The organism is Streptomyces fulvoviolaceus, assembly GCF_000718165.1.
Taxonomy (GTDB): domain Bacteria; phylum Actinomycetota; class Actinomycetes; order Streptomycetales; family Streptomycetaceae; genus Streptomyces; species Streptomyces fulvoviolaceus.
On sequence record NZ_JOEY01000043.1, the window covers coordinates 113198 to 169137 of the forward strand.

General features: G+C 71.0%; 51 protein-coding genes (1 of these 51 cut by a window edge). 23 read left to right on the top strand and 28 right to left on the bottom strand.

The features are described 5' to 3' along the window. Positions 1–1528, top strand: partial view of a PucR family transcriptional regulator gene (locus IG08_RS0137855; RefSeq protein WP_030613763.1) — the 3' portion only. 41 nt of this gene lie to the left of the window's left edge; 1528 of the gene's 1569 nt are visible here — the last part of the coding sequence; its start codon lies off the left edge, out of view; it ends in the stop codon at positions 1526–1528. Here IG08_RS0137855 and mgrA read toward each other — a convergent pair. Further along, on the bottom strand, positions 1518–2513 hold the full coding sequence (mgrA, locus tag IG08_RS0137860; protein WP_030613765.1) for an L-glyceraldehyde 3-phosphate reductase: 996 nt from the start codon (positions 2511–2513) through the stop codon (positions 1518–1520). The genes IG08_RS0137855 and mgrA overlap by 11 nt on opposite strands. A gap of 146 nt (positions 2514–2659) precedes the next feature. Between mgrA and IG08_RS0137865 the strand changes: the two genes are divergently transcribed. Then, complete coding sequence (locus IG08_RS0137865) at positions 2660–3556, top strand: LysR family transcriptional regulator (protein ID WP_030613766.1); 897 nt, start codon at positions 2660–2662, stop codon at positions 3554–3556. A gap of 28 nt (positions 3557–3584) precedes the next feature. Next, the gene (locus IG08_RS0137870; RefSeq protein ID WP_030613767.1) at positions 3585–4100 is read left to right on the top strand and encodes a mycothiol transferase; all 516 of its coding nucleotides are present in this window, start codon (positions 3585–3587) and stop codon (positions 4098–4100) included. Here IG08_RS0137870 and IG08_RS0137875 read toward each other — a convergent pair. Both IG08_RS0137875 and IG08_RS0137880 read right to left on the bottom strand, forming a co-directional pair. Next, a complete protein-coding gene (locus IG08_RS0137875) occupies positions 4082–5152 on the bottom strand; it encodes an adenosine deaminase (RefSeq protein ID WP_030613769.1) in 1071 nt (356 codons plus the stop codon). The genes IG08_RS0137870 and IG08_RS0137875 overlap by 19 nt on opposite strands. 43 nt (positions 5153–5195) lie before the next feature. After that, positions 5196–5588, bottom strand: a complete 393-nt coding sequence (locus tag IG08_RS0137880; RefSeq protein WP_030613771.1) for a VOC family protein — start codon at positions 5586–5588, stop codon at positions 5196–5198. Positions 5589–5791: 203 nt separating this feature from the next. Between IG08_RS0137880 and IG08_RS0137885 the strand changes: the two genes are divergently transcribed. Next, the gene (locus IG08_RS0137885; RefSeq protein WP_030613773.1) at positions 5792–6499 is read left to right on the top strand and encodes a dienelactone hydrolase family protein; all 708 of its coding nucleotides are present in this window, start codon (positions 5792–5794) and stop codon (positions 6497–6499) included. A gap of 568 nt (positions 6500–7067) precedes the next feature. Here the strand turns inward: IG08_RS0137885 and IG08_RS0137895 are convergent. The 3 genes from IG08_RS0137895 to IG08_RS0137905 form a co-directional block, all read right to left on the bottom strand. Next, positions 7068–7973, bottom strand: coding sequence for an aldo/keto reductase (locus IG08_RS0137895; protein ID WP_030613778.1), 906 nt, complete (start codon positions 7971–7973; stop codon positions 7068–7070). Positions 7974–8036: 63 nt separating this feature from the next. Further along, the gene (locus IG08_RS0137900; RefSeq protein WP_030613781.1) at positions 8037–8747 is read right to left on the bottom strand and encodes a chitinase; all 711 of its coding nucleotides are present in this window, start codon (positions 8745–8747) and stop codon (positions 8037–8039) included. Positions 8748–9059: 312 nt separating this feature from the next. Further along, complete coding sequence (locus tag IG08_RS0137905) at positions 9060–10382, bottom strand: aldehyde dehydrogenase family protein (RefSeq protein WP_030613784.1); 1323 nt, start codon at positions 10380–10382, stop codon at positions 9060–9062. A 254-nt stretch (positions 10383–10636) separates the two neighbouring features. Between IG08_RS0137905 and IG08_RS0137910 the strand changes: the two genes are divergently transcribed. Continuing rightward, complete coding sequence (locus IG08_RS0137910) at positions 10637–11749, top strand: substrate-binding domain-containing protein (RefSeq protein WP_030613787.1); 1113 nt, start codon at positions 10637–10639, stop codon at positions 11747–11749. Here the strand turns inward: IG08_RS0137910 and IG08_RS0137915 are convergent. Both IG08_RS0137915 and IG08_RS0137920 read right to left on the bottom strand, forming a co-directional pair. Continuing rightward, positions 11715–12926, bottom strand: coding sequence for an RNA polymerase sigma factor (locus tag IG08_RS0137915; RefSeq protein ID WP_030613790.1), 1212 nt, complete (start codon positions 12924–12926; stop codon positions 11715–11717). The genes IG08_RS0137910 and IG08_RS0137915 overlap by 35 nt on opposite strands. After that, positions 12926–13282, bottom strand: coding sequence for a YciI family protein (locus IG08_RS0137920; protein WP_030613793.1), 357 nt, complete (start codon positions 13280–13282; stop codon positions 12926–12928). The genes IG08_RS0137915 and IG08_RS0137920 overlap by 1 nt, the downstream gene beginning before the upstream one ends. Before the next feature lie 98 nt (positions 13283–13380). Here IG08_RS0137920 and IG08_RS0137925 point away from each other — a divergent pair, with 98 nt between their 5' ends. Further along, positions 13381–14400, top strand: coding sequence for an acyl-CoA dehydrogenase family protein (locus tag IG08_RS0137925; protein ID WP_030613797.1), 1020 nt, complete (start codon positions 13381–13383; stop codon positions 14398–14400). 102 nt (positions 14401–14502) lie between these two features. On the opposite strand, the gene IG08_RS0137930 is transcribed toward IG08_RS0137925, so the two are convergent. From IG08_RS0137930 to IG08_RS63145, 6 genes are all read right to left on the bottom strand, one after another. Then, complete coding sequence (locus IG08_RS0137930; protein WP_030613799.1) at positions 14503–15648, bottom strand: LLM class flavin-dependent oxidoreductase; 1146 nt, start codon at positions 15646–15648, stop codon at positions 14503–14505. A 52-nt stretch (positions 15649–15700) separates the two neighbouring features. After that, on the bottom strand, positions 15701–16885 hold the full coding sequence (locus IG08_RS0137935; RefSeq protein WP_030613802.1) for an SfnB family sulfur acquisition oxidoreductase: 1185 nt from the start codon (positions 16883–16885) through the stop codon (positions 15701–15703). A gap of 23 nt (positions 16886–16908) precedes the next feature. Then, on the bottom strand, positions 16909–17463 hold the full coding sequence (ssuE, locus tag IG08_RS0137940; RefSeq protein WP_030613805.1) for an NADPH-dependent FMN reductase: 555 nt from the start codon (positions 17461–17463) through the stop codon (positions 16909–16911). A 60-nt stretch (positions 17464–17523) separates the two neighbouring features. Continuing rightward, positions 17524–18741, bottom strand: a complete 1218-nt coding sequence (locus tag IG08_RS0137945; RefSeq protein WP_030613807.1) for an acyl-CoA dehydrogenase family protein — start codon at positions 18739–18741, stop codon at positions 17524–17526. Between the two features lie 46 nt (positions 18742–18787). Further along, complete coding sequence (sfnG, locus tag IG08_RS0137950) at positions 18788–19909, bottom strand: dimethylsulfone monooxygenase SfnG (protein ID WP_030613809.1); 1122 nt, start codon at positions 19907–19909, stop codon at positions 18788–18790. A gap of 109 nt (positions 19910–20018) precedes the next feature. Next, entirely contained in the window at positions 20019–20102 is an 84-nt protein-coding gene (locus tag IG08_RS63145; protein ID WP_356352894.1) for a putative leader peptide, read from the bottom strand. Between the two features lie 137 nt (positions 20103–20239). Here IG08_RS63145 and IG08_RS0137955 point away from each other — a divergent pair, with 137 nt between their 5' ends. Further along, on the top strand, positions 20240–21157 hold the full coding sequence (locus tag IG08_RS0137955) for a LysR family transcriptional regulator (protein ID WP_030613811.1): 918 nt from the start codon (positions 20240–20242) through the stop codon (positions 21155–21157). Positions 21158–21181: 24 nt separating this feature from the next. Here the strand turns inward: IG08_RS0137955 and IG08_RS0137960 are convergent, their stop codons facing one another. Next, positions 21182–21370 carry a hypothetical protein gene (locus IG08_RS0137960; RefSeq protein ID WP_030613813.1) on the bottom strand — a complete coding sequence of 63 codons (189 nt, stop codon included), beginning with the start codon at positions 21368–21370 and terminating at the stop codon, positions 21182–21184. Positions 21371–21596: 226 nt separating this feature from the next. On the opposite strand from IG08_RS0137960, the gene IG08_RS0137965 reads away from it, so the two are divergent. Further along, complete coding sequence (locus IG08_RS0137965; RefSeq protein WP_030613815.1) at positions 21597–22037, top strand: SPW repeat protein; 441 nt, start codon at positions 21597–21599, stop codon at positions 22035–22037. A 66-nt stretch (positions 22038–22103) separates the two neighbouring features. On the opposite strand, the gene IG08_RS0137970 is transcribed toward IG08_RS0137965, so the two are convergent. Together IG08_RS0137970 and IG08_RS0137975 are read right to left on the bottom strand one after the other, a co-directional pair. After that, positions 22104–22871: an ArsR/SmtB family transcription factor gene (locus IG08_RS0137970; RefSeq protein WP_030613817.1), complete on the bottom strand. Its 768-nt coding sequence runs from the start codon at positions 22869–22871 to the stop codon at positions 22104–22106. A gap of 165 nt (positions 22872–23036) precedes the next feature. Continuing rightward, on the bottom strand, positions 23037–23774 hold the full coding sequence (locus tag IG08_RS0137975; RefSeq protein WP_030613819.1) for a phosphotransferase: 738 nt from the start codon (positions 23772–23774) through the stop codon (positions 23037–23039). 31 nt (positions 23775–23805) lie between these two features. Between IG08_RS0137975 and IG08_RS0137980 the strand changes: the two genes are divergently transcribed. Together IG08_RS0137980 and IG08_RS0137985 are read left to right on the top strand one after the other, a co-directional pair. Beyond that, positions 23806–24357 carry a GNAT family N-acetyltransferase gene (locus IG08_RS0137980; protein ID WP_052425020.1) on the top strand — a complete coding sequence of 184 codons (552 nt, stop codon included), beginning with the start codon at positions 23806–23808 and terminating at the stop codon, positions 24355–24357. A gap of 43 nt (positions 24358–24400) precedes the next feature. Next, on the top strand, positions 24401–24952 hold the full coding sequence (locus tag IG08_RS0137985; RefSeq protein ID WP_030613825.1) for an ATP-binding protein: 552 nt from the start codon (positions 24401–24403) through the stop codon (positions 24950–24952). Here the strand turns inward: IG08_RS0137985 and IG08_RS0137990 are convergent. After that, positions 24939–26405 (bottom strand): M6 family metallopeptidase, encoded by a 1467-nt coding sequence (locus tag IG08_RS0137990; RefSeq protein ID WP_030613828.1) that lies wholly within the window; start codon positions 26403–26405, stop codon positions 24939–24941. The genes IG08_RS0137985 and IG08_RS0137990 overlap by 14 nt on opposite strands. Positions 26406–26631: 226 nt before the next feature. Between IG08_RS0137990 and IG08_RS0137995 the strand changes: the two genes are divergently transcribed. Together IG08_RS0137995 and IG08_RS0138000 are read left to right on the top strand one after the other, a co-directional pair. Next, positions 26632–26895: a GlsB/YeaQ/YmgE family stress response membrane protein gene (locus tag IG08_RS0137995; protein ID WP_030613830.1), complete on the top strand. Its 264-nt coding sequence runs from the start codon at positions 26632–26634 to the stop codon at positions 26893–26895. Between the two features lie 279 nt (positions 26896–27174). Next, positions 27175–28056, top strand: coding sequence for a GNAT family N-acetyltransferase (locus IG08_RS0138000; protein ID WP_030613833.1), 882 nt, complete (start codon positions 27175–27177; stop codon positions 28054–28056). Here IG08_RS0138000 and IG08_RS0138005 read toward each other — a convergent pair whose 3' ends face one another. The 3 genes from IG08_RS0138005 to IG08_RS0138015 form a co-directional block, all read right to left on the bottom strand. Beyond that, on the bottom strand, positions 28057–28980 hold the full coding sequence (locus IG08_RS0138005) for an NAD-dependent epimerase/dehydratase family protein (protein ID WP_030613836.1): 924 nt from the start codon (positions 28978–28980) through the stop codon (positions 28057–28059). Positions 28981–29043: 63 nt separating this feature from the next. Beyond that, on the bottom strand, positions 29044–29820 hold the full coding sequence (locus IG08_RS0138010; RefSeq protein WP_030613839.1) for a GNAT family N-acetyltransferase: 777 nt from the start codon (positions 29818–29820) through the stop codon (positions 29044–29046). 42 nt (positions 29821–29862) lie between these two features. Then, complete coding sequence (locus IG08_RS0138015) at positions 29863–30240, bottom strand: MerR family transcriptional regulator (protein ID WP_030613842.1); 378 nt, start codon at positions 30238–30240, stop codon at positions 29863–29865. A 58-nt stretch (positions 30241–30298) separates the two neighbouring features. Between IG08_RS0138015 and IG08_RS0138020 the strand changes: the two genes are divergently transcribed. The 4 genes from IG08_RS0138020 (at position 30299) to IG08_RS0138035 (ending at position 37252) form a co-directional block, all read left to right on the top strand. Next, entirely contained in the window at positions 30299–31504 is a 1206-nt protein-coding gene (locus tag IG08_RS0138020) for an MFS transporter (protein ID WP_030613845.1), read from the top strand. Positions 31505–31546: 42 nt separating this feature from the next. After that, positions 31547–32026: a nucleoside deaminase gene (locus IG08_RS0138025; protein WP_030613848.1), complete on the top strand. Its 480-nt coding sequence runs from the start codon at positions 31547–31549 to the stop codon at positions 32024–32026. 128 nt (positions 32027–32154) lie between these two features. Further along, positions 32155–36444, top strand: a complete 4290-nt coding sequence (locus IG08_RS0138030; protein WP_030613851.1) for an aminotransferase class I/II-fold pyridoxal phosphate-dependent enzyme — start codon at positions 32155–32157, stop codon at positions 36442–36444. 7 nt (positions 36445–36451) lie between these two features. Beyond that, entirely contained in the window at positions 36452–37252 is an 801-nt protein-coding gene (locus tag IG08_RS0138035; protein ID WP_234343052.1) for a class I SAM-dependent methyltransferase, read from the top strand. Here IG08_RS0138035 and IG08_RS0138040 read toward each other — a convergent pair. Beyond that, positions 37228–37893 carry a chaplin gene (locus IG08_RS0138040; protein ID WP_030613858.1) on the bottom strand — a complete coding sequence of 222 codons (666 nt, stop codon included), beginning with the start codon at positions 37891–37893 and terminating at the stop codon, positions 37228–37230. The two genes, IG08_RS0138035 and IG08_RS0138040, sit on opposite strands and share 25 nt — an antisense overlap. Positions 37894–38165: 272 nt before the next feature. On the opposite strand from IG08_RS0138040, the gene IG08_RS0138045 reads away from it, so the two are divergent. Continuing rightward, positions 38166–39749, top strand: coding sequence for an alpha/beta hydrolase (locus tag IG08_RS0138045; protein WP_030613860.1), 1584 nt, complete (start codon positions 38166–38168; stop codon positions 39747–39749). Between the two features lie 12 nt (positions 39750–39761). On the opposite strand, the gene IG08_RS0138050 is transcribed toward IG08_RS0138045, so the two are convergent. After that, the gene (locus IG08_RS0138050; RefSeq protein ID WP_030613862.1) at positions 39762–40190 is read right to left on the bottom strand and encodes a MarR family winged helix-turn-helix transcriptional regulator; all 429 of its coding nucleotides are present in this window, start codon (positions 40188–40190) and stop codon (positions 39762–39764) included. Positions 40191–40256: 66 nt separating this feature from the next. Here IG08_RS0138050 and IG08_RS0138055 point away from each other — a divergent pair, with 66 nt between their 5' ends. Further along, positions 40257–40685, top strand: coding sequence for a PaaI family thioesterase (locus IG08_RS0138055; protein WP_030613865.1), 429 nt, complete (start codon positions 40257–40259; stop codon positions 40683–40685). Between the two features lie 10 nt (positions 40686–40695). Here the strand turns inward: IG08_RS0138055 and IG08_RS0138060 are convergent, their stop codons facing one another. Together IG08_RS0138060 and IG08_RS0138065 are read right to left on the bottom strand one after the other, a co-directional pair. Next, positions 40696–41958, bottom strand: a complete 1263-nt coding sequence (locus IG08_RS0138060) for an arginine deiminase (protein ID WP_030613868.1) — start codon at positions 41956–41958, stop codon at positions 40696–40698. A 39-nt stretch (positions 41959–41997) separates the two neighbouring features. Then, positions 41998–43422, bottom strand: coding sequence for a basic amino acid/polyamine antiporter (locus tag IG08_RS0138065; protein ID WP_030613871.1), 1425 nt, complete (start codon positions 43420–43422; stop codon positions 41998–42000). 153 nt (positions 43423–43575) lie between these two features. Here IG08_RS0138065 and IG08_RS0138070 point away from each other — a divergent pair, with 153 nt between their 5' ends. Beyond that, positions 43576–44673 (top strand): baeRF3 domain-containing protein, encoded by a 1098-nt coding sequence (locus tag IG08_RS0138070; RefSeq protein WP_030613874.1) that lies wholly within the window; start codon positions 43576–43578, stop codon positions 44671–44673. Between the two features lie 13 nt (positions 44674–44686). Here the strand turns inward: IG08_RS0138070 and IG08_RS0138075 are convergent, their stop codons facing one another. Next, complete coding sequence (locus IG08_RS0138075; protein ID WP_030613877.1) at positions 44687–45100, bottom strand: SsgA family sporulation/cell division regulator; 414 nt, start codon at positions 45098–45100, stop codon at positions 44687–44689. A gap of 143 nt (positions 45101–45243) precedes the next feature. Here IG08_RS0138075 and IG08_RS57740 point away from each other — a divergent pair, with 143 nt between their 5' ends. Next, positions 45244–46101 carry a sigma factor gene (locus tag IG08_RS57740; protein WP_338060175.1) on the top strand — a complete coding sequence of 286 codons (858 nt, stop codon included), beginning with the start codon at positions 45244–45246 and terminating at the stop codon, positions 46099–46101. A gap of 755 nt (positions 46102–46856) precedes the next feature. Further along, entirely contained in the window at positions 46857–48323 is a 1467-nt protein-coding gene (locus tag IG08_RS0138090; protein ID WP_030613880.1) for a PP2C family protein-serine/threonine phosphatase, read from the top strand. Positions 48324–48399: 76 nt separating this feature from the next. Here IG08_RS0138090 and IG08_RS0138095 read toward each other — a convergent pair whose 3' ends face one another. Continuing rightward, the gene (locus tag IG08_RS0138095; protein ID WP_030613883.1) at positions 48400–49893 is read right to left on the bottom strand and encodes a DNA-binding protein NsdB; all 1494 of its coding nucleotides are present in this window, start codon (positions 49891–49893) and stop codon (positions 48400–48402) included. A 254-nt stretch (positions 49894–50147) separates the two neighbouring features. Between IG08_RS0138095 and IG08_RS0138100 the strand changes: the two genes are divergently transcribed. Both IG08_RS0138100 and IG08_RS0138105 read left to right on the top strand, forming a co-directional pair. Further along, positions 50148–51287: an aminoglycoside phosphotransferase family protein gene (locus IG08_RS0138100; protein WP_030613887.1), complete on the top strand. Its 1140-nt coding sequence runs from the start codon at positions 50148–50150 to the stop codon at positions 51285–51287. Positions 51288–51560: 273 nt separating this feature from the next. Continuing rightward, positions 51561–53537 (top strand): N-acetylmuramoyl-L-alanine amidase, encoded by a 1977-nt coding sequence (locus IG08_RS0138105; RefSeq protein WP_030613889.1) that lies wholly within the window; start codon positions 51561–51563, stop codon positions 53535–53537. A gap of 56 nt (positions 53538–53593) precedes the next feature. Here the strand turns inward: IG08_RS0138105 and IG08_RS0138110 are convergent, their stop codons facing one another. Then, positions 53594–55822, bottom strand: a complete 2229-nt coding sequence (locus IG08_RS0138110) for a glycoside hydrolase family 95 protein (protein ID WP_030613891.1) — start codon at positions 55820–55822, stop codon at positions 53594–53596. Between the last annotated feature and the right edge of the window lie 118 nt (positions 55823–55940).

Sequence of the window (55940 nt, forward strand, 5' to 3'; positions counted from 1 at the left end):
CCTCGCCGCTGGGCTGCCCCGGGTGGCGGCCGGTGAAGGGCAGCTGGGGCGGACCGTTCGGTGGGTTCATGTGACCGAGCTCCTCGACCCGGCCTCCTTTCTGGAGGGCGGGGAGCTCGTCCTCACCACCGGGATGCCGCACCCCTCGGATCCGACCCAACTGCGCGCCTACGTCGACCAGTTGGCGGACGTCGGAGTGGCGGGGCTGGTCGTCGAGCTCGGGCGCCGGTATCAGCAGGCGCCGCCCGAGCTGGTCAGCGCGTGCCGGGAGCGTGATCTGCCGCTGGTCGTGCTGGCGCGCGGGGTGCGGTTCATCGAGGTCACGCAGACCGTGCACGCGTTGATCCTGGACGCGCAGGGCGAGTTGCTGCGCCGCGCCCAGCATGTGCAGGAGTTGTTCACCCAGCTCACGCTCCGGCGGGCCGAGCCGGAGGAGTTCGTCCAGGCCGCCGCCGATCTCAGCGGCTGTCCGGTGGTGCTGGAGAACCTGATCCACCACGCGGTGGTCTGGGCGGCGGCCGGCCCGGTGGACGGGCAGGTGCTGGAGGCCTGGCCGCGCCGCTCACGCACCGCCGAGACACCGGAGCGGGCCGCGGTCAGCGGGCCCGAAGGGTGGCTCGTGGCGCCGGTCGAGGAGCGGGGCAGCCGCTGGGGGCGGCTGGTGATGCTGCCGCTTGCCGTCGGGCCGCCGTTCGGTCCCGAGCACACGATGATCCTGGAGCAGGCCGCCACCGCCCTCACCCTGGCCAGGCTCACCGGTCATCCCGGATGGGACCGGCGCGCGCACAGCTCCGTCCTGCTCGACCTGCTGCACTGGCGCTACCGCAGCCGCACCGAGGCACGGCTGCGGGCGGAGGCGCTCGGACTGCCCACGACCGGTCACCGCCTGGTGCCGGTCGTCATCGACCACGCCGACGATGTCTCCGTGGCTGATCATCTCGCCAAGGAACTACCCGCCTCCGGCCTGAAGGCCCTGATCGGGGACCTCTCCGAACGGCGCTGCGGGCTGCTGCTGGCGCTCGCCCGGGCCTCCGCCTGGCAGCCCGTCGCGGAGCGTCTCGCCCGTGATCTGCGGGCCACGTTCGGGGAGGACGTCGTCGTCGCGGTCGGGCCGGGCGTCACCGAACTCGACCAGGTCACCCGGTCGTTCCGGGAGGCCGAGGAGGTCGCCGACGCCATCGGTCCCACCTCACGGCACCGGCTGTTCCACGTCTCCTCCGACCTGGGCCTGCCGGAGCTGCTCTACTCGCTGCGCGACGACGTGCGCGTGCAGAAGTACGTGGAGCAGCGGCTCGGGCGCCTCGTCCAGCACGACGCACGGCACGGCAGCGACCTGCTCGACACGCTGCGCGCGTATCTCGACGCCGCCGGCAACAAGTCGATCGCCGCCAAGCACGTGAACCTGTCCCGGCAGGCCTTCTACCAGCGGCTGCGGACCATCGAACGGCTGCTGGGCACCGACCTGGAGTCCGGTGCCCAGCGCACTCAACTGCACGTGGCCGTGACCGCCCTGCAGGTCATGCCTTGATGACGGCCTCGATGCGGGCCAGTTCGTCCGCGTCGAAGTCGAGGTTGCGGATGGTGCCGACGCTGTCCTCGATCTGCTGCGGGCTGCTCGCACCGACGAGGGCGGAGGTGACCCGGCCGCCGCGCAGCACCCAGGCCAGCGCCAGCTGGGCCAGCGTCTGGCCGCGGGACTTGGCGATGTCGTTCAGCTCGCGCAGCTGCTGCACCAGGTCCTCGGTGACCGCGTCCGAGTTGAGGAACGGGCTGTCGCTCGCGGCCCGCGAGTCCTCCGGGATGCCGTCGAGGTAGCGGCCGGTCAGCAGGCCCTGCTCCAGCGGGGAGAAGACGATGGAGCCGACCTGGAGCTCGTCGAGTGCGTCCAGCAGACCCTCGTCCTCGGGGCGGCGGTCGAGCATCGAGTAGCGCGGCTGGTGGATGAGCAGCGGGGTGCCCAGCTCGCCGAGGATGCGGGCGGCCTCGCGGGTCTGCTCGGCCGAGTAGTTGGAGATGCCGACGTACAGCGCCTTGCCCTGCTGGACCGCGGAGTGCAGGGCGCCCATCGTCTCCTCCAGGGGAGTCTCCGGGTCGGGGCGGTGCGAGTAGAAGATGTCGACGTAGTCCAGGCCCATGCGGGTCAGGCTCTGGTCCAGCGAGGACAGCAGGTACTTGCGGGAGCCCCACTCGCCGTACGGGCCGGGCCACATGAGGTAGCCGGCCTTGGTGGAGATGATCAACTCGTCGCGGTAGGAAGCGAAGTCGGCCTTCAGCGCCTCGCCGAAGGCGGACTCGGCGGCGCCGGGCGGCGGACCGTAGTTGTTGGCCAGGTCGAAGTGGGTGACACCGAGGTCGAAGGCGCGGCGCAGGATGGCACGCTGCGTCTCGACCGTGCGGTCCGCCGGGCCGAAGTTGTGCCACAGGCCGAGCGACAGCGCGGGAAGCTTCAGGCCGCTGCGTCCGGTGCGCCGGTAGGGCATGTCCGCGTAGCGGTCGGTGTGTGCGGTGTACAACGCGACTCCAGAGGGGTTGGCACGGTTTCTGAGAACCACGGTTTCCTGAGAACCGGTGTCCACTACCGGTGTCCACTCTTTCGCGACCTGGGTGCATTGGTCCAACAGAAGAATCCGATGGAATTCAGCGGATAGGCTTCTCAATCATGGAACTCCGCCATCTCCAGCACTTCGTCGCGGTCGCCGAGGACCAGCACTTCACCCGGGCCGCCGAACGCCTGCTGGTGTCCCAGTCCGGCCTGTCCGCCTCCATCCGGGCGCTGGAGCGGGAGCTGCAGACCCCGCTGTTCGTGCGGACCACCCGACGGGTGACGCTCACGCCGGCCGGGCGGGCGCTGCTCGGCGAGGCGGAGCGGATCCTGGCACAGGTGCGGGCGGCCCACGAGGCGGTGGCCGCGGTGCAGGGGGTGCTGCGGGGCATGCTCGCGCTCGGGTCCGAGCAGTGCATCGCCGGGGTGCATGTGGCGGGGCTGCTCGCCGCGTTCCGGCGGGAGCACCCGGACGTGGAGATCTGTCTGCGGCAGGCGGGCTCGGGCGCGCTCGCGGAGGAGGTCGCGGCGGGGCGCCTCGACCTGGCCTTCGCGGTACGGGGAGCGCAGGAGGACTCCGACCAGCTGCGCGCCGTGCCGCTGACCAGCGAGCCGATGACCGTCCTGTGCCATCCCAGCCACCGGCTCGCGCGCGCCGGTGCGGCCGTGACGCCGGAGGATCTGGGCGGCGAGGTCTTCGTCGACTTCCACCCGGACTGGGGGCCGCGCCGCACCACCGACGCCGCCTTCGCCGCCGCGGGCGTGCGCCGCAGCGTCGCCCTGGAGGTCAACGACGTGCACAGCCTCCTCGACCTCGTGGACGAGAACCTCGGTATCGCCGTCGTGCCGCGGCACTTCCGGCACAAGCGGGAGTCACTGACCGCCCTCCCGGTCAAGGGCACCGGCGAGACCGTGTACGAGACCGTCGCCCTGCTGCCGCCCTCGCAGGCCACCAGCCCGGCGGCGCGGGCCCTGATGGCGCTGCTCGAAACAGGGGAAACAGAGAGCGCATAACAGGCGGAGATGCGCGAGGCTGGACCCCATGCATGCAAAGGACATCCTCATCGACGCGTACACCCGCATCCAGGAAGAAGTCCACGCCGCCGTCGAAGGCCTGGGCCCCGACGACCTCAACCACCGCCCCGGCGCCGACGCCAACTCCATCTCCTGGCTGGTCTGGCACCTCACCCGGGTCCAGGACGACCACGTGGCCGACGCCTTCGGCCTCGACCAGGTGTGGCTGACCCAGGACTGGGAGAAGCGGTTCGCCCTCGACCTGCCCGGCCGCGACACCGGGTACGGCCACAGCTCCGCCCAGGTCGCCAAGGTGCGGGTCGACTCGGCCGAGCTGCTGACCGGCTACTACGACGCCGTCCACGCGCAGACCCTCGGCGCCCTGCGCGACCTGGCCGCCAAGGACCTGGAACGCATCGTGGACGAGAACTGGGATCCGCCGGTCAGTCTGGGCGTCCGGCTGGTCAGCGTCCTGTCCGACGATCTCGAACACGTCGGACAGGCCGCCTACATCCGGGGGCTGCTTCAGAGCGCGGCTTCGTAGCCCGGCAGGACGACGTCCTCGATGAGGGCCTTGCGCTCGTCGAACGGGATGAACGCGCTCTTGAGGGCGTTCACCGTGACCGTGCGCAGGTCCTCGACCGTCCATCCGGCCTCCTCGACCAGCAAGGACATCTCACGGGTCATGGTCGTGCCCGACACCAGACGGTTGTCGGTGTTGAGGGTGACGCGGAAGCCGAGGTCCTTCAGGGCCGTGATCGGGTGCTCGGCGATCGAAGTGGCAGCGCCCGTCTGGAGGTTGGACGTCGGGCACATCTCCAGGGCGACACGGCGGTCGCGGACCCAGCCGGCGAGACGGCCGAGCTTGCCGTCCACGATGTCCTCGGTGATCCGGACGCCATGGCCGATGCGCTGGGCGCCGCACACCTGCAGGGCCTGGTGGATGCTCGGCAGGCCGTGCGCCTCACCGGCGTGGATGGTGAACGGCACGCTCTCGCGGCGCAGGTGCTCGAAGGCGGCCAGGTGGTCGGCGGGCGGGAAGCCGTCCTCGGCGCCGGCGATGTCGAAGCCGACGACGCCCGCGTCACGGAAGGCGACGGCCAGGTCGGCGGCCTCGCGGACGCGGTCGAACATCCGCATACCGCAGAGCAGGGTGCCGACGCGGACCGGGGTACCGGCCGCCGCGGCCTTCGCCATGCCGGCCGCGAGCCCCTCCTGGACGGTCTCGACGACCTCGGCGAGGGTCAGGCCGCCGTTGGTGTTCAGCTCGGGGGCGTAGCGCACCTCGCCGTAGACGACACCGTCGGCGGCGAGGTCGAGGACGTACTCCTCGGCGGTGCGCAGCAGGCCCTCGCGGGTCTGCATCACGGCGAGGGTGTGCTCGAAGGTGGCTATGTACCGGACCAGGTCGCCGGAGTTCGCGGCGTCGTAGTACCAGGCGGCCAGCTCGTCCGGGTACGTGGTGGGCAGGGTGTGACCGGCCTCGGCCGCGAGCTCCACCACGGTGGCGGGGCGCAGGCCGCCGTCGAGGTGGTCGTGCAGCACGGCCTTGGGCAGCCGGCGGATCGTGTCGGCGTCTACGCGCGTAGCAGTCATGGTGGATCTTTCTTGGGCAGGTGCTGGAGAGCGGGCGTGGTCGTCAGCCGGCAGGCTGGAGCAGGTCCCAGCGGTTTCCGTACAGGTCCTGGAAGACGGCGACCGAGCCGTACGGCTCGTGGCGCGGCTCCTCCAGGAAGGTCACGCCGGCGGCGAGCATCCGGGCGCGGTCGCGGGCGAAGTCGTCGGTGTGCAGGAAGAAGCCGACTCGCCCGCCGGTCTGGTCCCCGACCCGGCCGCGCTGGGCCTCGTCCTTGGCGCGGGCGAGCAGCAGGTCGGTGCCGCCCTCCCGCTCGTCGGGCCGTACGACGACCCAGCGGGAGCCGTCGGGACGGGGCGCGTCCTCGACGAGCCGGAAACCGAGGGCCTCGGTGTAGAAGCGGATCGCCTCGTCGTAGTCGTCGACGACGAGGGTGACCAGGGCGATGCGTCTCATCGAGACCTTTCGGAACGGGTGAGGGAGACGGGCGATTGACGGGAGAGGTTATACGTAAAACGTCACGGACGCCAGTCGGTCCGGAAGAGAGTTCGCGGGGGTGCCGCCCGCAGTGAACTCCGTGCGTGGCAGGCTGGTGATCACGCGCGGGGCCCCGGCCCCGACGACCCCCACCAGGCACTGCCGCACAGGAGTCGAGTCCCATGACCGAACTGCCGAAGTCGACCGGAGCTCCCGCCCACCAGAACGTCACCTTCCCCAGTGGCGGCACCACCGCGCACGGCTATCTGGCACTGCCCCCGTCCGGAAGCGGTCCGGGCGTCATCGTCATCCAGGAGTGGTGGGGCCTGACCGACCACATCGCCGATGTCGCCGACCGCCTCGCGCAGGAGGGCTTCGTCGCCCTCGCCCCCGACCTGTACGGCGGCAACGTCGCGCACGAGAGCGAGGAGGCCCTGCGGATGCTGCAGGCGCTCCCCGTGTCCCGGGGTGTCGAGCTGCTCTCCGGCGCGGTCAACCATCTGCTGTCGCTGCCCGAGGTCACTTCGGACACCGTCGGCGCGGTCGGCTTCTGCATGGGCGGCGGCTTCGTGCTGTACCTGGCCGCCGCCGACCCGCGCGTGAGCGCCGCGGTGCCGTTCTACGGCGTGATCCAGGGCGAGCTGCCCGACTTCTCCGGCCTCAAGGCCCAGGTCCTGGGCCACTACGGCGAGCTCGACCAGAGCATCCCGGTGGAGAGCATCGACAGCCTGGGCAAGGCCATCGAGGAGCAGTCCGGAATCACCGCGGACCTCCGCCTCTACCCGGCCGATCACGCGTTCTTCAACGACGGACGCCCGGTGTACGACGCCGAGTCGGCCGCCCTCGCCTGGCAGAGCACGGTGCCCTTCCTGCACGAACAGCTCGGCTGAGTCCCGAGTCCTCGGTCCCGGGGCGCAGGGCCCCGGACCGAGGCGCACAGGACCTGCCTCCTCCGTCGCGAAGACAGGGTGGAACCGTTCCTGGGCAGTGAGCGGGAGTGGGTCCGCTCACCGGCACGCCCCGAACGGTCTTGGGCGCACTGGTCGTCCGCTTTCGCCTCCGGGTGGCGACACGGATCCTGTCCGTGGTCCGGTCCCGGAGGGGCGGAGTCCCTCACGATCTGGCCATGTGGATGCGGCCAGAGGCGACGGGGAGGCCCTGAACCATCTCGCTGGTGGAGCAGGGGCCCTGCACGCTGGCGCCGTACCCGGCGTCCCAGATCGCACGATCACGCTAACCCGGATGGCCCAGGGCACCGCAAGCCCGGAAGCCGACCATCACACGATCGAGCTAATCCACTCTCCTCCATGCTTACCGGCGGGCAGTTCCCACCCCCTGGGGTACAACGCGTCGTACGCGTTCTTCCAGGCGCGACCCCTCGCCGTGCAGGCCTGGCACGGCGAGCACGAGCTGCGCGGTCGACATCTGATGCGGGACGGCGTGTGGGCCGTCTGACGCTCAATCCGCCTTTTTGTGCAGCGAGTTGAGGGTGCCCAGCTCGTCCTCGGTGAGCCTGAGCGCGCCCGCGGCCACGTTCTCGGCGAGGTGGTCGGGGTTGCCGGTGCCGGGGATGGCGAGCACGTGCGGGCCCTGCGCCAGGGACCAGGCGAGCCGGACCTGGGCGGGGCTCACGCCGTGCGCCTGCGCGAGGGCGAGAACCGCTTCGTCGTGGCTGGCGGTGGCTCCCTGTGCGCCGCCGTCGCCGGCGATGGCGAAGAACGGCACGAAGGCGATGCCCTGTTCGCCGCAGATCCGCAGGACCTCGTCGGTGGCGGGGTTGCGGGAGCCGAGTCCGAACCGGTTCTGCACACACACCACGGGCGCGATGGCCTGCGCCTCGGCGAGGTGCCGGGGTTCGACGTCCGAGATGCCGAGATGCCGGATCAGGCCCTCCTCGCGCAGGTCGGCGAGCGCCCCGAAGTGCTCGGCGATCGAGTCCTGCCTCATCCGGCGGAGGTTCACCACGTCGAGGTGGTCGCGCCCGAGCTGGCGCAGGTTCTCCTCGACATGGCCGCGCAGGTCGTCGGGGCGGGCCGAAGTGCCCCACTCCCCCGAGTAGTTCCGGAACGGTCCGACCTTGGTGACGATGACGAGGTCGTCGGAGTACGGGGCCAGCGCACTGTTGATGATCTCGTTGGCGGAGCGCAGGGCGGAGAAGTAGAAGGCGGCCGTGTCGATGTGGTTCACACCGAGCTCGATCGCCCTGTGCAGCACGGCGATCGACCGCTCCCGGTCACTCGGCGTCCCGAGGTGGAAGGCCGCGCTGCCCGTCAGCCGCATCGCGCCGAAGCCGATGCGGTTGACGGTGAGATCGCCGAGTTTCCAGGTGCCTGCCGCGTCTGCGGTGATCGTTTCGGAGGTCATCGGCGGATGATGACATACCTCCGGCGCACCGTCGTACGCACTTTGCGATCTCCTGTACGGCACTCAGCAGTACAAGTTGTCTCCGGGGGCCGTCCCGAGGATCGAGGTGAAGCGGTTGTAGGCATCCACGCGGCTCTGCACCTGCGCCGGATTCTTGCCGTCGCACTCCAGGGAGCCGTTGATGCTGCGGATGGTCTGGCCGAAGCCCGCGCTGTTGACCATGGCGTTGTGCGGGGTCATGGTGCCGGGGCCGGTCTGGGTGTTCCAGTACCACAGGCCGGTCTTCCAGGCCACGGCCGAGTCGTTCTGCACCAGCCAGGGGTTGTTCAGCAGGTCGATGCCGAGCGCGTCGCCGGCGGCCTTGTAGTTGAAGTTCCAGGACAGCTGGATGGGGCCGCGTCCGTAGTAGGCGGCCTGGCCGGCCGGGCAGCCGTACGACTGGCTCCAGTCGCAGTAGGTCGGGTAGTTGGCGGTGTTCTGCTCGACCACGTACACCAGTCCGCCGGTCTCGTGGTTGACGTTGGCGAGGAAGGCGGCGGCCTCCTGCTTCTTCACCGTGTCACTGCCGGTGTTCGCGAAGCCGGGATAGGCGTCGAGGGCGGCCGTGAGGCCGCTGTAGGTGTAGAACGAATTCCGGCTCGGGAACATCTGGTTGAACTGCGCCTCGCTCACGACGAACCCGGCCGCGGACGCGGTGGGTGCCTGCTGGAGCACCAGAGCGGCGCTTCCCAGGGCGAGCGAGGACAGGACTGCGGCGATACGACGCCTCGACACTGAGGATCAACTCCTTTGCGGAGCACGGCCGCTCCCGGACAAGGGCAGCGCGCAGCAGACCCTTGTCGCACCTGCCGGTCTGACCGGCCACGGCGTGGGGGCGGCCGTGGTGGGGGGTGTGGAGCCACACTCAACCGCTTTGGTATGTACCAGTCAAGGGTGTAGACCAGTCAACTGCCGCCGCCCCGACGCCCGACGCCTCCGGCCGCCCCACAGGGAACGCGATCGCGCCCTGGGCCTGATGACCCAGGGCGCGATCGAACTGCTGCTGTCCGCGGAGCTACGGCCGGCCGATAAGGCACAGCTCGCTTGTCAGTGCAGCGGCTTCTCCAGGATCGCCTTGCGGTGGCTGAACGTCTCGATGGAGTAGCGGCCGTGGTAGTTGCCCATGCCGCTCTCCCCCACCCCGCCGAACGGCAGGTCGGAGACGGTGAGATGGGCGAGCGGGAGGCCGTAGCCGAGGCCGCCAGAGGAGGTTTCGGCGGCGATGCGGGCGTGGGTGTCCTCGGACGCGGTGAAGACGTACAGCGCGAGCGGCTTGTCGCGGTCGTTGATGAAGCCGATCGCCTCGTCGAGACCGGGCACGGTGACGATGGGCAGGATCGGGCCGAAGATCTCCTCCTGCATGACGGGCGACTTGGGGTCGACGTCGGCGAGGACGGTGGGCGCGAGGTACTTGGTCGTACGGTCGCCGACGCCGCCCACGACCGTACGGCCGGAGTCGAGCAGGCCGGAGAGCCGGTCGAAGTGCCGCTCGTTGACGATGCGGCCGTACTCACCGGAGGCGGCGGGGTCGGTGCCGAACAGCGTCTCGACGGCACGGGCCAGCAGCGGCTCCAGGGCCGTGGCGGTCTCCGGGTCGGTCAGCACGTAGTCGGGGGCTACGCAGGTCTGCCCGGCGTTGAGGAACTTGCCGCGGGCCAGCCGGTCGGCGACGACGTCGAGGTCGGCGTCGCGGTCGACGAACGCCGGGGACTTGCCGCCCAGTTCGAGGGTGACCGGGGTGAGGTGCTCGGCGGCGGCGCGCAGGACGATGCGGCCGACGGCGCCGTTGCCGGTGTAGAAGATGTGGTCGAAGCGCTCCGCCAGCAGGGCCGTGGTCTCCGGGATGCCGCCCTCGACGACGGCGACCGCGTCGGTGTCGAGGTGGGCGGGCAGCAGGCGGGCGATGGCGGCGGAGGTGGCGGGGGCCATCTCGCTGGGCTTGACGACCACCGCGTTGCCCGCGGCGAGGGCGCCGACCACCGGGGCGAGCAGGAGCTGGGCCGGGTAGTTCCAGGGGGCGATGACGAGGACGACGCCGAGCGGGTCGTACTGCGTCCAGGCCGTCGCGTCGCCGCCGAGGTGCGCCGGGACCGGGGCGGACTCGGGGCGCAGCCAGTCGGCGAGGTGGTCGAGGGTGTGGTCGATCTCGCGGATCACGAAGTCGATCTCGGTGCGGTAGGCCTCGGTGGAGCTCTTGCCCAGGTCGGCATGGAGGGCCGCGGCCAGGTCGGCGCCGTTCTCCGTGAGCATCTCGCGCAGACGGCGCAGCTGGGTCGTACGCCACTCGACGGGCTTGGTGCGGCCGGTGCGGAAGGTGGCGCGCAGTCGGGCCACGACGTCGGCGGGCTGCTCGGGGGTGGAGTGGTTCACGGTGCCTCGCTGGGGATGTGCGGGCCTTTCGGCCGACAGGGGCGGTCTCGACAGTCAGATGTATATACCAACCTTTTGGCGGCCTCCATAAATTCCGGGGCCATCGAAACTACTTTCCGTGAGGCGCTCGTCACCCGCGAGTCGACGCGTCGAGCGTCGCCGCCGGGGGTGGGCAGCGCATCCGTGGGTCACGGGCGGGCCACACCGTATGAGACGGACTGGAGTTCGACGGGTGGACCCGAAATCATGACGGCATGCACCGGCACGACCTCCCCGCCCCCGAGTGGTTCACGCCAGACGACTCCGTGCTCGGCGTGGCCTTCGTGTTTCCCATGCAGGGACCGGCGGGGATCTTCGGGCCCACGTGCGAGCTGTGCGCGCAGCTGGCCGCCGAGGAGGTGAACCGCGCGGGCGGCGTGCTCGGGCGGGAGCTGAGGCTGCTGCCCGTCGACGGCGGGGGGTCGCCGCGCGAGATCGCCGACCATGTCGAGGCCCTGGTGGATCTGGGTGTCGTCCGGGGAGTCACGGGCTGGCACATCTCCTCGGTGCGGCAGGCGCTGGCGCCACGGATCGCGCATCGGGTGCCGTACGTCTACACGGCCCTGTACGAGGGCGGCGAGCACACGGCCGGCGTGTTCCTGACGAGCGAGACACCACGCGACCAACTTCGCCCGGCCATGGGCCTGTTGGCGCACGAGCGCAAGGTGCGACGGTGGTTCGTGGTCGGCAACGACTATGTGTGGCCCCGGCGTACGGCGCGGGCGGCCCATGGGTACGCGCGCGAGTCCGGCGGCACCGTGAACGGCGAGGTCTATCTCCCGCTCGGCACCCACGACTTCGAGCCCGTGCTGCGCCGCATCGAACGCTCGGACGCGGACGGCGTACTGATGCTGCTGGTGGGCAGCGACGCGGTGCGCTTCAACCGCGCCTTCGCGGCCTACGGCCTCGATGCGCGCTGTCTGCGGCTCAGCACACTCATGGACGAGAACATGCTGATGGCGAGCGGCCCTTCGGCCACCACGGACCTCTACAGCACCGCCGGGTTCTTCGCCTCGCTGGCCAACCAGGACACGCTCGACTTCCACGGCCAGTACGCGGCCCGGTACGGCATCGAGGCGCCCGTGCTCGGCAGCCTCGGCGAATCCTGTTACGAGGGCGTGCTGTTGCTCGCCGCACTCCTCAAGCAGGCCGGGACGCTCGATGTGGCGGCGATCGGGGCGGCGGCCGGCACGGTGTCGTACGAGGGGCCGCGCGGGCTGCTGCACCTGCGGGGCAGCCATGTGCGCCAGCGGATCTACCTGGCACGCGCCGACGGGCTGGACTTCGATGTGCTCACGGAGCTGGATCTCCACGGTTCCCGCCCTTGAGTGACCGGCACCGGCGTTCGAGGTAGGCACGTTCCGCCGGGCTCTCGGTGAGCGCGGCGGCCGTCTCGTAGGCCCGTACGGCTTCCCTGTCGCGGCCCAGGCGGCGCAGCAGGTCGGCCCGGACGGCATGGAGGACGTGGTAGCCGTCGAGGTCCAGCGAGTCCACCAGGTCGAGGGCCTCCCCCGGCCCCTCGACCTCGGCCACGACGACCGCGCGATTGAGGGCCACGACAGGGCTCGGAGCAACGCCCATCAGCTGGTCGTAGAGCTGCAGGATCTGCCCCCAGTCGGTGGCCCCGGCGGTCGGCGCGTCGCTGTGGACGGCCTGGATCGCGGCCTGGATCTGGTACGGCCCCGGCCGGTTCCGGCGCAGGCAGCGGCGGACGAGGGCCTGTCCCTCGGTGATCAGATCCCGGTCCCAGCGGCCGCGGTCCTGCTCGGGCAGCGGCACGAGCTCACCGCTGTCGTCCTGCCGTGCGGACCGGCGGGACTCGACCAGGAGCATCAACGCGAGCAGGCCGGTGGCCTCGGGCTCGTCCGGCATCAGCTCGGTCAGCAGGCGGCCGAGGCGTACGGCCTCCGCGCACAGGCCGGGCGTGCCGCCGTACCCCTCGTTGAAGATCAGGTAGACGACGGCGAGGACCCCCTTGAGCCGGTCGGGCAGGTCGGCGTCGCGGGGCACGCGATACGGGATCCGCGCATTGCGGATCTTCGCCTTGGCCCGGACGAGACGCTGGGCCATGGTCGGCTCGGGCACCAGGAAGGCGCGGGCGATCTGAGCGGTGGTGAGCCCGCCGAGGAGGCGCAGCGTGAGCGCGACCTGTGCCTGGGGCGCGAGCGCGGGGTGGCAGCAGGTGAAGACGAGGCGGAGCCGGTCGTCGCGCACGGGGCCCTCCTCGGGCGGCGCGTCGGGGGTGTGCAGCAGGGCGGCCTCGGTGTGGCGGGCCTCTCTGGTCGACTCGCGGCGCAGCCGGTCGATCGCGCGGTTGCGGGCGGTGGTGATGATCCACCCGGCCGGGCTGGGCGGCACGCCCGTCTCCGGCCAGCGCCGCACGGCCGTGGTGAAGGCGTCCTGGACCGCTTCCTCGGCGAGATCGATGTCGCCGAGGAAGCGGACGAGGACGGAGACCGCGCGGCCGTACTCCGCGCGGAAGACCGCCTCGACGTCCGGTGGCATCAGTCCTCGGACTCGTGCATGAACGGGCGCACCTCGATGGGCAGGGTGGTGGCCAGTGCGGCCTTACGACCCCACTCCAGGGCGGCGTCCAGGTCGGGCGCCTTGATGACGCAGATGCCGCCCAGCTGTTCCTTGCCCTCTGCGTACGGGCCGTCGGTGATCAGCACGTCGCCGTCGCGGGGCCGCAGCACGGTGGAGGACTCCGGGCTGTGCAGCCCGCCGGCGAAGACCCAGGCCCCCGCCTCCCGCAGCTCCTGGTGGAAGGCGTCGAGCCGCTCGCCGATCTCGGCCAGCACCTCAGGGGCGGGCAACTCGTCCCATCCGGGCTGCATCACGTTGAGCAGGTAGTACTGCATGACGGTCTCCTCGCCATCGGAGTGTTCTCTCACCTCCTACACGAACGGCACACCCCCGGATCGACACCGCACGCCACGACACCGGAAGAATCTTGTCCATGACCCCACCGCACCCCCTCGTCACCCGCGCCCGCCGCCTCGCCGACGACCTCCTGGCACCCCACGCCGAGCGCGTCGACCAGGAGGGCGTGCCCGCGAGCCACCTCGAGGAGATCAAGCGCTCGGGCCTGCTCGGGGTGAGCGCTCCGAAGGAGTACGGCGGGGCGGCGGCACCCGGCGCGGTGGCGCGGGAGACGGCGGAGATCCTGGCCGGCGCCTGCTGCTCGACGTGGTTCGTGCAGACGCAGCACCACACGCCGGTACAGACGCTGGCCAAGAGCGAGACCCCGGTGCGCGAGCGCCTGCTCGGCCGGCTGGCGCGCGGCGAGCTGCTGTCCGGAGTGGCCTACGCCCATTTGCGGGCGTACCCGCGGATCCCGGTCCGCGTCACCCGGGAGCGGGGCGGTTGGCGCTTCAACGGCACTGTGCCCTGGTACACGGGGTGGGGCCTGAACGACGTGATGCTGCTCGCGGGCGTCACGCAGGCCGACGAGGCCCTGTTCGCCTTCACCGAGGCGCGGGAGCAGCCGGGCCTGCGGGCATCGGAGCCGATGCGCCTGGCGGCGCTCACCGCGGCCCGCACGGTGTCCCTGGAGCTGGACGGCTTCTGGCTGCCCGAGGAGGCGGTGGCGCTCCGGACGCCGTACGACCGGTGGGCGGCGACGGACCGCCCGAAGACGGTGAACGCCAACCCGGCGGTCTTCGGCATCACGGAGGCGGCACTGGCGCTGCTGGACGAGGAGACTGCCGTGCCGCTCCGCGCCCGCCTGGCCAAGGTCCGCGATCAGGCCTACGCCCTGGTCGACGACCCGACCCGCCTAGGGGACCGTCTGTCGATCAGAACACAGGCGTACGAGCTGATGCAGGCGGCGACAACAGCAGCGGTCGTGACGGGCGGCGGCCGCTCCCTGACCTTGACGAATAAGGCCCAACGCCTGGCCAGGGAAGGCCTGTTCCTCTTGGTACAGGGTCAGACCGCGCAGTCACGCACGGCACACTTGAAGGCGCTGACCATCTGAACCCACCTAGGGGCGCGGGGCTGTGACATTGTGCGGCTCCGCCGTGTGGGCGCGACCAGCCCCCACGGGCCCGCAGCCGCCACACAACCGAAACGCACACACTCAACTCGCGAACGGCACCTGAGCCGACGGAACCACACCCTTCCGGAACGGGTGCTCCCACAAGCCCTCCGCAGCCAGCCTCGGCAACACCCCCTCCCCAAACCAGTACGCCTCCTCCAGATGCGGATACCCGGAGAAAATGAACTCCTCAATACCAAGCGCCGCGTACTCCTTGATCCGCTCGGCCACCTCCTCATGGCTACCGACCAGCGCGGTCCCCGCTCCCCCACGGACCAGCCCGATCCCGGCCCACAGGTTCGGGTAGATCTCCAACCCGTCCCGGCTCCCACCCGCGTGCAGCGCCAGCATCCGCTGCTGCCCCTCCGACTCACTCCGCGCCAGCCCCGCCTGCACGGACTTCACGGTCTCCGCGTCGAACCCGGACAGCAGCCGGTTCGCCTCCGCCCAGGCCTGCTCGGAGGTGTCCCGGGTGATGACGTGCAGCCGGATCCCGAACCGCAGCGTCCGCCCCTCCTTCGCCGCCAGCCCCCGGATCCAGGCGATCTTCTGCGCGACCTGCGCCGGCGGCTCGCCCCACGTGAGATACGCGTCGACGTACTTCGCTGCGACCTCTCCGGCGACGGGCGAGGAGCCCCCGAAGTACACCTCGGGCACCGGGTCGGGCACCCTGGCCAGCTTCGCGTCCTCGACCTGGAGGTACTCGCCGGCCAGGTCGACCGTCTTGCCCTCCCACAACCCCCGTACGATCTCCAGGAACTCACCGGTACGGCGGTACCGGGCGTCCTTGTCGAGGAAGTCGCCGTAGGCCCGCTGCTCATGGCTCTCGCCACCGGTGACGACGTTCAGCAGCAACCGCCCGCCCGTCTGGCGCTGAAACGTGGAGGCCATCTGCGCGGCGAGCGTCGGCGAGACGAAGCCGGGCCGGAAGGCGACCAGGAACTTCAGCCGTTCGCTCTGCTGGGCGACCATCGCGGTGGTCAGCCACGCGTCCTCGCACCAGGCGCCGGTAGGGGTGAGCGCCCCCTCGAAGCCGAGATCCTCCGCGGCGCGGGCGATCTGGCTCAGATAGGCGACCGTCGGCGGCCGGTCCCGTCCCGAGACGGTGGCCGGCGTGCCGTGGCCGCCGCCGACGACGTGGCGGCTGTCGCCGTTGGTGGGGAGGAACCAGTGGAAGGTGAGTGACACGTGGGGTCTCCGATCAGGAATGTCCGCGGGAACAGGTCATCAGGGGCGCCCTTCAGAGCAGGCCGTGACGAGGTGGCTTGGTGCCGCTCAGCACGTACCGGCCGATGTGCTGGATCTTCCAGCGGGTCGGGTCGTGCAGGGTGTGGGTGCGGGCGTCGCGCCAATGCCGGTGCAGATTCAGCGAGTTGAGGGCAGAGCGGGTGCCGGACACCTCGAACAACGCGCTCGCCACCTCCACCGCGGCCTGCGCCGCCTGCACCTTCGCCGCGGCCACGGCGATGGACGCCTCGGCCGCCGAGTCATCGGTGAGGTCGGCGCGTGCCGCGTCCACGGTCCGGGCGGCCTCCCGCACCAGTGCCTCGGATGCCCGTACCTGGAGGGCGAGTTCGCCGAAGCGCTGGATCAGCAACGGATCCTCGGCGGCCGTCTCGACGCCGCTCTCGAACCAGGGGCGGCTCTTGGTCCGTACGAACTCCGCCGCCTCGGCCAGCGCTCCCCCGGCGATCCCCGCGTCGATGGCGGCATGCAGCAACTGTGCCACCGCACCGTGCAGTTGCGGACCCTCGAAGGTGAGGTGATGGGGCAGGACCCGGTCGGCCGGTACCTCGACCCCTTCGAGGCGGACGGTGCCGCTGGCGGTCGTACGCTGACCGAGGCCGTCCCAGTCGTCGATCACCGTGAGGCCCGGCGCGTCCCGAGGCACGTACGCGACATGGAGTTTGTCGTCCTCGGCGCGGGCGAGCACCGGGATCCAGTCGGCGAAGAGGGCACCGGTGGAGTAGTGCTTGACGCCGTCGAGGACGTAGGAGCCGTCGGGCTGGGGTTCCAGGCGGGTGCGGATGTCCTGGACGTGCTTGGTGCCCGCCTCCGACTGGGCGTTGCCGAAGCGGCGGCCGGCCAGCAGCTCGGCGAAGAAGAACTTCCTCTGCTCCTCGGTGCCCTGACGGCGGATCACGTTGACGTAGGCGAAGTGGCTCTGCGGGATCTGGGCGAGGCTGCCGTCGGCCGAGCCCAGCAGGCGGAAGACCTCGGCGAGGGTCTGTGCGGTGGCATCCGCTCCGCCGTGCTCGGCGGGGACGGTGACCGCGAGCAGCCCGGACGCGGACAGCCGGTCCAACTCCTCATGCGGCAGCCTGCGTTCGACGTCCCGTGCGGAGGCGCCCGTGCGGAACTCCTCGGCCAGCGACGCGGCGACGGCGAGCGCCTCCGCGTCGTCGGCGATCACATGGGCGGACACGGCGTCAGGGGTGGTCACGGCGCTCAGCTCGCCGCGGCCAGGACCGGCCGGTGGCCCAGGGCGGTGGAGAACTGGTCGACCACCTGGGTGAGGGCCTCGGTCGCGGACTGCGCGACGGTCAGCGATCCGTCCTCGTGCACGGTGATGTCCTTGTCGAGGGTGAACCAGCCCTGCACGATGTGGGCCGCGCCCATGGAGCTGAGGACGGGGCGGAGCGCGTAGTCGATGGCCAGGACGTGGGCGGTGGTGCCGCCGGTCGCGAGCGGCAGCACGGTCTTGCCGGTGAGGGCGTACTGCGGGAGCAGGTCGAGGAGCGCCTTGAGGACGCCCGAGTACGACGCCTTGTAGACCGGGGTGCCGACGACCACGCCGTCGACGCGGGCGAACAGCTCGGTGGCCTCGACGATCGCCGGGTGCTTGAAGTCCGCGCCGAGCAGGGCCTCGGCCGGGATGGTCCGGACGTCGAGCGGGATCACCTCGTGGCCCTGTGCGATCAGGCGCCGGTCGAGGTGGCGCAGCAGCCGGTTGGTGCGGGAGGAGGCGGAAGGGCTGCCGGAGACGGACAGGACGGTGGCCATGCGGTCCTCTTTCGGGGAGGAGGGGCGCCTCCGCGGCGGGAGGCGCCCCTGGGGAAGCGGTCAGGAGTACCAGGTGGGTTCGGGCAGTTCGCCTTCGAGGACCCAGCGGCCGACCTCGCGCCGCTTGTAGGCGACGGGGTCGTGGAGGGTGTGGGTGCGGACGTTGCGCCAGAACCGGTCGAGGCCCTCCGCGGTGGCGGTGGAGCGGGCTCCGGTGACCTCGAAGATGCGGTTCGAGATCTCCAGGGCGACGTCGGTGGCACGGGCCTTGACCGCGGCCACCCGCACCTCGAAGTCGCCGCGGGTCTGCTCGGTGACCGCGTCGGGGTCCTCGTGCAGCTTCTGTCCCTCGGCGGCGACGGCGTCGGCGAGGGCCTCGGCCGCCCAGAGCTTGGCCGTGAGGTCGCCGTAGACGTCGATGACGTACGGCTCGTCGACCGCCCGCTCGTGGCCACCATGGAGCCACGACCGGGACTTGGTACGGGTGTAGGTGGCCGCCGTCTCCAGCGCGCCGCCCGCGATGCCCAGGTAGAAGTTGACGAAGACCAGCTGGATGGTGGGGACGTTGAGGGTGTTGTAGGTGCGCGGCTGGAACTGCTTGTCGACGTAGCCCGCCGCGGAGGCCCACGGGGTGCGCACCCCGTCGAGGATGACGCCGCCGCTCTCGGTGAGCCGCTGGCCGATGTTGTCCCAGTCGTCGAGGAAGGTCAGGCCCTCGCTGTCGGAGGGCACGATCGCGAAGACGTGCTGGTCGGTGCCCTCCAGGACGCCTTCCAGGACGGTGACGTCGGAGACCTTGCTGCCGGTGGAGAAGGACTTGCGGCCGGTGAAGACCAGGTCGTCGCCGTCCTCGGTGACAAGCACGTCCTTGTCGCGGGGATTGACGGCCCCGCCGAAGAACCAGCGGTTCCTGGCCGCCTCCGCCTCGACGTGCTCCCACTGCTCGCGGGTGCCGACCAGGCGGGCGGCCCAGTTCCACAGGTAGTGGTAGCCGAGGAGCTGGCCGACGGAGCCGTCGGCCTTGGCGACCTCGCGGACCACCCGGTACGCCGTGGGCCAGTCCTGACCCGCGCCGCCGTGTTCCGTGGGGCCGAGCAGGGTGACGAGGCCGGAGTCCTTCAGGAGCTGGACCTCGGCGTACGGGGTGGCGCCGGCGCGGTCGCGTGCGGCGGCGTCGGTGGCGAGGACGGCGGCGACCTCGGCGGCGCGGGCGATCCAGTCCCGGGCGGACTGCGGGGCCGGACGGGTCTGCCAGTCGGTGTTCGTGGCGGTGCTCATGCTGATGACCTCTTTCGCGCAGTGCGGTGCGGAAGGTGGGGGTTGGTCAGGCGTGAACGGGGACGGACTCGCCCTCGGTCTCCGGGAGTTGAGCCTCCAGCTCGCGCACGAGAGGCAGCACGCGCTTGCCGAAGTACTCGACCTCCTCGTGGTAGTGGAGGAAGCCGAGGAGGAGCAGGTCGACGCCGAGCTTCTTGTAGGCGACGATCCGCTCGGCGATCTGCTCGGGCGTGCCGATGAGGCCGGTGCGGAAGCCGTCGTTGTACTGAACGAGGTCCTCGAAGCTGGAGTCCTGCCACATGCCCTTGCCGTCCCCGGTGGACTGGCCGGCCTGCTTGACCGCCGCGCCGAAGCCCTCGACGGCCTCGTGGTCGGCCTGCGCGACGATCTCCCGGAGGGTCTCGCGGGCCTCGGCCTCGGTGTCCCGGGCGATGAGGAAGCCGTTGAGTCCGAACTTGGGTGCCGTACGGCCGACTTCGGCGGCGGACCTGCGGACGTCCGCGATCTGCTCGGTGACCCCGTCGAAGTCCTTGCCGTTGGAGAAGTACCAGTCGGAGACCCGGCCGGCCATCTGTCGCGCGGCGGTGGAGTTGCCGCCCTGGAAGATCTCCGGATGCGGGCGCTCGGGGGTGTTGAGGGGCTTGGGCTTGAGGGAGAAGTCGCGCAACCGGTAGAAGTCACCGGCGAGTTCGGTGTGGTCCTCGGTCCAGATCTGGCGCAGGGCCTGGATGAACTCCTCCGAACGGCGGTAGCGCTCGTCGTGCTCCAGCCAGGGCTCGCCGAGGGCAGTGAACTCGCCCTTGAACCAGCCCGACACGACGTTCACGGCGAAGCGGCCGTTGGAGAGGTGGTCGGCGGTGGCGCCGAGCTTGGCGAGGACGCCGGGGTGCCACAGGCCGGGGTGGACGGCGGCGATGACCTTCAGGCGCTGGGTGGCGAGGAGCAGGGCGAGGCTGAAGCTGGTCGACTCGTGCTGGTACTCGGCGCCGTAGCTGGCCATGTAGCGGACCTGGCTGAGCGCGTAGTCGAAGCCGTTGTTCTCGGCGAGGACGGCGAGTTCGCGGTTGTAGTCGTATCCCCAGTCGGTGCGCTGTTCGATCTTGCTGGTGACGAGTCCCCCACTGACGTTGGGGACCCAGTAGGCGAATTTGACGGGCGCGGCAGGCATGCGGAACTCCTGTTGCGAAATGTGTTTTCGGGCACGCCGAAACCGACCGGCACGAAAGTCGGTGTGAATTCAGGCGGTGCGGAAAGGGCGCGGCGGATCGGGGCGGGGATCAGGCCGCGGGGCAACAGGAGGCGCTGGAGACGCGCGCGAGGTCGACGTGGCGTCGCCGCGTGAGGTCCAGTCGCATCTTCATGCCATCGATCGTGGCAGCCGACGGCGAGAGGCGTCAAGGAAAACCCGACCGGTCTCGCATCCCGGACCATTGAATTTCACGAACGTGTGACAGGGAAACCCTTGAACCATGCGACAGGAACGCCGCATTGTGCGTGAGTGCGAATAGAGCAGCTGGAATACATAGCGGCGGTCACCCGGCTCGGTTCGCTGCGCCGGGCAGCCGAGGAACTCCGTCTTTCGCAGCCCGCGCTGAGCGAGACCGTGCGCAACCTGGAACGTGAGTTGGGCGTCGATCTGCTGGAACGCAAACGGTCCGGGGCCCGGATGAGTGCCGAGGGCCGGGAGTTGCTGCCGCACATCATCAACGTGCTGGACGCGGTGGACCGGCTGCGCGGCGCGGCAGGAGAGCAGCACCGGACCAGCCGCATGGTGCGGGTCGGCACGGTGAACGCGGCCACGGTACCGCTGCTCATCCCGGCCGTACGGGAGTTCCGTGCCGCCCATCCGGCGACGCAGGTGGAGGTGGTGGGCGCTCAGCAGTCCGAGATCCACCGGGCCCTGCTGGAGGGCGGGTTCGACCTCGGTCTGGTGAACCATCTGGACGGCGACGACCTGCCCGCCGACTTCGAGAGCACCGAACTGCTGCGCGGACGTCCGGTGTTGTGTCTGCGCCCGGACAGTCCGCTCGCCACGCTGCCCGCCGTCACGGTCGACGATGTGCTCGACGGTCCGGAGCCGGTGATCGCGATGCGCTCCGGCTATGTGATGCACCGGTACGCCCACCGGCTGCTGCGGGGCCGCTCCCCCGACTTCTCGTTCTCCACCGACGGCGCCGAAATGGGCAAGCTGATGGTCGCCGAAGGGCTGGGCGCCACGCTCCTGCCCGACTTCAGCGTCATCGGCGATCCCCTGGAGCGACGGGGCGCGATCACCTACCGTCCGATCTCCGACGACTCCACCGAGGTCCTGCTGATGCTCCAGCGCCGCCGCGCCGAGTCCGCGCCCCGGGCGGCGCAGGACCTGTACGAGGCGTTCGTGCGCAGAGCCGGTGAGCTGGGCGGAACGCTTGACTGATGGGCGGAACGCTTGACTGAAGGGTCAGTCCTCGTCGCGGGCGGGCACCACCACGAGGAACGCGTCCGACTGCAGGTCCATCACCACCGTTGCCGGCAACCCCTCGGCTCGGCGCCGGGCCGCGTACTCCTCCGCCGGCCACGATCCGCGCGGAGCCCCCGCAGGAAACCGCTCCAACACCTTCGCGCCCATAGCCGCAGCCACCTCCGGCATCGACCTTCGACTCGACTCGAAGCGAGTCCCCGTACCAAGCGCCTGCCCTGAATCCGCGTCGACATGTGTCCGCGGGCCCGGACGGGCCCTTCGGCGGCCACAGCCGTACCGTCGGCCCCGCTGACCTCTACACATAAAGGCGAAATAAGCGCAGAATGTACGTACGCGGCGCTTACCGCATACCGCGCCAGACGCGGTCAGGCCTGCAAGTCAAAGGAGACGAGAAATGGCCAACGTCTCGCCCACCAGAGGTGACATCACCAGCCACCCTGACGCATCCGAAATGCGGGCACGCTACGCCCGTATGCTCGGCGGTCGCGATGTGGCGCTCGTGGACGGACCGGTGTTCCTCCTCGGTCTGTACTGCGCCGTATCCCCCTGGATACTCCACTACACGACGAGTCAGCCGGCGCTCGTGACGCACAACCTCATCGTCGGCATCGCGATAGGCCTGCTGGCCCTCGGATTCACCCAGACTCCCGAGCGCATGTACGGCCTGAGCTGGGCCTTCTGCGCGGTCGGCGTCTGGATGATCATCGCGCCCTGGGTCGTCGGCGACAGCCCGGACGCCGGTGTCGCACTGAACAACATCATCATCGGCGCCCTCGCAGTGATCCTGGGGCTGATGTGCACCGGTACGGCGGCGAAGAGCGCCCCCAAGCCGTAGGAACACCCCGAAAGGACGACACGTCGGCCGGTCCGCGCCTCGCGGACCGGCCGTTTCACGCCCCGGTCAGCTCGCCGGGACCTCCCACGGCGCCTGTGGCAGCGTGCTGCCGGTCTCCAGGAGGGACTTGAGGTTGGACAGCACCGCCGGCCAGCCGCCGGACACGTCGGAGAGCTCGCCCTCGTCGTTGAGGTCCTCGTGGGTCACGGTGAGGCGGACGATGTCGGCGTGCGGCCGGATGTCGAAGGTGACCCGGGAGTGCCTGTCCTGCCGGCCCTCCTCCTCGGGGGCGGCCCAGGTGGTCACGAGGCGGCTGGGGCGTTCGCTCTCCACGACGGTGCCGACCACGTCGGCGATGCCGGAGCCGTCCGTACGGACGTGTTCCCAGCGTGAGCCGGGCTGCCAGTCCGAGACGTTGCGGTGGCCCCAGTAGGCGGCGGTCAGGTCGGCGTCGGTGAGGGCGTCCCAGACCTTCTCGGGCGTGCTGTGGATATAGGTGACGTACACGAATGCGGGCTTGTCGGTCATGGCTTCCTCGGCTCGTCGCTTCACGGCACCGAGCGCGCTGAGGCGCGGGCGCTCGAACTTGTCGATCCACCGCTCCTGGATCTCGTGGAGCGGGACCGGGTTGAGGTAGTGCAGCTTCTCCCGCCCCCGTCGCACCGTCGCGACCAGGTTGGCGGCCTCCAGGACGGCCAGGTGCTGGGTCACCGACTGCCGCGCCATGTCGATGCGCTCGCACAGTTCCCCGAGGGTCTGGCCGTTGTGCTCGTGCAGCCGGTCAAGCAGCCGTCTGCGCGTCTCGTCGGCCAGCGCCTTGAAGACCTTGTCCATCTCCGAGTCGTCTCCTGATCGCACACTCAACGTTATGCAGGCACTTACCTGCATGTCAAGCCTCGCGGACTCGACACCGCAGCCCGACAAGACCGACCCGGTCGACCCTCTCGGCCACTCAGATGCCTGACGCCTGACGCGGAGCCGTAGAGCCCGGCGATCGTCTCAGTGCAGCAAGGCCCCCAGCTCGCACCGGTGACCGGCGACCCACTCCCCTGCGGCCCGCACCTCGTCGACCGCCCCTTGTCCACGCAGGCCCACCATCGCCGGCTCGCCGCGCGCCGCCCCGGCCTCGATCCCCCTCCAACACCGGTCCTGCCACCACAGGATCGCGTCCAGGAGCCCGTCCCGTCCGTCGAGGCCGTAGGCATCGCAGACGAGCCGGAGCCGCCGAGCCGCCTCCCGTACGTCGGGCACGTCCGGCCCGAGATCCAGGTACTGCCAGCACACGTGGGCGACGTCGTGGATCCGCTCGCCCGGAGCGGCGAGGTCCCAGTCGATGAAGGCCAGCGGCCGCCACTCACCGCCCGCCACCGCGTACACGGTGTTCTTCGGAGCCAGGTCGTTGTGGCACACGACGTCCTGGTAGGCGGCGAGTGGTGTGCCGTGCGTCAAGTCGTGGAACTCCCGGACGAGTTGGGCCACGCGGACGAGGCTCGCGTCGGTACGGGCGGCGGCCCGCTCCCCCGGTGTCACGGCCGCCCGTCCCTCGATGTAGCCGAACGTCTCCCGGCCGCGTCCGTCCGTCCCCAGAAACCGAGGCGCCCCATGCCACCCGGCGCGCTCGAACACCGCGAGCAGTTCCCGTACGAAACCCGACCGCCCCGACGGTGTGCGCCGCACCGTGGCTCCCACCCGGACCACCTCGTTGACCGCACCGCCGCCGAGCACCGACTCCTCCACCTGGCCGCCTCCTCTGGGGCAGGATCAACACATGGACACCAACCGGAGTTTCACCCTGTCGTCACCGCTGCGGCTCGAAGGCCACGGGCTCCGGCTGCGCGAGTGGTCGGACGAGGACCTCGCCGACCTGGTCACGCTCTACGACGATCCCGAGATCGCCCGGTGGACCCCGGTGGCCTCCCCCTTCGACCTCGACGCCGCGCGCGCCTACCTCACGGGCGCGCGGGAGGGACAGGCCCAGGGGCGCAAGGTGCAGCTTGCCATCACCACGGACGGCATCCGCCCCCTCGGCGAAATACTCCTGTTCCGCAGCCAGTCGGACGAACGCGACGCGGAACTCGCGTACGGCGTCGGCGCCGCCCACCGGGGGCGGGGCCTGGCGGCCCGGGCGGTGCGGCTCGCCTCCGGGTACGCCGCGCGGGAACTGCGGCCCCGACGCGTGGTGTTGTGCATCGACGCCGAGAACGCGGCGAGCGAGGCGGTCGCCCGGTCCTGCGGATTCGCCCTCACGGACGACGCACCGGTCCGGCGGGTGTCGAGGGGCCACCCCATCGCCCTGCGGACCTGGAGCCTGAGGCCGTGAAACTCCGTGGCCGGCCGGCGACTCCGACTGGCACGCTGCCCGTATGGATCACGCGGAGGTGCTGCTCATCGGCGGACGGGCCGGGGTCGGCAAGACGACCGTGGGCTGGGAGGTCTCGGCCCGGCTGCGGGCGGCCGCGGTCGCACACGCCGTGATCGACGGGGACTTCATGGGGCAGGTGCATCCGGCGCCCGACGGGGATCCCCACCGGGCCGCCATCGGTGAGCGCAACCTGACGGCCGTGTGGGGGAACTACGCCGAGCTCGGCTACCGGCGCCTCGTCTACACCAACACCGTGAGCGTCCTGGAGGAGGCGACGGGCATGTTCCGGCGGGCGATGGGGGACGCCGTCCGGATCGTACGGGTCCTGCTCACCGCCACCGACGAGACGGTCGAACGGAGGCTGACCGGGCGGGAGCTCGGCTCCGAACTGGAGCAAGAGCTGAGGAACAGTGCCCGCAAGGCGCGGCTCCTGGACGAGCGTGCGCCCGCGGGCACCCTGCGGGTGGTGACCGACGGGCGCACAGTGACCGACATCGCGGCCGAGGCACTGGCCGCCACCGGATGGGCTCCGGCAGGGGTCAGCCGACGTTGAGTGCCGTGTCGTCGATGACGAACGACGTCTGGAGGGTGGATCCCTCCGTACCGGTGAACTTGAGGGTGACGGTCTGGCCGGCATAGCTCGCCAGGCTGAAGCTGCGCTGTGTGTAGCCGCTGGCCGCGTTGAGGTTGGAGTAGGTGGCCAGGGTGCCGAGTACCGTGCCCGAGCTGTTGAGCACCTGCACCTTGAGGGTGTCGTAGGCGGTGCTGGTCGTGGTCTCGGCGGTGTCGATGTGCAGGTAGAAGCTGAGGGCGGCCGTGGTGCAGCCGGACGGGATGGTCACCGACTGGGACAGGGTGTCGGTGTGCGCGGAGCCGTAGCCGTCGAGCCATGCGTAGTAGGAGCCGGTCCGGGCGGACTCGCTGCTGGAGCTGGTGATCACACCGCTGGTCGCGCTCCAGGTGCTGCTGCCCGACTCGAAGCCGTTGTTGCCCAGGAGCTGGGCGGCGGTGCAGGTGCCACCGTCGTCGCCACCCCCGTCGTCGCCACCGTCGTCATCGCTCGCACCGGCCAGCCATTCGGTGGCGTTGAGGGCGAGGGCCGCGTTGGTGGCACCGGAGTCGTTCCAGCCGTCGTAGAGGGTGTTGCCGGACTGGCCGGTGTCGTCGTCGATGGGCGAGCTGTCGCCCCAGAAGGCGACGCGGCCGCTGCCGAAGGTGCTGGTGGCGAAGAAGGCTCCGGTGTTGCCGGAGTAACCGGTGCGGTAGAGCAGGCCCTTGACGTTCGCGTTGTCGGCGGGCTTGAGGGTGGCCGTCGTACCGCTGGCGATCAGGCTCTTGGTGACCGTGCCGAAGGAACCGTGCAGCACCGGGTCGGAGCTGTCGCTGATGGCGCTCGGGTAGTCGGAGGAGATGCTCAGCGAGTCGATGGAGAAGCCGAACGGGTCGGTGGAGTCGACGCTGTTGTTGGTCATCAGGTCGTTGAGGATCTCGACCGCGTCCTCGCCGTCGTTGTTGCGGTCGGCGCCGGTGTGGTCGGAGACCATGAACAGACCGCCGCCGTTCTGGACAAAGGTCATGATCGCCGTCTTCTCGGCGGTGGTGAAGAGGGTGTTGGGTTCCGGCAGGACCAGCGTGTCGAAGTTCGACAGGTCGGTCGTGGACGAGCCGCCGTAGCTGAGGCTGCTGCCCGAGGGCAGCGTCTTCAGGCTGTAGTCGCCGGTCTGCTGCAGGGCGACGCCCCAGGAGGAGATGGCGCCGGTCCAGTCGCTCTCGGAGGAGGGCGAGGAGTCCTCTCCGAGGGGGTCGGGCTGGCTGGTGGAGATGATCCAGTCGGCGTTGCCGGCCGTCTCGGCGTGGGCGTTGTCGAACAGGATGCGGTGCGGGGTGGCCGCGGCGGCCGGGGTGGCGGCGACCTGGACGGCGGTGCCCGTGACGAGGAGGCCGATCCCGGCGAGAACCGCGCTGAGTCTGCGGCGGGGTCTGTGGGGTCTGGTGTGTCCTGGCATCCGGCTTACCTCCGTGAGGGGAAGGGGGAAGGAGCTGTGCGGGGCCGGACCTACGCGCGTAGACAAAGGGCATCTGCGCGCGTAGAACTTCGATCGCACGGACCCGTGCGACCGGTCGATTGAACGGTACATGGCAACCCGAAAGCTGAACAGGCGTACTGCGGACTGTCCCCGTCTCCAGCGGGCAACCGAACCAGTGCGGGGGTCTTGACGAAAAGGGGCGGAGATGGAGATCGACGGCATCATCAGTGCCATCGTGATCGGCATCGTCATCGGCGTGGTGGGCCGGCTCGTGGTCCCGGGACGCCAGCGCATCGGGATCCTGCTGACCATCGTCGTGGGCATCGTGGCCGCGCTGATCGGCTCGGCGATCGCCGGCGCCTTCGACGTGGCCGACACCAAGGGCCTCGACTGGATCGAGTGGCTCATCCAGATCGGCCTCGCCGCTGTCGGCGTGGCGGCGCTGGACCGGTCGAGGGGACGCCGCTGACGTTCGCGGGAACACGACGTCACGGCGGGAGAGAAAGCGGCGCGTCGGGCGACTCCGACGCGCCGCAAATCCCGTTGCGCCCGTCACGGCACGGCGGCTACAACAGGTCCGGCGAAGTCCGCTGCGGTTCGACAGCGCCCCGAAGGGGCGCAGGGAGGGGCGCGGGGAACTGCGCGACCACCCACGAGGACGCCGCAGCGGAACGGCGGCACTTCGCGGCACTTCCGCGGAGCGCTCAGCTTCGACCGCTCACCCCGACTCCCCGTGACGGAGACCCACTTGTCCCTGCACCTCACCCCGCTCGCCGACTCCGAACCCGGCGCCTCGAGCCGCCGCCTCGCCTGGCTGGCCGCCGGGGCCGACGGGGTTCCGCTCGGGTCCGCCTTCCTGCGGTTGTTCACGAAGGAGGGCCAGGAGCACCTCGCCGAGCTGGAGATCGCGGTGCACGGCGCCGAGCGGCGCCAGGGTGTCGGCACGCGGCTGCTGGACGCCGCGGTGGTCGCGGCGCGGGCCGAGCGACGCAGGTCGGTGCTCGCGCAGGCGGTCCAGGGTTCCCCCGCCGACCTGTTCCTGGCCGCGCGGGGATTTCGCGGGGTGCTGGCCCTGACGTATGCCCGGCTCCCGCTGGACGACGCCGATCTCGCGGCGATCGGCGCGCTCGTCGAACGGCCGTATCCGGGCTACCGGTTGACCGAGTGGGCCGGCACCGTGCCGACGGAGCTGGCGCGGTCGTACGCCGACTCGCGGCGGGCCATGGACGACATGCCGATGGAGGGAACCGACTACGGCGCGGTCGTCTGGGACGTGGAGCGCGTGGTCGCCGCGGCCGAGGCGGTCGCGAAGCGCGGGGACCTGCTGCACACCGTGGCCGCCGTGGACACGGCGGACGGCACGGTGGTCGGGTTCTCCGAACTCGTCGTGCCCGGCGACGGGTTGGGCGACGGCCAGCACTACGGCACCGCTGTCCTGCCCGAACACCGCGGCCGGGGCCTGGCCCGCTGGATGAAGGCGGCGTCGATCCGCGGGGCCCGCGAACAGCACCCGGAACTCTCCGGGTTGTGCACCGACACCGCCGACAGCAACGCGCCCATGCTCGCCGTCAACGACGCGCTCGGGTACCTACCGACGCACAAGGCGGTGGAGTACCAGCTCGACCTGTGATCAGTGCGCTGCGGCCCGCAGGGCGGCCAGGCCGTCGCGGCTCGACGCGTACACGGGTGTCCAGCCCAGTTCCCGCTCGGCCTTGGCCGTGGAGACCCGCATGCTCGCCTGCATCATCACGTGCACGTACGACATCGGCCTCACCAGCCAGCGCGGTACGGTCATCGGCTTCGGCACACCGAACTCCTCGGCCACGCACAGGACATGGCCCCGGAAGCCGAGCGGCGTGCGGTCCACGATGTTGTAGGCCTGGCCGGCGCGGCCGTGCTCGACCGCGGCGGCCATCGCGCGGGCCGCGTCGGTGAGCTCGATCCACGGCAGGACGCGCCCGTGGTCGCCGGGGGCGGGCAGCTGCCGCTTGCGCAGCATGTCCACGATGGCCTCGGTGCCGCCAGGGCCGTAGAACAGCCCGTAGCGGAGTGCGATGCCGTCCAACCCCGTTGTGCCGAAGGTGAGTTGCTCCTTGATGCGCATGCCTTCGAGATGCCGTTCCAGCTCCGGGGTGGTGCCGCGCGGGCCGAAGGGGTCGCCCTCGGTGAGCAGCTGGTCGCCGAAGTCGCCGTAGCCGTATCCGAGGACGATCGACTCGGAGATGAAGCGGCTCGCGCCGGTGGCCTGTGCGGCCTCGATGAGGTGGGCGGTGCCGTCGACGCGCAGGGCGTCGGTGGCGTGCATGTCGCGGTGGCGCATCGGCGACTTGCGCAGGGCGGTCGCCGCGTGGATGACGGTGTCGAAGTGCTGTCCGTCGACGGCGCGCAGCAGGGCGTCACGGTCCATGAGGTCGGCTCGGACGCCGTTGCCCTGTCCCCGGCCGAGCCCGGTGACCTTGTGGCCCGCCTCGGTCAGGGCGTGGGTGATGTGTCCGCCGAGGACGCCGCTCGCGCCCGCCAGGAGGATGCTCTGGTTCTTCCGGTTCGTCGTCATGACCATGCGACGGATCGGGCGGTCCCGGATGTGACATCCCGGCGGTGCCGGAAAAATGTGGTGCTACGGCACGTACACATACGGCGTCGTGGTCGTCAGCGGTTCGAAGCCGAGGCGTTCCAGGACGGGGCGGCTCGCGCTCATCGCGTCGACCTGGAGGTAGCGGTATCCGCGATCCACGGCCGCGCGGGCCCGGTGGGCGACCAGGGCGCGGTAGATGCCCTTGCCGCGCCAGCCCTCGACGGTGCCGCCGCCCCACAGGCCGGCGAAGCGTGTGCCGGGCACCATCTCCATGCGGGCCGCGCTCACCGGCACGTCACCGGCGAGCGCGACCACGGCGACGACCGAGTCCGGGTCGTCCGTCAGCCGGGCCAGCAGCTGGTGCCGCAGCCGGGAACTGTCGGTGCCGAACGCCTCCTCGTGCACGTCCGCCACGAGGTCGACGCCCCTCCGGTCGGTGACCGGCAGCAGGCGGATCCCCTCGGGCGGCTCGACGTCCAGGGTCAGGTCGGCGACCTCGGCGATCATCAGCGTCTCCTCGGGCAGGGCGGTGAACCCGGCATCCCTGAGCCGCTGTCCGAGGTCGACGGGCAGGTCGTGCCCGTACAGCTTCCACTCGAACTCGTGCCCGAGCCCGGAGTAGTGGGCGATCTGCTCGGCGATCGCCGCGTCGGCGCCGGCCTCGTCCAAGTCCGACCAGACGACGCCGTTCCAGCCGTGCGCATCGGCGACTTGGCGGACCACACCGCCGACCCGCTCGACGCGGGCACCTGGGCCGTCCGGCTGGGCGCCTTCACGCATGTCCCGGTCGAAGAGCGCGAGTACCCCAACGTGATCCATGTGCCCACTCCATCATCCGCAAGCCCGCGCGGCAATATCGTTTTACGGTTGCCCGGCCTCGGTCCGCACCGCCGCGAGATACGCGCTCAGCCGGTCGCGGTTGCGGGCCAGGCAGTCGATACGGGCCTGGATGCGGTCGACATGAGCCTCCAGGAGGGCGGCCGTCTCGGGCGTCAGGTGTTCGGGAGGCAGCAGGATCTCCTCCGGGCCCGACAGATACGGCAGGATCGCGCGGATCATCTCCGTGGTCAGACCCGAGTCGAGCAGCCCGCGGATCTGCTGGACATCCCGGACCGTCGGCTCGCCGAAGTCGCGATAGCCGTTCTCGGCCCGGTCGGGGTGGAGCAGGTCCTGCTCCTCGTAGTAGCGCAGCAGTCGCGTGGGGACGCCGGTACGGCGGGACAGTTCGCCGATCTTCATGACGCGCTCCGGGTTCGCCCTTGCCTTCACACTGATGTGAAGGTCCGAGCATGGTCCCATGTCCACCACCTCCCTGGCCAAGGGCACAGCCGTGCCCACACCCGCACCGCTGCCCTGGTCCGGGCTGCTCGCCCTGTCCACGGCCGCCTTCACCGCCGTCATGACCGAGCTGCTGCCCGCGGGACTGTTGCCCCGCATGGCACCGGCCCTCGGCGTCTCCGAGGCGCGCGTCGGGTTCCTGGTCACCGGGTACGCGGTGGCCTCGTTCGCCGCCGCGGTCCCGCTCACCGCGTTGCTGCGCGGGCTGCCGCGCCGGCCGGTGCTCGTCGGTGCGCTGCTCGGGTTCGCGCTCAGCAATGCGGTGGTGGCCCTGTCGTCGTCGTACGCCCTGACCTTCGGGGCCCGGCTCGTCGCCGGGTGCATGGGCGGAACGCTGTGGGCGATGCTCGTCGGGTACGCGGCCCGGATGGTGCCGGCCGAGCGGCGCGGGCGGGCGATCGCGATCGTGCTCGCGGGGATCACGCTCGCCCTGTCCCTGGGGGTGCCGGCGGGGACCGCGGTGGCCGGGGCGCTCGGCTGGCGCGCTGCCTTCGGTGTGCTGGCCGGGCTCGCCGTGCTGCTGGCGTTCTGGGTCCGGTGGCGGGTGCCTGGCTTCCCGGGCGAGGCGCCGGGCGCGCGGATGCCGCTGGGGCGGGTGGCCGCGCTGCCGGGGATCCCGGCCGTCCTGTCCGTCACACTGTTCCTGTTGGTGGGGCATCAGGTGATGTACACGTACGTCGCCCCGTTCGCGGCGCATGCGGGGTTCGGTCGTACGGGCCTGGTGCTACTGGTGTTCGGAGCAGCCACGGTCGTCGGGATCTGGCTCACCGGGGTGCTGGTCGACCGGCATCTGCGCACCACCCTGCTCGGCGCGCTCGCCCTGTGCGTCGCCGTGATGCTCGCCCTCGGACTGCACGCAGGGGCTCCTGCCCTGCTGCTCGCCGCCGTGGCCCTGTGGGGCGTCGCCTTCGGCGGTGCCCCGACGCTGATCCAGACGGCGCTGGTCGACGCCTCGGGGCCCGAGCACGCGGACGTGGCGACCTCGTTGCAGACCACCGTGTACAACGCGGGCATCGCCGTGGGTTCGCTCACCGGCGGTGTCGTCCTGGAGAACCTCGGCGCCGGGGCCCTGCCCTGGACCGCGCTTCCGCTGGTCGCCCTCGCCCTCACCGCGGTGACGCTGGGCCGCCGGTACGCCTTCCCGGCCGCGCGCCGACGAACATAGGCTGCCCAGCGAAGATCCACGTCACGAGGAGGGCCGTACGCCATGGCCGTGAAGGACAGCGAACTGCCGTATCTGCGCCGGTGCGTCGCGCTGGCGGCCGAGGCGCTGGAATCCGGGGACGAGCCCTTCGGTTCCGTGCTGGTGGGCGCAGACGGCTCGGTGCTGGGCGAGGACCACAACCGGGTGGCCTCCGGCGACCGCACCCGGCACCCCGAGTTCGAACTGGCGCGCTGGTCCGCGGCCCATCTCACGCCCGAGGAGCGGGCGGCGGCGACCGTGTACACCTCCGGCGAGCACTGCCCGATGTGCGCGGCCGCGCACGCCTGGGTGGGCCTCGGGCGCATCGTGTACGTGGCCTCGTCGGAGCAACTGGCCGAGTGGCTCGGCCAATTGGGCGTTCCGGCGCCGCCGGTCCGGACGCTGCCCGTGCACGAGGTGGCGCCCGGCGTGGTCGTGGAGGGGCCGGTGCCGGAGCTCGTCGACGAGGTGCGTGCGCTGCACCGCCGCTTTCACCAGCGGTAGCTTCCGCGGTCTCGGGATGCAGCCGTCGGCTCCCGGTGCCTACGATCGAAAAGGAACCCGGACCAGGTGGACGGCCCGGTCTCCTCCAGCGGAGGAGGCGCTTGCCCTTGCTTCCGGCTCATCGGCTGATGGTCGCCCACATCACGTTGGCCGCCGTCGCCACCGCCGTGTACATGACGGTCCCCAGCGCGCGCACGCCCCTGTGGGCCGTCATCGGTCTCGCCGGTGTCATCGCCATACTCGCCGGTAGCAGCCTCCACCGACCCGCCCACAGATGGCCCTGGTGGGTCCTCGCCGCCGCGCTGCTCACCTTCATCGCGGGCGACACGTACTACAACGTGATGGAGGAGTACTTCCACGCCTCCAACCCGTTCCCCTCCCCCGCGGACGCCTGTTACCTCGCGACGTATCCGCTCTTCGCGGTCGGGCTTTCCGGCCTCGTCCGCTATCGCTGGGCCGGTCGCGACCTGCCCAGCCTGCTCGACGCGCTGATCTTCACCGCGGGGCTGGCGCTGCCGGTGTGGGTGTACCTGGTGCAGCCGCTCACCGAGGTCGAGGGGCTGACCTGGCAGCAGCGGGCCATCAGCATCGCCTATCCCCTGGGTGACGTGCTGGTCCTGGCCCTGCTGGCCAGGCTGCTGGCGCCGAGCCCGATCGACGGCCACAACCGCTCGGTGCAGCTCCTGGTCGTCGGCACGGTGACACTGCTCGGCTTCGACATCGCGTACGGCATCCTTCAGCTCAACACGCTATGGCAGACGGGCACGCTGCTGGACGCCGGGTGGATCGTCTTCTACACGGCCTGGGGTCTGGCCGCGCTGCACCCCTCGATGGTGCAGCTGACCGCCGCCGTGCCCCAGCGGGGATCCCTCCTCCCACCGCCGCGCCGGCTGCTGTTGCTGGCCGTGGCCACGCTGATCGCCCCCGGGATCCTGCTGTACGAGGGACTGGCCGACGCGCCGCACGACGCGGCCGTGATCGCCGCGTTCTCCGGCGTGCTCTTCCTGCTGGTCATCCTGCGCCTGGCGGGCATGGTCGTGGCCCATCGCAAGGCGGTCGCGCGCGAGCTCGCCCTGCGCCGGGCCGGGGCCTCGCTGGTGTCGGCGGTCCGGCAGCAGGAGGTGGCCAGGTCCTGCGAGGCGGCCGTCGGCATGCTCCTGGGATCCACGGTCGCCCACCGGACCCTGCTGCTCCCGACCGAACAGGCGGCGGCCCTGGTCCCACGCGACACCCGGATGATGCCTCCCGAGGACCTCGGCCCCGACATCGCCGCCCTGCTGGACGGTCTGCCGGCCGTCCTGGTGTGTCCCCTGAACCCGCCCGACCGTCCGGCCCCGGAGGTCCCCGGCGTCCTGCTCGTCGCCGGCCCGGCCGGGGCGCTCAACGAGACGCGGGGCTCGCTGGAGATCCTCGCCTCGCACGCGGGGCTGGCCATGGAACGTGTCGTGCTGCGGCAGGAGGTCGTCCGCCGGGAGAGCGAGGCGTACTTCCGCACCCTGGTCCACAACACCTCCGACGTCATCCTGATCGTCGAGGACGACGACGCGATCCGGTACGCGAGCCCGTCCGCGGCGGCCGTGTTCGGCTCCGCCGACCTGGCCGGCACGTCGCTGCCGGACCTGCTGGATCCCCAGGACCGGCACCGGGCCGCCCGTGAGCTGGCCGCCGTACGGGACAACGGGCCGCGTGCGGCCCACGACCACTGGTGGGTGCGGCACCGGGCCGGCCGGGTCGAGGTGGAGGTGCGGTGCAGCGACTTCCGGGACGAGCGCACCGTGGCCGGGCTGGTCGTCACGCTGCGCGACGTGACCGAGCAGCGCAGGCTGGAGCACGAACTGACCCAGCGGGCCTTCCACGACTCGCTGACCGGTCTGCCCAACCGGACGCTGCTCCTCGAGCGGATCGAACGCGCCCTGCTGCGCGGCCGTCGTGAGTCGTCCCTGACCTGTCTGCTCTTCATCGACCTGGACGACTTCAAGCAGGTCAACGACACGATGGGGCACTCGGCGGGCGACCATCTGCTGATCGCCGCGGGCAACCGGCTGTCCCGGATGCTGCGGCGCACGGACACCGCGGCCCGGCTGGGCGGTGACGAGTTCGCCGTCCTGATGGAGGGGGCGCGGGAGCCGCTCGACGCCGAGCTGCTGGCGGCGCAGGTGGTGCAGACGCTGACCAGGCCGTTCGTGCTCGGCGACGAGTCGGTCAGCGTCTCGGCCAGCGTGGGCGTGGCCACGGCGCGGGACAGCGCGGGCGCCGAGGAGCTGCTGGGGCACGCCGACCTCGCCCTGTACGCGGCGAAGGCGGCGGGCAAGCGGCAGTGGCGGCGCTTCCGGCCCCTGCTGCACGCCCGCATGGTCGAGCGGCACGATCTGCAGAGCCGGCTCGCCCGGGCGGTCGCCGACCAGGACTTCGCACTGCGCTACCAGCCCGTCGTGGACATCACCGCGGGCGAGGTGGTCGGCTTCGAGGCGCTGGTGCGCTGGCCGCACGCCCCGCGCCGGCCCGTGTCGACGGAGCAGTTCATCACCCTGGCCGAGGAGACCGGGCACATCAACACGCTGGGGTCGTGGGTGCTGGAGAACGCGGTCAGCGACATCGTGGGCCTGCAGCACCTGCCCGGACCGGTGAGTCCGCCGTACGTCAGCGTGAACGTGTCCGCCCGCCAGTTCCGGGACACCGGGTTCGTGGACCAGGTCGGCCAGGCGCTGCGGACGCCCGGCCTGGCCCCCGGTTCGCTCCAGCTGGAACTCACCGAGACGGTGCTGCTGCGCCGCGACGCGCAGATCCAGGCGGTGCTGCGCGCCCTCAAGGAGCTGGGCGTGCACATCGCGGTCGACGACTTCGGCACCGGCTTCTCCTCGCTGCGTTATCTGCGGGACTTCCCCATCGACGTGCTGAAGATCGACAAGACGTTCATCGACGGCATCACGCGCGACCCCCGGCAGGTCGCCCTCGTCGAGGGCATCGTCCGGCTCGCCGACACCCTGGGACTGCAGGTGATCGCCGAGGGCATCGAGGATCCCGCGCAGCGCGATCTGCTGGCGGGGATGGGGTGCCGGTTCGGGCAGGGATATCTGTTCGCCCGGCCGATGACGGTGGAGCAGAGCGAGCGGGCGCTACGGCAGGACAGCGGGCGTTTCACGCCGGGCACCGACCTGTCGAACTCACGCCCCGCCCTCCGGACCCCACCCGCGCCGGAACGCCGTACTCCGGGCCGGTCGGACCTGGAACACCTGCGGCGCACCAGCCCGATGAGCGACGCGGTCATCGACGAGGTACGGGGCCGACGCATCCGCAGCCGCGGCCACTGGCTGATCGACTTCGCCTCCTGCAACTACCTCGGTTTCGACTGGGATCCGGAGATCGCCGCCCGTATCGAGCCCGCCGTACAGCGGTGGGGCACGCACCCCAGCTGGTCGCGGCTGCTCGGCAGTCCACGCCTGTACCCCGTGATCGAGGAACGGCTCGCCGCACTCCTCGGCGCGCCGGACACACTGCTGCTGCCGACGCTGACCCTCATCCATGCCTCGGTGATCCCCTTCCTGGCCGACGGAGGGCATGTCTTCGTCGAGGCGAGCGCGCACCGGACGGTGTACGACGGCTGCCTCGTGGCCCGCGGCCAGGGCGCCACCCTGCACCGCTTCCACGCCGAACGGCCCGCCGAACTGGACGCGTTGCTCGCCTCGGTGCCCGCGGCCGCTCCCCGGCTGGTCTGCCTGGACGGTGTGAACAGCATGAGCGGGAACGTCTCGGACCTGCCCACGCTGGCAGCCCTGTGCCGCGAGCGGGGCGCGACACTGTACGTCGACGACGCGCACGGCTTCGGTGTGCTCGGGGAGCGGGGACCCGGCGAGCCGTGTCCGTACGGCGCGCGCGGCAACGGCGTGGTGCGGCACACCGATGAGACGTACGACGGGATCGTGCTCGCCGGCGGTTTCTCCAAGGCGTACTCCTCGCTGCTGGCGTTCCTCGCGCTGCCCACCGACCTGAAGAACCGGCTGAAGACGGCCGCCGCCCCCTATCTGTACTCGGGCCCGTCACCGACCGCGTCCCTGGCCACCGCGCTGGCCGGCCTGGAGGTGAACGACCGCCGCGGCGACGCCCTCCGCGGCGACCTGTACCGCAAGACCGTCCGCGTGCTCGACCATCTCGACGACCTCGACGTGAGCACCCTCAACACCGACCGGCTGCCCATCGTCGAGATCCCCCTGGCCGACCCCGCCGACCTCGACGCGGTCGCCGCGTTCCTGTGGGAGCAGGGCATCTACGTGACGCTGGCCCCGTATCCGCTCGTACCGCACGACCGGGTCGGGTTCCGGGTCCAGATCACGGCGCTCAACTCCGACGACGACATCGACCGGCTCAACCGCACCCTGACCGCGCTGTCCGCGCGTTTCCCGTTGCGGCCGAGGGGGTGACACGACAATGACCACGCACAACGACGACGTGGACTGGGACCGTTGGCCGATCGCGGACTATCTCGCGGAGAACTACCGCGAGTTGCACCGCTCGGACGCCGCGGTCATCGCCCACCACTCCGCGTTCTACCGCCGTTTCGCGCCGGGCGACGTCGCCCGCTCGGTGGAGTTCGGGGCCGGCCCCAATCTCTATCCGCTGATCCTCGCGTCCGCCGCGAGCCGGTCTGTGGACGCCGTGGAAGCGGGGGCCGGCAACGTCGCCTACCTCGAACGGCAGCTCGTCTGCGGACCCGACGCCAGCTGGCTGCCGTTCCACGCCCTGTGCCGACGCCTCAACCCCGCCGTGCCGGCGACCCTGGCCGGGGCCCTGGCGCAGGTGAACGTCGTCCACGCCGACGTCCGGGACCTGGAGCCGGGCGGATACGACCTGGCCTCCATGCACTTCGTGGCCGAGGGTGCCACCGAGGACTTCGCCGAGTTCGCCGACTTCTGCCGGGCTTTCGTCCGCTGCGTGGTGCCGGGCGGGCATCTGGTGGCCGCGTTCATGGAGAACATGCCGACCTATCGCATCGGGCCGGCCTCGCGGTGGCCGGGCTGCCCGGTGGACCCGGAGGTCGTCACCGCGGTCTTCGCGCCGCTCACCCGGGAGTTGGCCGTCACCCGCATCGACGCCGACGCGTCCCTGCCGGACTACGGCGACTCCGGGATGGTGCTGCTCACGGCGGAGGCCCCACCGGTCACGCGCCCGGTGGGGCCTTCCGTCCTCCGTCGCGGAGCGCGCCCTCAGCGCACCGCCCGCGGGCGGTAGCGCCGGTACAGCGCGGCTCCGCCCAGGACCAGCGCCGTGCTGCCGATGACGGCGGGCAGCGTCTGGTCCGTGCCGGTGTGGGCGAGGGCGGCCGCGGTGTCCGGCTGCGGGTGCGGCACTGGCTGCGGGGCCGGATGCCCCTTGGGCGGTGCACTGGGCTTCGCCGGCCGGTCGGGGCCGACAGGCTGGTCCCCCGACGTGTTCACGGACTCGTTGCCGACGGCCGCGTTGCCGACGCCGACCACACTCACGGAGTTGCCGCTGACGTTCACCGGGAGATGGACCGGGAGCTGCACGCCGTTGCCCGAGATCACACCCGGCGAATCCTTTCCGCCGCCCTGGGCCGTGGCGCCGCCGTCCGACGTGGCGCCGCCGGGTGCCGAAGCCCCGTCGCCGACCGAGTCCTCGTTGACACACGTGTTGCCCGCGGCGGGGTTGAGGATCCCCACCACGTTGACGGTGTTCCCGCACACGTTCACCGGAACGTGCACCGGAAGCTGGATGGTGTTGCCGGAGATCACCCCGGGCGAGCCGGCCGTGGCGCCGTCCGCCGCGGAGTCGGCGTACACCGGTGCGGTCACCGCCATCGCCCCGGATACCGCAGCGACGGCGAGCACACCGTTTCGGGTAACCCGTCTCATAGGTTCCCTGCCTTCCAGACATGGACGCGGGCACTCGCCCGCACCGCATAAAACGCAGGCGAACCATCCGAGTTATGGCTTATCGGCCTTTCACCCCATCGAGCGACATGGTCGTCGAACTGGCGGCAAAACCGTCCGATGCGCAACGAGAGGGGCACAGGGTAGGGCAGCTTCCGGGCTCCCGCACGCCCGGAGGCGTGGCCTGCGAGGCCCGCTTATCGTGATCGAGGGCGCCGGTTTCCGGTCCGCGATGGGCGCCCCTGGAGGCATGGATGCTGGCCAAGCTGTCGACGCGGTCCAAGGCCCGGCGCTGCGCGATTTCCGGGGCCATCGGTCTGGCCCTGCTCGGCGCGGGACTGCCGGCCGTGGCGAGGGACGGCTCCGAACCCGGCCTGTCGCGGTTCTACCGGCAGAAGGTCGAGTGGGCGAGGTGCGAGAGCCTGGAGGACGACTTCCAGTGCGGCAAGGTGACCGTCCCCCTCGACTACGCGAAACCCGGGGCGGGCACCCTCGACCTGGCACTCGGCCGCTACAAGGCGACGGGGAAGAAGCGGGGCTCGGTGCTGGTGAACTTCGGCGGGCCCGGCGGCCCGGGCGTGAGTGAACTGGCCGCCGGGGGCAAGGAGTTCATGGAGCTGACCGACGGCTACGACGTGGTCAGCTTCGACCCGCGCGGCGTCGGCAGGTCCTCACCGGTCAGCTGCGGCGACGGCACCGACGAGGCCCTGGACGCCATGGACGAGGAAGCGGACCCCGGCGACGACCCGCGGGCCGTGCTCAAGCAGTTGAAGCAGGCCGCCGACCAGTGCGCCGAGCACTCCGGGCCGGTACTCCCCCATATCGGCACGGTGAACGCCTCGCGCGACCTGGACGTCATACGCCAGGCCCTCGGCGACAAGAAGCTCAACTACCTCGGCTTCTCCTACGGCACCCGGCTCGGCGCGGTCTACGCGGCCCAGTTCCCCAAGAAGGTGGGCCGGTTGGTCCTCGACGGCGTGGACACGCTCACCGAGCCGCTCTCCGAGCAGGGCGTGGCGGGAGCCGCGGGACAGCAGCAGGCACTGGACGACTTCGTGGGCTGGTGCGTGAAGGACATCGCCTGCCCGTTCGGCACCGACGCACGCTCGGCCAGGGAACAGGTCGTACAACTCGTCGACTCGATGGACGAGGACCCCGTACCGACCGCCTTCGGTGAGGCCTTCTCGGGGCAGGACCTCGTGGGAGCCATCGGACAGGCCCTGTACAGCGAGCAGTTGTGGCCCTCGCTGGAGCGGGCGCTGGCCCAGCTGGTGGAGGAGGGCGACACGACGGGCGTCCTGGGCTTCTCCGATGGCGGCTACGCGTTCCGCTCCGACGCCTTCCGCTCCGACGGCGAGACGGACATCCCTCTCGCCGACGAGGAGGACGTTCCGCTCGACAATCTTCCGGCGGCGCTGATGGCGATCAACTGCGCGGACGATCCCGACCGCCCCGACGCCGGCCGCATCGCCAAGGACCTGAACCGGCTGCGGGCCGCCTACGAACAGGCGTCCCCGGTCTTCGGCCGCTACCGGCTCACCGAGTACCTGATGTGCTACGGCCGCCCGAAGGGCACCGACTTCATCCGCGAGAAGGTGCGCGACGTCCCCACCGCGAAGATGCTCCTGGTGGGCACCCGCGGCGACCCGGCGACGCCGTACCGCTGGACCGTGGAGACCGCCGAGCGGCTCGGCGACTCGGCCGTGGTGCTCGACAACAAGGGCGAGGGCCACACCGGTTACGCGTCCTCCAAGTGCGTGCACCGCAAGGTCGACGACTTCCTCCTGTACGGCTCCCTGCCGGCCAGCGGCAGCTCCTGCGGGCCCGAGGACGACTGAGGGTGAGGGTTTTTACGGCTCCCAGTGGGCGAGCCGATGCATGGCAGCCGCGGCCCCGGTGAACCCGTCGTCGCCCAGCACCGCACGCAACTCGGTGTTGAAGCGGTCGATCTCCGGGCGGGCGGCCTGCAGAGCGGCACCCCCCGCCTCGGTCAACTCCAGTACCACGGCCCGGTGTTCGCGTGGGTGCGGCCGCCTGCCGAGGAGGCCGGCCCCGGTGAGCCTGCCGACCAGGCCCGTGACCGCGGATTCGCGCAGGCCGAGGGTGCGGGCGAGTTGCTGCTGGGTGATGCCCGGCTGGTCGTGGACCGCGAACAGGGCGCCGAGCTGGGCGGTGGTGACCCCGGCGGCGGCCAGGCAGCGGCGGTCCGCGGTGGTGCGCAGCCGGTGTGCCGCCCGCTGCAACAGGAAGTAGAGGCGCTGGTCGCCGGGCTCGGACATGGGCCGATGTTGACAGACGGGACGGGCTCGCGCCACTCTCGCTTCACTAGTGAAGTGAGGTGGCTCATGAACCAGGTCCTGGACTTGACCCTCGCCCGGAAGGTCCTCGCGGCGCAGCCCTTCAGTGCATTGGTCGGCGCCCGTCTGACGGCCTTCGGGGAGGGCGAGGCGACTCTCGAACTGGACATCCGCGACGACCTGCTCCAGCAGTACGGCTCCGTGCACGGCGGGGTCCTCGGCTACGCGGTGGACAACGCGCTCTCCTTCGCCGCGGGCTCCGTGGCGGGTTCCGCGGTGACCACCGCCGGTTTCACCGTCGACTTCCTTCGGCCGGCACGGGGCAGGCTGCTGCGCGCCCGCGCCGAGGTCGTGCGGGCCGGTCGCACCCGTGTCGTGTGCCGCTGCGACCTGAGCACCGTCGGCGACGACGGCACGGAGACCCTGTGCGCGGTGGCCCAGGGCGCGATCGCGGTGCTCGAACCCCTGGAACCGTAGGTCCGTACCGTCAGAACTCGACCGGGTCCCGCACGATCGGGCACGTCATGCAGTGCCCGCCTCCCCGGCCACGCCCCAGTTCGGCGCCGACGATGGTGACGACCTCGATGCCGGCCTTGCGCAGCAGCGTGTTGGTCTGGGTGTTGCGGTCGTAGGTGAAGACCACGCCGGGCTCCAGGGCGACGGCGTTGTTGCCGCTGTCCCACTGCTGACGCTCGGAGGCGTACACGTCCCCGCCGGTCGCCACGACCCGCAACTCCGGCAGACCGAGCGCCTTCGCCACGACGTCGACGAAGGGGGTCGTCCCCTCGTCGACGAGTTCGACGCCGGGCGCCTTGTCGGCGGGCCGCAGGGAGAAGGTGTGGACGCCGTCCATGATGGCCGGGTACAGGGTCACCAGGTCGCGGTCGGCGAAGGTGAAGACGGTGTCCAGGTGCATCGCGGAGCGCAACTTGGGCATGCCGGCGACGACGACGTGTTCGGCGGCGCCGTTCGCGAACAGCGCGGCGGCCACCTGGGTGATCGCCTGGCGCGAGGTCCGCTCACTCATGCCCATCAGGACGACGCCGTTGCCCACCGGCATGATGTCGCCGCCCTCGAACGTCGCCTGACCCCAGTCGAGTTCGGGATCGCCCCACCACACGGTGGAGCGCGCGTAGTCGGGGTGGAAGGTGTAGATCGCCTTCATCAGCAGGGTCTCGTCGTGCCGGGCCGGCCAGTACAGCGGGTTGAGGGTGAGGCCGCCGTACAGCCAGCACGTGGTGTCGCGGGTGTACAGGGTGTTGGGCAGCGGCGGCATCAGGTACTCGCGCACGCCGGTCGACTCCCGGGCGAGTCCTACGTAGGCGGAGCGGTACTCCTCCGGCAGATCGGTGGTGGCCAGGCCGCCGATCAGGTAGCGGGCGAGCCGGTCGGGTTCGAGGGACTCGAGATAGGCGCGGGTGGTGTCGATGAGGCCGAGGCCCACCTCGTTGGCGGTGATCTTGCGGTCCAGCAGCCAGTCCCGCGCGCCGGGGACCGCCATCGCCTGCGCGAGCAGATCGTGCAACTCGACGACGTCGACGTCGCGTTCGCGCAGCTTGTTGACGAAGTCGGCGTGGTCGCGCTGGGCGTTCTCCACCCACATGACGTCGTCGAAGAGGAGGTCGTCGGAGTTGGTCGGGGTGAGTCTGCGGTGGGCGAGCCCGGGCGCGCAGACCAGCACCTTGCGCAGCCTGCCGACCTCGGAGTGGACGCCGTACACGGGCCGGCTCGTGGTGTCTTGACTGGTCACGGGTGCACCTTTCCGAATGTCCGAGGAGGTCAGAGGAGGTCAGAGGCTGATCCAGCCCAGCGCCAGGGCGACGATCCCGATGACGGCGCCGGCGATCGAGACGGCGAGGACGACGAACTCCCGCGGGGAGAACGGCCGTCTGCCCTGCTCCCGGCGGGCCATCACGAACAGGACGGTGGCGGGGGCATAGATGATGAGGGAGACGAGGAGGTACTTGAGGCCGGCCGCGTAGATGAGGAACGCGGTGTAGAGGGTGGCGAGAACCGCGACCGTCAGCTCTCGCCGCCTTGCGCCGCCGGCGACCCGCACCGCGAAGCCGGCCGCCAGCAGGAACGGGATCAGTGTCAGCGCACTGGTCAGATCCAGCGCGAAGTTGAAGGCGTCGTCGGAGAACAGCGTGACGACGAGGACGATCTGGCTCAGCAGGGTCGTCATCACCAGCGCGGGCACGGGCACGTCGGCGGCCGTGGCGCGGCCGAGGAAGCGCGGCATGTCCTCGTCCTTCGCGGCGACGAACAGCACCTCGGCTGCCATCAGCGTCCAGGCGAGATAGGCGCCGAGCACGGAGACGATCAGTCCGACGCTGACGAAGACCTTGCCCCAGGTGCCGACCGAGTGCTCCAGCACGCCCGCCATGGAGGGCTGGCGCAGTTCGGCGATCTCGCTCATGGGCATCAGGCCGTACGACACGATCGTCACCGAGGCGAAGATCGCGAAGACGCTCAGGAAGCCGAGGATCGTCGCCCGGCCGACGTCCTCGCGGCGCCGCGCGTGCCGGGAGTAGACGCTGGCGCCCTCGACTCCCAGGAACACGAAGACCGTCGCCAGCATGGTGCCCTTGACCTGCTGGAACAGAGAGCCGGCGTAGTCGGCGCCGCCGAAGTTCTCGGCGAAGACGTGCGGTTTGAGGTAGAAGAGCGCGAGGATCACGAAGACGAGGATCGGCACGATCTTGGCGATCGTGACGATGCGGTTGATCGCCGCCGCTTCTTTCACGCCTCGGCTGATGAGCGCGAAGAACAGCCACAGCCCCACCGAGGAGAGCACCACCGCGAGCACGGTGTCGCCGTCGCCGAGCGCGGGTGCGATCGCGCCGATCGTCGACATGATCAGCACCCAGTACGTCACATTGCCGACGCAGGCACTCGCCCAGTAGCCGAACGCCGCGAAGAAACCCAGGTATTCACCGAAGCCGGCCTTGGCGTACGCGTACACACCGGCGTCGAGGTCGGGGCGGCGCACGGCGAGGTTCTGGAAGACGAAGGCCAGCATCAGCATGCCGGTGCCGGCGACGGCCCAGGCGATGAGCGCCCCGGCCACACCCGTCTCCTGCGCGAACCGGCGCGGCAGCGAGAAGACACCGGCACCGACCATCGAGCCGACGACCATGGTGGTGAGGGTCGGAAGGCTCAACTTCGCGGTGGTACCGGTCACTTGGGCCTCGGCGGTGACGGCCTTCGACATGGCGTCCTCCGACGCGTGGGCGTCCCCCGTCGTGGCGCCGACGATGCGCGAGCGTCGTCGGGCGACCCGAGTGACGCTAACAACGAATTGCCCTGATTGCCCGATCAAGTTGCCCCAAATGCCTGATCGGCGATTCGGTCCTATGGTGCTGTTATGGAGCACGCACTCAGTCCCGCGACCCTCACCGAGCTGCGCCGTCCGCGCACCTATCCCGCGGTGTCCGTGCTGACGCCCACGCACCGCCGCGAACCCGAGAACGCCCAGGATCCGGTCCGGCTGCGCAATGTGGTGGCCGAGGCCAAGAAGCAGCTGGAGGCCGATCCCGCGGTTCCCCGGGAGCGGCGTATCGACGTGTCCCGGCAGCTCGACCAGGCACTCGCCGAGGTCGATCTGGCGCACGTCGAGGACGGCCTGGTGATCTTCGCCGCCCCGGGCGAGCACCAGGTGTGGTCACTCGCCCGTGAAGTGCCCGAACGCGTGGTCCTGTCGGACACGTTCCTGACCCGCAACCTCGTCTCCGCGCAGGCCTCCGAGCGGCCGTTCTGGGTGCTCTCGGTCTCCACGGACCGGGCCACGCTGTGGAACGGCGGCATCGACCGGGTCACCGAGCACCGTGCCGTCGGCTTCCCGCTGACGAGGACGCGCGAGAACTTCGACGCCGAGCGCCAGGAGCGGATCGGCGATCTGCCGAGCACCTTCCGCGACGAAGGCACCCGTCGTTTCCTGCGCGACGCCGACACCGCGCTGGGCAGGATCCTGCGCGAGGACCCTCGCCCGCTCTACATCACCGGTGAGACCGCGGCACTGTCCGCGCTGGACGAGGTCGGCAGCGTCACCAAGGACGCGGTGCACATCCCGCACGGCGGTCTCGCGCACGGCACCCCGGACGCCGTGTGGCAGGCCGTGCGACCACTGGTCGCCGCCGAGGCCCGCAAGAACACCGACGCCGTGGCACGGGAACTCGAGTCGGCCCGTGGACGCCGGGCGTTCGCGGCCGGTGTCGACGAGGTCTGGCAGAACGCCCGCGACGGACGCGTACGGCTGCTGGCCGTCGAGGAGAACTACCGGGTCACGGTGCGCGACGACGCCGGCGACCATCTCGTCCCGGCCGACAGCAGCGACCTCGACGCCCGCGAGGACATCGTGGACGAGATCGTCGAGCAGTGCCTGGAGACCGGCGCCGACGTCCGCTTCGTGCCGGACGGCACACTGGGCGGGGCCGACGGGATCGCGGGGGTACTGCGGTACTGAGACCGCGACACGCTCAGACACTCCCGAAGAGGGAGCTCAGCCCCTGCTCGACGGCAGCGCCCAGGTCCTCCTGCCCGGCGCCCACCACCGCGTACGTCCGCAGCAGGAAGCGGCGCAGGGCGGCGGTGTCGAACCGGAGCAGGGCGAGGCCGTACGGGGAGTGGAACTCCACGACCGTGACGCTGCGGCCGCACGGCCAGATGTGCACGTCACCGCTGCCGGCCGGCCCGGCCAGCCCCTCCGCCAGCAGGGCCCGGGCGAAGGTCCAGGTGACCCCCTCGCCGTCCAGGGAGACCTCGGGCGGGAAGCCGATACACACGGCCAGGGGGTCGGCGGCGGTGTAGCGCAGGGTCGCGGGAACGGGCAGTTCCCGGTTCTCCGCCGTGATCAGGCGGGCGCGGGCGGGCTGCTCGAGGGTGATGTCCATGCTCGGTCTCCACTGCGGGTGAGAGGTCGGCCGGTTGTTTCCGGTGCTCTTACGACCTCGCAGGTGCCGTTTGCATTACGCCGAACCCCGAAGAAGTTGATGTGACCTGCATCACGCCCAAAAGGTGCATTCTTTATTTAGGGTTGCAAACTTGCCCGAACCCACCGCAGGGGACGGGAGAGTTCCTGCCATGCCCGACAGCCCCGCCGCGCCTGGTCGCCTATGCCCGCTCACTGACCGGTAACCCGTGGGTCGCCGAGGACCTGGTCGCCGAGGCGCACTTCCGGGTCTGGCGCCGGTTGTCCACGGGGCACGAGGTCGACAATGTGCCCGCGTACCTGATGACGACCGCGCGCCACCTCGCGGCGACGGTGGGCAGCAGCGCCGCCCGGGAGACGCCGCAGGACCCCTGGGTCGCCGAGCGTGTCGAGGTCGGTGCGGCGGAGGACGACCCCGCCGAGCACATCTCCTCCGTCGACCTTCTGGTCCGCGTCCTTGGCCAGCTGCCGCAACGCTGGGTGAAGGCGCTGTGGCTCGCGGAGGCGGAGGGGCGGCCGCTGGAGGACGTCGGCCGGAGCATCGGCACCGAGCAGGGCGCCACGGCCGTCCTGCTGCACCGGGCGCGCGAGGGCATGCGCCGGGCCTTCCTGCGATCGCACCCGGGGGTGCCCGGCGATCCCGCCTGCGAGGCGCACTGGGACCGCATGCCCGCGTACGTCCGCGAGGCCTCGACGTCCCGGCGGACGGAGCAGCTCCTCGCCCACGTCGACGGCTGCGACGACTGCCGCGCCCGGCTCGCGGTACTGATGCGTGCCAACGACCGGCTGCCCGCGCTGGTGGGTCCGGCCCTGCCGATCTTCGTCCTGGGCGGAGCGGGCAAGTTCCTGCTCCCGCTCGCGGCGGGGTCCGCCGGTGCGGCCCCGGGCGGGCACGGCGGCGGCTTCCTGCACGCCGTACGTCATGCGGTGACGGTGGCTCGAAGGTGCCCGCGGCCGCGATGACCGCGATCGGTACGACGGTGGCGGGCGCCGCCGTCGCGGCCGGGATCGTCATGAGCGCGAGCGGGTCGTCGTCGGTGCCGCAGCAGAGGGCGATCACGGCCGAGAGCCCGGTGGCCGCTCCGACGTCGGCCGCCGCGTCGGTGGCGCCGCCGAGGACCGGGACACGGGACGCGAAGCCGGGAGAGTCGGGTGACGCCTCTCCCGAGACGGACGTACCGGAAACGGCTCCCGAGGCCACGCCCCGAGCGACCCTCCGCAGGCCACGACTGCCGAGCCCGAGAACACGACACCGCCCACGCAGGCGCCCGAGGCGACACCGACGCCTGCCAGCCCGACACCCACGCCGGCCGCACCTACACCGGTCACCCCAACGCCCGCCACGCCCACGCCCGTTGAACCGAGGCCCACACCGACACCCGTCGAGCCGACGACTCCCGACCCCGTGTGCGTGCCCTGGCACGGCCCGATCCACCTGTGCCAGACTGGCTAGAACACAAGGACGTCGAACACACAACTGAACACCAGGTCGGCCACCCCGACGCCCCGTCAAGTCACGTACACCGTCTACGACTTGACCCATTCGACGACGTACGCCACACGCGCACCCCGATCACTCCGTGAAGCCTTTGGCATATGCCAGAAGCACCACCGTATCGTGTGTTGCCAAATCCCTTACAGCGCGTCGCGGCCTGTGCAACAGTCGTAACGGTCCTTCCGTCCGCCTTGGTCGTACCGTCCCCGCATCGGAGTGCGTCATGCCGTCCCATCTCTCTGCGGACCGCCCCGCCGCCCAGCCGCCCGGACGCGGCTCGGTCGACGCGCTCATCTCGCAGGCGCGGCGGCTCAAGGGCGACGTGGACGCCGTACGGCGGGACGCGCCCAGTGACGGTTCGGACCCGCAGGAGCGGTGGCAGCGCGCGCTGTGCGATCTCGCGCTGCATCAACTCAATGACCTGGACGAGCACTTGGCCCAGCTGCGGGACGGCCCGCCGCCCGCGCCGACGACGTCCGGGCCGGAGCCCGTCGCCCGAACCGCGCCGCCCGCTTCCCGGCGCGGCTCGCTGCTCAGCCGGGTCGGCAGTGCGGAGTGGAACCTGCTGACGGACGAGGCCAGTTGGTCCGGGGAGCTCTACCAGATCCTGGGCCGCGCCCCCGCCGCTCCCCCGCTCACGCTCGACGAACTCCCCTCCCTGGTGCTCGACGAGGACCGCCCCAAGCTGACGACCATGGTCACGGACTGTCTCGTCGACGCGCAGCGCATCGACGGGGAGTTCCGGATCGTGCGCCCGGACGGTTCCGTACGCACCGTGCACATGATGGGCGAGCCCGTGCTCGACGCCGACGGCAGCACCGCCTCGATGTGGGCCGTGCTGCGGGACGTCAGTGAACTGCGCCGCAGTCAGCGGGCGGTGAGCGAGACCCGTGACTCGTTACAACGCCACCAGCAGCGCGCGCAGACCGAGCACCGGCTCGCGGTCGAGCTGCAGGAGGCCGTGCTGCCGCCGTGGCGCGGTTCCCTGCGGCTCCCGCAGCAGGGAACCGAGACCCTGGACCTCGCGGCCCACTACCTCCCCTCCTCGACGAGCGCGCTGATCGGCGGCGACTGGTACGACGCGCTCGAACTGGCCGACGGCGAGACACTGCTCAGCGTCGGCGACCTCACCGGGCACGGCGTCGCGGTGACATCGGGCATGGCGACGCTGCTGGGCGCCGTGCGCGGCATGGCGATGGCGGGCACCCAGCCCGGCCAACTCATGGCCTGGCTCAACCAGTTGCTCGACGCCACCGTCCAGCCGGCCCTCGGCAGCGCCGTGTGCTGCCGCTACCGGCCCGAGACCCGGACCCTGGTCTGGGCGCAGGCCGGACACCCCGCCCCGTTGCTGTTCCGGGGCGGGGCGGGGCGCAGGCTGAACTCACCCGACGGCGTCCTGCTCGGCGCGACCTCCGGTGCCGTCTACGCGCAGGCCGAAGAGACCCTTGAACCGGGCGACCTGCTCCTGCTGCACACCGACGGACTGGTGCCCGGGCGGTGGGGGTCCCCCCGCTCGAGCGAAGCCGAGAGTGAGGCAGGGACAGCGGCCGTGAACCGTCTCCTCGACCTGGCCCCCCGTTTCGCCGAGGCGCGCACCGCACAGGACTGCGTGCGGATGGTCATGGAGGAGTTCGGCGAGGCCGAGCGCAAGGACGACGCCTGCGTGCTCGTCGCCAAGGTGACTGCCTAGAAGGCGACTTGCCTAGTAGGTGACCGCGTAGAGGTGACCGCGAAGGTACGGCAGCACACGCCCCCTGTGCCCGTGCTCACGCCTGTGCGCTGTTGCCTCCCCTTCCCTTCGGCCTGGGCAGTGCCAGCCGGATCTCCTCCCTCAGCTCGTGGATCTTCGGGTAGCTCGAGTACTCCGCGGTGAGCCGGTACATCTGGCGCAGCCGGTCCCAGGTGCGGTGGGAGGAGTTGGATCCCATCGACACCAGGGCGAGGCGTGCGTACCGGTCCGCCTGTTCGGGGTCGTCGGCGATGAAGCAGGCGGAGGCCATCGACAGGAAGTCGAAGATCTTCGACCGCTGCCGTCCGTCGACGCGCAGGGCCAGGGCCTTCTCCGCGTAGTGCTGGGCGTGCGCGGCCGCACCCGGCTCGAACTCCGCCAACGTGCGGTAGGCCAGGGCCTGCATGCCGTACAGATCCTCCTCCTTGAAGGTCTGCATCCAGCTCGGCGGCGGTACGTCGCTCTTGTCGGAGACGAAGAGGTCCTCCGCCTGTCCGAGGGTGCGGCGCATCGCCTGGCCCTTGCCCATCGACGCCTGCGCCCAGGCCTCGATGGTGTAGAGCATCGCCTCGGTGCGCGGCAGCACCTGTTCGCCGGAGCCGGACTGGGCGAGCTTCATCAGGTCGAGTGCGTCGTCGGGCCGGCCGAGGTGCACCATCTGGCGAGCCGCTCGGGAGAGCGCCTCCCCGGCGCGGGGCCGGTCGCCGCCCTCACGGGCCGCGTGGGCGGCGATGACGAAGTACTTCTGGGCCGTGGGTTCGAGGCCGATGTCGTGCGACATCCAGCCCGCGAGGACGGCGAGGTTGGCGGCGACGCCCCACAGGCGCCGCTGGAGATGGTCGGGGTGACGGTAGGCGAGCATGCCGCCCACCTCGTTGAGCTGGCCCACGACTGCCTTGCGCTGCAGCCCGCCGCCGCGGGCCGCGTCCCAGGCCCGGAACACCTCGACCGAGCGCTCCAGCTCCTCGATCTCCTGCGATCCGATGGGGGCGGCCTCGTAACGGTCGAACCCAGCGGGGTCGGCGTGCAGGGGGTCGTCGAACTGGGGGGCATCGGCGGTGAGCGCCGGATCGGTGTGCAGCCAGTCGTGCATGGCGCTGCTTAGTGCGGATCCTGCGGTGAGCGCGACACCCGCACCCACCAAGCCGCGTCGGTTGAGCATGAGGTCCATTCCCGTGAATTCGGTGAGGACCGCGGCGGTCCGTTCGGGCGCCCACGGCACGCCGTCGGGATGTTCCGCACTCCCGCCGCCTGGCCGTTTCCCCGTACGCCCGTGCCGGACCAGACCGAGGTCCTCAATGGTCACGACACGGCCGAGACGCTCGGTGAACAGGGTCGCCAGCACCCGCGGCACCGGATCGCGCGGGATCTCTCCCGTGTCGATCCAACGCCGCACCCGCGAGGTGTCGGTCGAGAGCTGGGGGTGGCCCATGGCCGCCGCCTGCCGGTTGACCAGCCGCGCGAGTTCGCCCTTGGACCAGCCGGCCAGGCCGAACAGGTCCGATAGGCGGGTGTTGGATTGTCCGCTCACGTCAAGCCCCCAGGTACTCGGCTGAGTTGACAGTAGCCCCGTGTCAGTTGCTCCGGGACTATTCGCCAGGCTTCGCCAGGGTGCGCCAGATGGTGTGCCACTGCGCATCTGGTGTCAGGTAGGAACGCGCCACCCCGACCCGGTCGCCGCAGGGACATTCCCCAGGGTGCACCCACGGGGCCGGGCCGGGTAGCGCGACTGCTCTTCGAGCACACGCAAGGCACAGCAGGCACACGAAGGGATCTGTTTCGCCCATGTACGCAGCATCGTCCTCCGTGTCCGCCCCGCCCCGGTCGCTGCACCCCCGCCCGGCGGGCAGCGGCCCCTACCTCGACCCCGCGCGCCCGACGGCCCCCGTGCCAGTTCCTGGCCGGACGCGGCGCGCTCCGGGGCTCGGAACCCAACCGCTCAGCGGGAGACTCGACTTGTCCGGCCCCCAGGGCGCCCAGCTGCGCACGGCGATCGCGTCGGTGCACCGGATCTGCCCGGAGTTCGCCCCGGTGCAGGTTCTGCGCCGCAGCGGGCGCTCCGTGCTCCTGGTCGGCACGACGGGACGCAGCACGGCCGTCGCCAAGTGTTTACTCGACCACTCCCCCGTGTGGGCCGAGCGCATCCGGCACGAAATAGCCGCATACCGCTCGTTCGTCCGGCACCGCCCGCCGGTGCGGGTGCCCCGCCTGATCGCGGCCGACCCGGACAACTGCACCCTGGTCATCGAGCGGATGCCGGGCCGGGTCGCGGCCCTGCACCGGCACCCGGCGGAGGCCCCGCCGCGCGCGGACATCAGGGCGGCACTCGGCGCGATCTGCCGGCTGAACTCCTGGCGGCCGCCGGCCGGCACCTTCGACGCCCCGCTGGACTACGCGACCCGCATCAACCGGTACCACGAGCTGGGGCTGCTCACCGACCGGGACCTGGGCGACCTGCAGAAGCTGCTGCACGGCATCGCGCACTCGGCGGGCCGACAGGGCATGGGCCAGTTCTGCCACGGCGACGCACTGCTGTCGAACATCCTGCTCTCACCAGCCGGTCCAGTGCTGGTGGACTGGGAGCACGCGGGCTGGTACCTCCCCGGGTACGACCTGGCGACGCTGTGGTCGGTCCTCGGCGACGCACCCGTGGCCCGGCGGCAGATCAGCCAGATCGCCCAGTCCGCGGGGCCTGCCTCGCGGGACGCGTTCCTGGTGAACCTGATGCTCGTACTGACCCGTGAGATCCGTACCTACGAGACGGCCGTGCAGCGTTCGATGCACGACACGACCCCGGCGGCACCGGGAGCGGCCCACCCGGGTGCTGCGCCGTCCGGCGAGGAGCAACGGCTGCTGCTGAGGCGGCTGCACGACGACTGCCAGCTGGCCCGACGGGCCGTACGCGCGGCGGTCGGCACTCGCTGACGGGGATGGTGGTCCGCGGTGCGCCCTGGACAGCGGCGCGCCGCGGACCTTCGTATGTCCGGAACCCCGCTCTCCTCGCACTGTGCTCATTGGCCTGAGCCACTGACGCCCCGCAGGCCCGGAAGCCTCCGCCACGAAACTCCCGTAAACCCTGATGGACGGGGGAAAACGCCTTCCCCTGGGCATGATTGACGGATCGTCGGCCAGCCGGTACCACTGACGCACGCCCGGCCCCGCACGGCTCATCTCGCCCGACCGTCCCAGGAGGCTGCATTGCGAGGATCCGTCACCGACCCCAACAGAGCAGCCGGGTACAGCCGGAGGCGAGCGGCAGCGGGAGCGGTGGCCACCGCGGCCCTGCTGCTGCCGCTGCTCGGCGCCGCCCCTTCCGAGAGTGCCGCGCAGTCCTCCGCGGACCGACTCCAGCTGGCGTTCGCCTCCGCGGCCGCCGAGTACCACGTGCCGCAGAGCGTGTTGCTCGGCGTCTCCTATCTGCAGTCCCGCTGGGACGCGCACGCCGGGGCGCCGAGTGTGACCGGCGGCTACGGACCGATGCACCTCACCGACGCCCGCACCGCGCTCGCCGAGACGACGGCGCCGCACCACAGCGAGGGCACGGAGGACGCCCGCGGCGACAGCGCCCGCGCGGCCCTGCTCCCCGAGACGAAGGTGCCGGAGACCACCGAGTTCCCGGCCCGCCTCAAGACCTTGTCCAAGGCGGCCGAGCTGACCGGCCTCCCAGCCGATGACCTGCGCACCGACCCCGTCGCGAACGTGGCCGGCGGCGCCGCGCTGCTGGCCGCCGCCCAGAAGGACCTGGGCGAACCGCCGAGCGCGGATCCGGCGGACTGGTACGGCGCCGTGGCCCGCTTCTCCGGCGCGGACGACAGCGCGACGGCGGCTGCCTACGCGAACGACGTCTACGACGTGATCCGCACCGGTGAGGAGCGCACCACGGACGCCGGGCAGCTGGTCGCGCTGGCCGCGCAACCGGACCTGGCCCCCGACACCGGGCAGCTCGGGCGGACGGGGCTGCGCACCGTGTCGGCCGCCGACACCGAATGCCCGAAGTCGGTGTCCTGCGAGTGGATCCCGGCACCGTACGAGGAGTTCGGGGAGGGCGACTACGGCAACCACGACCTGGGCGACCGCCCGGCCTCGCAGAGCATCAAGTACATCGTCATCCACGACACGGAGGGCGCCTGGGACGGCGTCCTCAACCTGGTCCAGGACCCCACCTATGTGTCGTGGAACTACACCCTGCGCTCCACCGACGGTCACATCGCCCAGCATGTGAAGGCGAAGGACGTGGCCTGGCACGCGGGCAACTGGTACGTCAACGCCAAGTCGATCGGCCTGGAGCACGAGGGCTTCCTGGCCAACCCGGACGCCTGGTACACGGAGGCGATGTACCGCTCCTCGGCCCGGCTGGTGAAGTACCTCTCCCGGAAGTACGACATCCCGCTGGACCGGCAGCACATCCTCGGCCACGACAACGTGCCGGGCCCGACCACCTCGACCATCGGCGGCATGCACACCGACCCCGGCCCCTACTGGGACTGGCGGCACTACTTCGAGCTGCTGGGCCGCCCCTTCAAGGCCACCGCCGGCAAGCACGGCGGCCTGGTGACGATCCGGCCCGACTACACGACGAACCAGCCGGAGTACACGGGCTGCGTCACCAAGGGCGAGCCGTGCGCCGTCCATGGTTCGAGCGAGGTGCGGCTGTACTCCGGTCCCGGCGAGTCGTACCCCCTGATCAAGGACATCGGCCTGGGCACGACCCCGACCACCGGGGTGAACGACATCTCCTCGCGGGTCTCCACCGGCCAGCAGTACGCGGTCTCCCGCCGCGACGGCGACTGGACGGCGATCTGGTACCTGGGTCAGGAGGCCTGGTTCAGGAACCCGAGGAAGGACCCGACGGCGGTGCCCGCGGGGGGCCTGGTGGTGACTCCCAAGGGCGATGTGAAGAGCGTCCCGGTGTACGGGCGCGCGTACCCGGAGGCCTCGGCCTACCCGACGGGAGTCCCGGCACAGGCGGTGTCGCCACTGCCGTACACCCTGCCCGCAGGCCAGAAGTACGTGGTCGGTGATCAGGTGCCGGGCGAGTACTACTACGCGGTCACCTTCACGACGGACTCGCACAAGGTGGTGGTCGGTCAGGATCTGTACTACGAGATCCAGTTCGGTCACCGGGTGGGTTTCGTACGGGCGGCCGACGTGGACGTGGTTCCGTCAGGGGTCTAGCTCGCCTGCGGGCCGGCCGGGGGCTTCCCCCGGCCGGCCCTCGGGTCCACGACACTTCACGGCTCCCAGCTGTAGCGCCGACCGGCGACCGCCTTGAAGGCCGTCTGGCCGCCCTCGAACAGGCTGCTGCGCAGGGTGAGTTCACGGGTCCGTGAGGCCTGGAGCGCGATGCGCGTCGCCCGGCCGGCCGCCCATTCGATGTCGACGGTGGCGCCGCCACGGGCGCGCAGGCCGTGGACCGAGCCCTTCGGCCAGGCGGCGGGGAGGGCGGGCAGGATCTCGATCACGTCGTGCCGGCTCTGCAGGAGCATCTCCACGATGCCGGAGGTGGCACCGAAGTTGCCGTCGAGCTGGAACGGCGGGTGGGTGTCCCAGAGGTTCGGCAGGGTCGAGAGCTTGAGCTGCTCACCGAGCATCAGGTGGGCGTGGTCGCCGTCGTGCAGCCCGGCCCAGAAGTTGATCTTCCAGGCCTTGGACCAGCCGGTGCCACCGTCCCCGCGTGCGGTGAGGGAGACCTTGGCGGCCTCGGCCCACTCGCTGCCGGGCTCGATCTGACGTCCGGGGTGGAGGGCGAACAGGTGGGAGACGTGCCGGTGTTCGTCTTTCGGGTCGTCCACGTCCTCCTTCCATTCCTGGAGTTGACCCCAGGAACCGATGTGCAGACCGGGATCGAGGTTGTCGAGCGCCTCCTCGACCCGACGGCGGAAGTCGGCCGAGTCCCCCAACACCCGGGCCGCTTCGAGGGTGTTGGTGAACAAGTCGTGCACTATCTGCTGCGACATGGCCGCCCCCGCCGTGAAGTCGCCGTGCTCGGGCGAGTAGCTGGGGGTGACGACGAGGGTTCCGTCGCGTGGGTCGGTGCGCAGGTTGTCGAGCCAGAACTCGGCGGCCTCCTTCATCACGGGGTACGCGGTGGTGCGCAGGTAGTCCGTGGAGCCGCCGAACCGGTAGTGCTCGTAGAGCTGTTGGGTGAGCCAGGCCGCCGCCTCGGGGAACCAGAAGGCGGTCGACCAGTCGTGGACGCCGGTGAAGCCGTAGGGGTTGGTCTCGTTGTGCACGACCCAGCCGCGTGAACCGAACATCTCCTGCGCGGTACGGCGGCCCGGGGCGCGCAGGGCCTCGACGAAACGGTCGTACGGCGCCGTCGTCTCGGCGAGGTTCGCGGCCTCGGCGAGCCAGTAGTTCATCTGCAGGTTGATGTTGACGTGGTAGTCGGCGGACCACGGGGGTGTGGTGCTCTGGTTCCAGACGCCCTGGAGGTTCGCGGGCAGGGAGCCCGGGCGCGAGGAGGCGATGAGCAGGTAGCGGCCGTACTGGAAGAAGAGAGCCTCCAGGGCGCGGTCCGCCGCGCTCGTGCCGCCGGCGTAGGCGGACAGCAACCGGTCCGTCGGGACGTCCTCGGGCAGTGACTGTCCGATGTCCAGGGAGACCCGGCGGAAGAGCGCTCGGTGGTCGTGGACGTGCCGGGCAAGCAGAGACTCGTAGCGGTCGCCCGCCTTCGCGATGGTCCGGGTGACGGCGGTGTGCGGGTCCGGGCCCCGGTAGTCGGGGTAGGTGTCGGCGTAGTCCGTGCCGGCGGCCAGGACGAACCACGCGCTGTCGGCCCCGGTCACGGTGATCGTGCCGTCGGCGTTCGATGTCACGGTGCCGCCCTTGCTGCGGACGCGGATCTGCGCTTCGAAGCGCAGGCCGTTGTCGGCCAGCGCGCCGCGGACGGTCAGTGTTCCGTCGGTGGCGGAGGCGGTGAAGTCGGTGCGCGGTGAGCCGTAGCGGAGGGTGAGAGTGACGCTGCCGGGCCGGTCGGCGCTGAAGCGGCCCACGATCACGCCGTCGGGGTGGGAGGCGAAGAACTCCCTTTGGTGTCGCACTTCTTGGCCGGTGTAGCCGACCGAGGCGATCGCTCTGTCGAGGTCGAGGTCGCGGCGGTAGTCGTCCGGAGTCGTTGTCGGGGCGCCGGGCACGTCGAAGTACAGGTCGCCGAAGGTCTGGTGGGCGCCGTAGCCGACACGTGGCTGGCCGAGGCGGGCGGCCACCCCGTCGGGATCGAGCGTGGTCTGCGCGTCGAGGTCGTCCTGGACGGCGGTGATCGCGCCGGGGCGGGGCTCGCGCCAGTTGCCGTGGTCGTAGCCCTGGACGGAGCCGGGGCCGCCGGTCCACAGGGTCTTCTCGTTGAACTGCAGCCGTTCGGAGGCGAGGGTGCCGAACACCATGGCGCCGAGGGCGCCGCTGCCAAGGGGCAGGGCCTCGCGTTCCCAGTCGGCGGCCGGGGTGGAGTACCAGAGCACCGGAGACTCCGGTGATACATCGGATGACTCTGCGGCCGCAGCCTGGGTGGGATCTAACGCGCTCACGCCAAGGGCGAGACCACCGGCGCCGCCGACTGCGGCCTTCAGTGTGCTTCTT

Excerpts from the sequence above, each read along its gene's own strand:
- IG08_RS0137865 (WP_030613766.1), top strand. The coding sequence starts at position 2,660 with ATGGAACTCCGCCATCTCCAGCACTTCGTCGCGGTCGCCGAGGACCAG.
- IG08_RS0137870 (WP_030613767.1), top strand. The coding sequence starts at position 3,585 with ATGCATGCAAAGGACATCCTCATCGACGCGTACACCCGCATCCAGGAA.
- IG08_RS0137875 (WP_030613769.1), bottom strand. The coding sequence starts at position 5,152 with ATGACTGCTACGCGCGTAGACGCCGACACGATCCGCCGGCTGCCCAAG.
- IG08_RS0137880 (WP_030613771.1), bottom strand. The coding sequence starts at position 5,588 with ATGAGACGCATCGCCCTGGTCACCCTCGTCGTCGACGACTACGACGAG.
- IG08_RS0137885 (WP_030613773.1), top strand. The coding sequence starts at position 5,792 with ATGACCGAACTGCCGAAGTCGACCGGAGCTCCCGCCCACCAGAACGTC.
- IG08_RS0137895 (WP_030613778.1), bottom strand. The coding sequence starts at position 7,973 with ATGACCTCCGAAACGATCACCGCAGACGCGGCAGGCACCTGGAAACTC.
- IG08_RS0137910 (WP_030613787.1), top strand. The coding sequence starts at position 10,637 with ATGCACCGGCACGACCTCCCCGCCCCCGAGTGGTTCACGCCAGACGAC.
- IG08_RS0137915 (WP_030613790.1), bottom strand. The coding sequence starts at position 12,926 with ATGCCACCGGACGTCGAGGCGGTCTTCCGCGCGGAGTACGGCCGCGCG.
- IG08_RS0137920 (WP_030613793.1), bottom strand. The coding sequence starts at position 13,282 with ATGCAGTACTACCTGCTCAACGTGATGCAGCCCGGATGGGACGAGTTG.
- IG08_RS0137925 (WP_030613797.1), top strand. The coding sequence starts at position 13,381 with ATGACCCCACCGCACCCCCTCGTCACCCGCGCCCGCCGCCTCGCCGAC.
- ssuE (WP_030613805.1), bottom strand. The coding sequence starts at position 17,463 with ATGGCCACCGTCCTGTCCGTCTCCGGCAGCCCTTCCGCCTCCTCCCGC.
- IG08_RS0137945 (WP_030613807.1), bottom strand. The coding sequence starts at position 18,741 with ATGAGCACCGCCACGAACACCGACTGGCAGACCCGTCCGGCCCCGCAG.
- sfnG (WP_030613809.1), bottom strand. The coding sequence starts at position 19,909 with ATGCCTGCCGCGCCCGTCAAATTCGCCTACTGGGTCCCCAACGTCAGT.
- IG08_RS63145 (WP_356352894.1), bottom strand. The coding sequence starts at position 20,102 with ATGAAGATGCGACTGGACCTCACGCGGCGACGCCACGTCGACCTCGCG.
- IG08_RS0137960 (WP_030613813.1), bottom strand. The coding sequence starts at position 21,370 with ATGCCGGAGGTGGCTGCGGCTATGGGCGCGAAGGTGTTGGAGCGGTTT.
- IG08_RS0137965 (WP_030613815.1), top strand. The coding sequence starts at position 21,597 with ATGGCCAACGTCTCGCCCACCAGAGGTGACATCACCAGCCACCCTGAC.
- IG08_RS0137970 (WP_030613817.1), bottom strand. The coding sequence starts at position 22,871 with ATGGACAAGGTCTTCAAGGCGCTGGCCGACGAGACGCGCAGACGGCTG.
- IG08_RS0137980 (WP_052425020.1), top strand. The coding sequence starts at position 23,806 with ATGGACACCAACCGGAGTTTCACCCTGTCGTCACCGCTGCGGCTCGAA.
- IG08_RS0137985 (WP_030613825.1), top strand. The coding sequence starts at position 24,401 with ATGGATCACGCGGAGGTGCTGCTCATCGGCGGACGGGCCGGGGTCGGC.
- IG08_RS0137990 (WP_030613828.1), bottom strand. The coding sequence starts at position 26,405 with ATGCCAGGACACACCAGACCCCACAGACCCCGCCGCAGACTCAGCGCG.
- IG08_RS0137995 (WP_030613830.1), top strand. The coding sequence starts at position 26,632 with ATGGAGATCGACGGCATCATCAGTGCCATCGTGATCGGCATCGTCATC.
- IG08_RS0138005 (WP_030613836.1), bottom strand. The coding sequence starts at position 28,980 with ATGACGACGAACCGGAAGAACCAGAGCATCCTCCTGGCGGGCGCGAGC.
- IG08_RS0138010 (WP_030613839.1), bottom strand. The coding sequence starts at position 29,820 with ATGGATCACGTTGGGGTACTCGCGCTCTTCGACCGGGACATGCGTGAA.
- IG08_RS0138015 (WP_030613842.1), bottom strand. The coding sequence starts at position 30,240 with ATGAAGATCGGCGAACTGTCCCGCCGTACCGGCGTCCCCACGCGACTG.
- IG08_RS0138020 (WP_030613845.1), top strand. The coding sequence starts at position 30,299 with ATGTCCACCACCTCCCTGGCCAAGGGCACAGCCGTGCCCACACCCGCA.
- IG08_RS0138025 (WP_030613848.1), top strand. The coding sequence starts at position 31,547 with ATGGCCGTGAAGGACAGCGAACTGCCGTATCTGCGCCGGTGCGTCGCG.
- IG08_RS0138030 (WP_030613851.1), top strand. The coding sequence starts at position 32,155 with ATGGTCGCCCACATCACGTTGGCCGCCGTCGCCACCGCCGTGTACATG.
- IG08_RS0138035 (WP_234343052.1), top strand. The coding sequence starts at position 36,452 with ATGACCACGCACAACGACGACGTGGACTGGGACCGTTGGCCGATCGCG.
- IG08_RS0138040 (WP_030613858.1), bottom strand. The coding sequence starts at position 37,893 with ATGAGACGGGTTACCCGAAACGGTGTGCTCGCCGTCGCTGCGGTATCC.
- IG08_RS0138045 (WP_030613860.1), top strand. The coding sequence starts at position 38,166 with ATGCTGGCCAAGCTGTCGACGCGGTCCAAGGCCCGGCGCTGCGCGATT.
- IG08_RS0138050 (WP_030613862.1), bottom strand. The coding sequence starts at position 40,190 with ATGTCCGAGCCCGGCGACCAGCGCCTCTACTTCCTGTTGCAGCGGGCG.
- IG08_RS0138055 (WP_030613865.1), top strand. The coding sequence starts at position 40,257 with ATGAACCAGGTCCTGGACTTGACCCTCGCCCGGAAGGTCCTCGCGGCG.
- IG08_RS0138065 (WP_030613871.1), bottom strand. The coding sequence starts at position 43,422 with ATGTCGAAGGCCGTCACCGCCGAGGCCCAAGTGACCGGTACCACCGCG.
- IG08_RS0138070 (WP_030613874.1), top strand. The coding sequence starts at position 43,576 with ATGGAGCACGCACTCAGTCCCGCGACCCTCACCGAGCTGCGCCGTCCG.
- IG08_RS0138075 (WP_030613877.1), bottom strand. The coding sequence starts at position 45,100 with ATGGACATCACCCTCGAGCAGCCCGCCCGCGCCCGCCTGATCACGGCG.
- IG08_RS0138090 (WP_030613880.1), top strand. The coding sequence starts at position 46,857 with ATGCCGTCCCATCTCTCTGCGGACCGCCCCGCCGCCCAGCCGCCCGGA.
- IG08_RS0138100 (WP_030613887.1), top strand. The coding sequence starts at position 50,148 with ATGTACGCAGCATCGTCCTCCGTGTCCGCCCCGCCCCGGTCGCTGCAC.